Source organism: Anaerobacillus sp. ABR4_321 (genome assembly GCF_056158505.1).
This window is the reverse complement of the sequence record NZ_JBSWTK010000001.1, coordinates 2,763,372-2,821,042: the sequence shown is the minus strand read 5'-3', so window position 1 is coordinate 2,821,042 and position 57,671 is coordinate 2,763,372. Positions and strand designations below refer to the sequence as shown.

62 protein-coding genes, 1 tRNA gene and 1 pseudogene (2 of these 64 cut by a window edge) are annotated in these 57,671 nt (G+C 42.0%); 53 read left to right on the top strand and 11 right to left on the bottom strand.

What is annotated here, in order from left to right; translation table 11 throughout:
- Both ACXADT_RS14690 and ACXADT_RS14685 read right to left on the bottom strand, forming a co-directional pair.
- On the bottom strand, positions 1-81 hold the 5' portion of the coding sequence (locus ACXADT_RS14690; protein WP_474831748.1) for a hypothetical protein. The gene continues 42 nt to the left of window position 1, outside the view; 81 of the gene's 123 nt are visible here — the first part of the coding sequence; it begins with the start codon at positions 79-81; its stop codon lies off the left edge, out of view.
- Between the two features lie 234 nt (positions 82-315).
- Positions 316-438, bottom strand: a complete 123-nt coding sequence (locus tag ACXADT_RS14685) for a hypothetical protein (RefSeq protein ID WP_474831746.1) — start codon at positions 436-438, stop codon at positions 316-318.
- 271 nt (positions 439-709) lie between these two features.
- On the opposite strand from ACXADT_RS14685, the gene yfmF reads away from it, so the two are divergent.
- The 25 genes from yfmF (at position 710) to hfq (ending at position 29,390) form a co-directional block, all read left to right on the top strand.
- Positions 710-1,987, top strand: coding sequence for an EF-P 5-aminopentanol modification-associated protein YfmF (yfmF, locus tag ACXADT_RS14680; RefSeq protein ID WP_270181895.1), 1,278 nt, complete (start codon positions 710-712; stop codon positions 1,985-1,987).
- A gap of 2 nt (positions 1,988-1,989) precedes the next feature.
- Complete coding sequence (gene yfmH / locus ACXADT_RS14675; RefSeq protein WP_474831745.1) at positions 1,990-3,273, top strand: EF-P 5-aminopentanol modification-associated protein YfmH; 1,284 nt, start codon at positions 1,990-1,992, stop codon at positions 3,271-3,273.
- Positions 3,274-3,322: 49 nt separating this feature from the next.
- A complete protein-coding gene (gene ymfI / locus ACXADT_RS14670; protein WP_270181897.1) occupies positions 3,323-4,033 on the top strand; it encodes an elongation factor P 5-aminopentanone reductase in 711 nt (236 codons plus the stop codon).
- A 71-nt stretch (positions 4,034-4,104) separates the two neighbouring features.
- Complete coding sequence (locus ACXADT_RS14665; protein WP_224882202.1) at positions 4,105-4,359, top strand: DUF3243 domain-containing protein; 255 nt, start codon at positions 4,105-4,107, stop codon at positions 4,357-4,359.
- A gap of 158 nt (positions 4,360-4,517) precedes the next feature.
- On the top strand, positions 4,518-5,303 hold the full coding sequence (locus ACXADT_RS14660; protein WP_474831743.1) for a DUF3388 domain-containing protein: 786 nt from the start codon (positions 4,518-4,520) through the stop codon (positions 5,301-5,303).
- A gap of 17 nt (positions 5,304-5,320) precedes the next feature.
- Entirely contained in the window at positions 5,321-6,238 is a 918-nt protein-coding gene (locus ACXADT_RS14655) for a helix-turn-helix domain-containing protein (protein WP_474812067.1), read from the top strand.
- A gap of 136 nt (positions 6,239-6,374) precedes the next feature.
- Positions 6,375-6,953 carry a CDP-diacylglycerol--glycerol-3-phosphate 3-phosphatidyltransferase gene (gene pgsA, locus ACXADT_RS14650; protein ID WP_270181900.1) on the top strand — a complete coding sequence of 193 codons (579 nt, stop codon included), beginning with the start codon at positions 6,375-6,377 and terminating at the stop codon, positions 6,951-6,953.
- 91 nt (positions 6,954-7,044) lie between these two features.
- Positions 7,045-8,274: a competence/damage-inducible protein A gene (locus tag ACXADT_RS14645; RefSeq protein ID WP_270181901.1), complete on the top strand. Its 1,230-nt coding sequence runs from the start codon at positions 7,045-7,047 to the stop codon at positions 8,272-8,274.
- Between the two features lie 11 nt (positions 8,275-8,285).
- Positions 8,286-9,854 (top strand): DEAD/DEAH box helicase, encoded by a 1,569-nt coding sequence (locus ACXADT_RS14640; RefSeq protein ID WP_270181902.1) that lies wholly within the window; start codon positions 8,286-8,288, stop codon positions 9,852-9,854.
- Between the two features lie 179 nt (positions 9,855-10,033).
- Positions 10,034-11,077 carry a recombinase RecA gene (recA, locus tag ACXADT_RS14635; protein ID WP_270181903.1) on the top strand — a complete coding sequence of 348 codons (1,044 nt, stop codon included), beginning with the start codon at positions 10,034-10,036 and terminating at the stop codon, positions 11,075-11,077.
- A gap of 376 nt (positions 11,078-11,453) precedes the next feature.
- Entirely contained in the window at positions 11,454-13,016 is a 1,563-nt protein-coding gene (rny, locus tag ACXADT_RS14630; RefSeq protein ID WP_270181904.1) for a ribonuclease Y, read from the top strand.
- Between the two features lie 102 nt (positions 13,017-13,118).
- A complete protein-coding gene (locus tag ACXADT_RS14625) occupies positions 13,119-13,913 on the top strand; it encodes a TIGR00282 family metallophosphoesterase (protein ID WP_270181905.1) in 795 nt (264 codons plus the stop codon).
- Positions 13,914-14,019: 106 nt separating this feature from the next.
- The gene (spoVS, locus tag ACXADT_RS14620) at positions 14,020-14,280 is read left to right on the top strand and encodes a stage V sporulation protein SpoVS (protein WP_066231967.1); all 261 of its coding nucleotides are present in this window, start codon (positions 14,020-14,022) and stop codon (positions 14,278-14,280) included.
- Positions 14,281-14,366: 86 nt separating this feature from the next.
- On the top strand, positions 14,367-15,290 hold the full coding sequence (locus ACXADT_RS14615; RefSeq protein WP_474831742.1) for a dipeptidase: 924 nt from the start codon (positions 14,367-14,369) through the stop codon (positions 15,288-15,290).
- 108 nt (positions 15,291-15,398) lie between these two features.
- Positions 15,399-17,150: a 2-oxoacid:acceptor oxidoreductase subunit alpha gene (locus tag ACXADT_RS14610; RefSeq protein ID WP_270181907.1), complete on the top strand. Its 1,752-nt coding sequence runs from the start codon at positions 15,399-15,401 to the stop codon at positions 17,148-17,150.
- Positions 17,137-18,003, top strand: a complete 867-nt coding sequence (locus ACXADT_RS14605) for a 2-oxoacid:ferredoxin oxidoreductase subunit beta (RefSeq protein WP_270181908.1) — start codon at positions 17,137-17,139, stop codon at positions 18,001-18,003. Before ACXADT_RS14610 ends, ACXADT_RS14605 begins: the two co-directional genes overlap by 14 nt.
- 188 nt (positions 18,004-18,191) lie before the next feature.
- Positions 18,192-19,232 carry an L-threonine 3-dehydrogenase gene (gene tdh, locus ACXADT_RS14600; protein WP_270181909.1) on the top strand — a complete coding sequence of 347 codons (1,041 nt, stop codon included), beginning with the start codon at positions 18,192-18,194 and terminating at the stop codon, positions 19,230-19,232.
- 43 nt (positions 19,233-19,275) lie between these two features.
- Positions 19,276-20,454, top strand: a complete 1,179-nt coding sequence (locus ACXADT_RS14595) for a glycine C-acetyltransferase (protein ID WP_474831740.1) — start codon at positions 19,276-19,278, stop codon at positions 20,452-20,454.
- A gap of 306 nt (positions 20,455-20,760) precedes the next feature.
- Positions 20,761-22,299 (top strand): tRNA (N6-isopentenyl adenosine(37)-C2)-methylthiotransferase MiaB, encoded by a 1,539-nt coding sequence (gene miaB / locus ACXADT_RS14590; protein ID WP_474831738.1) that lies wholly within the window; start codon positions 20,761-20,763, stop codon positions 22,297-22,299.
- Positions 22,299-22,715: a YlbF/YmcA family competence regulator gene (locus tag ACXADT_RS14585; RefSeq protein WP_270181912.1), complete on the top strand. Its 417-nt coding sequence runs from the start codon at positions 22,299-22,301 to the stop codon at positions 22,713-22,715. The genes miaB and ACXADT_RS14585 overlap by 1 nt, the downstream gene beginning before the upstream one ends.
- 232 nt (positions 22,716-22,947) lie before the next feature.
- Positions 22,948-23,499 carry an outer spore coat protein CotE gene (gene cotE, locus ACXADT_RS14580; RefSeq protein ID WP_224882245.1) on the top strand — a complete coding sequence of 184 codons (552 nt, stop codon included), beginning with the start codon at positions 22,948-22,950 and terminating at the stop codon, positions 23,497-23,499.
- Between the two features lie 138 nt (positions 23,500-23,637).
- A complete protein-coding gene (gene mutS / locus ACXADT_RS14575; protein WP_474831737.1) occupies positions 23,638-26,241 on the top strand; it encodes a DNA mismatch repair protein MutS in 2,604 nt (867 codons plus the stop codon).
- A 22-nt stretch (positions 26,242-26,263) separates the two neighbouring features.
- A complete protein-coding gene (gene mutL, locus ACXADT_RS14570) occupies positions 26,264-28,126 on the top strand; it encodes a DNA mismatch repair endonuclease MutL (protein ID WP_474831735.1) in 1,863 nt (620 codons plus the stop codon).
- A 45-nt stretch (positions 28,127-28,171) separates the two neighbouring features.
- Positions 28,172-29,110, top strand: coding sequence for a tRNA (adenosine(37)-N6)-dimethylallyltransferase MiaA (gene miaA, locus ACXADT_RS14565; RefSeq protein WP_270181915.1), 939 nt, complete (start codon positions 28,172-28,174; stop codon positions 29,108-29,110).
- 46 nt (positions 29,111-29,156) lie between these two features.
- Positions 29,157-29,390, top strand: coding sequence for an RNA chaperone Hfq (hfq, locus tag ACXADT_RS14560; protein ID WP_224882269.1), 234 nt, complete (start codon positions 29,157-29,159; stop codon positions 29,388-29,390).
- Between the two features lie 46 nt (positions 29,391-29,436).
- On the opposite strand, the gene ACXADT_RS14555 is transcribed toward hfq, so the two are convergent.
- Positions 29,437-30,414, bottom strand: a complete 978-nt coding sequence (locus ACXADT_RS14555; RefSeq protein WP_270181916.1) for a tyrosine-type recombinase/integrase — start codon at positions 30,412-30,414, stop codon at positions 29,437-29,439.
- Between the two features lie 109 nt (positions 30,415-30,523).
- On the opposite strand from ACXADT_RS14555, the gene ACXADT_RS14550 reads away from it, so the two are divergent.
- From ACXADT_RS14550 to ACXADT_RS14505, 10 genes are all read left to right on the top strand, one after another.
- Entirely contained in the window at positions 30,524-30,709 is a 186-nt protein-coding gene (locus tag ACXADT_RS14550) for a cold-shock protein (protein WP_270181917.1), read from the top strand.
- Between the two features lie 14 nt (positions 30,710-30,723).
- Complete coding sequence (locus ACXADT_RS14545; RefSeq protein WP_474812048.1) at positions 30,724-31,083, top strand: hypothetical protein; 360 nt, start codon at positions 30,724-30,726, stop codon at positions 31,081-31,083.
- A gap of 78 nt (positions 31,084-31,161) precedes the next feature.
- Entirely contained in the window at positions 31,162-32,088 is a 927-nt protein-coding gene (spoVK, locus tag ACXADT_RS14540; protein ID WP_474834551.1) for a stage V sporulation protein K, read from the top strand.
- Positions 32,089-32,143: 55 nt separating this feature from the next.
- On the top strand, positions 32,144-33,406 hold the full coding sequence (gene hflX, locus ACXADT_RS14535) for a GTPase HflX (protein ID WP_474831733.1): 1,263 nt from the start codon (positions 32,144-32,146) through the stop codon (positions 33,404-33,406).
- 11 nt (positions 33,407-33,417) lie between these two features.
- Positions 33,418-34,686: a methionine gamma-lyase family protein gene (locus tag ACXADT_RS14530; RefSeq protein WP_474831731.1), complete on the top strand. Its 1,269-nt coding sequence runs from the start codon at positions 33,418-33,420 to the stop codon at positions 34,684-34,686.
- A gap of 231 nt (positions 34,687-34,917) precedes the next feature.
- A complete protein-coding gene (gene glnA, locus ACXADT_RS14525; protein WP_270181921.1) occupies positions 34,918-36,255 on the top strand; it encodes a type I glutamate--ammonia ligase in 1,338 nt (445 codons plus the stop codon).
- Between the two features lie 126 nt (positions 36,256-36,381).
- Positions 36,382-36,903, top strand: a complete 522-nt coding sequence (locus ACXADT_RS14520) for a dihydrofolate reductase family protein (protein WP_474831730.1) — start codon at positions 36,382-36,384, stop codon at positions 36,901-36,903.
- Positions 36,904-37,018: 115 nt separating this feature from the next.
- Positions 37,019-38,686: an acyl-CoA dehydrogenase family protein gene (locus ACXADT_RS14515; RefSeq protein WP_270181923.1), complete on the top strand. Its 1,668-nt coding sequence runs from the start codon at positions 37,019-37,021 to the stop codon at positions 38,684-38,686.
- Positions 38,687-38,720: 34 nt separating this feature from the next.
- Positions 38,721-39,266, top strand: coding sequence for a 2'-5' RNA ligase family protein (locus ACXADT_RS14510; protein WP_270181924.1), 546 nt, complete (start codon positions 38,721-38,723; stop codon positions 39,264-39,266).
- A 258-nt stretch (positions 39,267-39,524) separates the two neighbouring features.
- A complete protein-coding gene (locus ACXADT_RS14505) occupies positions 39,525-39,755 on the top strand; it encodes a hypothetical protein (RefSeq protein WP_270181925.1) in 231 nt (76 codons plus the stop codon).
- Positions 39,756-39,824: 69 nt separating this feature from the next.
- Here ACXADT_RS14505 and ACXADT_RS14500 read toward each other — a convergent pair whose 3' ends face one another.
- Both ACXADT_RS14500 and lexA read right to left on the bottom strand, forming a co-directional pair.
- Complete coding sequence (locus tag ACXADT_RS14500; RefSeq protein WP_270181926.1) at positions 39,825-40,583, bottom strand: sporulation protein; 759 nt, start codon at positions 40,581-40,583, stop codon at positions 39,825-39,827.
- A gap of 103 nt (positions 40,584-40,686) precedes the next feature.
- Entirely contained in the window at positions 40,687-41,307 is a 621-nt protein-coding gene (lexA, locus tag ACXADT_RS14495; protein ID WP_270181927.1) for a transcriptional repressor LexA, read from the bottom strand.
- Positions 41,308-41,460: 153 nt separating this feature from the next.
- On the opposite strand from lexA, the gene yneA reads away from it, so the two are divergent.
- From yneA to ACXADT_RS14445, 10 genes are all read left to right on the top strand, one after another.
- Positions 41,461-41,784, top strand: a complete 324-nt coding sequence (yneA, locus tag ACXADT_RS14490) for a cell division suppressor protein YneA (RefSeq protein WP_270181928.1) — start codon at positions 41,461-41,463, stop codon at positions 41,782-41,784.
- Positions 41,784-42,434 (top strand): YneB family resolvase-like protein, encoded by a 651-nt coding sequence (locus tag ACXADT_RS14485; protein ID WP_270181929.1) that lies wholly within the window; start codon positions 41,784-41,786, stop codon positions 42,432-42,434. Before yneA ends, ACXADT_RS14485 begins: the two co-directional genes overlap by 1 nt.
- Positions 42,435-42,501: 67 nt before the next feature.
- Positions 42,502-42,738: a DUF896 domain-containing protein gene (locus ACXADT_RS14480; RefSeq protein WP_270181930.1), complete on the top strand. Its 237-nt coding sequence runs from the start codon at positions 42,502-42,504 to the stop codon at positions 42,736-42,738.
- Between the two features lie 118 nt (positions 42,739-42,856).
- Positions 42,857-43,141: a HesB/YadR/YfhF family protein gene (locus ACXADT_RS14475; protein WP_270181931.1), complete on the top strand. Its 285-nt coding sequence runs from the start codon at positions 42,857-42,859 to the stop codon at positions 43,139-43,141.
- Between the two features lie 150 nt (positions 43,142-43,291).
- Positions 43,292-43,735: a sporulation inhibitor of replication protein SirA gene (gene sirA / locus ACXADT_RS14470; protein ID WP_474831728.1), complete on the top strand. Its 444-nt coding sequence runs from the start codon at positions 43,292-43,294 to the stop codon at positions 43,733-43,735.
- Positions 43,736-43,826: 91 nt separating this feature from the next.
- Positions 43,827-44,051: a YneF family protein gene (locus ACXADT_RS14465; RefSeq protein WP_224882311.1), complete on the top strand. Its 225-nt coding sequence runs from the start codon at positions 43,827-43,829 to the stop codon at positions 44,049-44,051.
- A 113-nt stretch (positions 44,052-44,164) separates the two neighbouring features.
- A complete protein-coding gene (locus ACXADT_RS14460; RefSeq protein ID WP_270181933.1) occupies positions 44,165-45,031 on the top strand; it encodes a M15 family metallopeptidase in 867 nt (288 codons plus the stop codon).
- A gap of 106 nt (positions 45,032-45,137) precedes the next feature.
- Positions 45,138-45,848 (top strand): cytochrome c biogenesis protein CcdA, encoded by a 711-nt coding sequence (locus ACXADT_RS14455; RefSeq protein ID WP_270181934.1) that lies wholly within the window; start codon positions 45,138-45,140, stop codon positions 45,846-45,848.
- Positions 45,849-45,867: 19 nt separating this feature from the next.
- On the top strand, positions 45,868-46,326 hold the full coding sequence (locus ACXADT_RS14450) for a Na(+)/H(+) antiporter subunit B (protein ID WP_270181935.1): 459 nt from the start codon (positions 45,868-45,870) through the stop codon (positions 46,324-46,326).
- Positions 46,327-46,433: 107 nt separating this feature from the next.
- Positions 46,434-46,916, top strand: coding sequence for a CcdC family protein (locus tag ACXADT_RS14445; protein WP_474812027.1), 483 nt, complete (start codon positions 46,434-46,436; stop codon positions 46,914-46,916).
- A gap of 33 nt (positions 46,917-46,949) precedes the next feature.
- On the opposite strand, the gene ACXADT_RS14440 is transcribed toward ACXADT_RS14445, so the two are convergent.
- From ACXADT_RS14440 to ACXADT_RS14430, 3 genes are all read right to left on the bottom strand, one after another.
- Positions 46,950-47,375, bottom strand: coding sequence for a DUF2621 domain-containing protein (locus ACXADT_RS14440; protein WP_474812024.1), 426 nt, complete (start codon positions 47,373-47,375; stop codon positions 46,950-46,952).
- Positions 47,376-47,532: 157 nt separating this feature from the next.
- Positions 47,533-48,102 carry a hypothetical protein gene (locus ACXADT_RS14435; RefSeq protein WP_474831726.1) on the bottom strand — a complete coding sequence of 190 codons (570 nt, stop codon included), beginning with the start codon at positions 48,100-48,102 and terminating at the stop codon, positions 47,533-47,535.
- Positions 48,103-48,243: 141 nt separating this feature from the next.
- A tRNA-Sec gene (locus tag ACXADT_RS14430) sits at positions 48,244-48,340 on the bottom strand.
- Between the two features lie 436 nt (positions 48,341-48,776).
- On the opposite strand from ACXADT_RS14430, the gene selB reads away from it, so the two are divergent.
- The 4 genes from selB to phnC are packed head-to-tail and all read left to right on the top strand — an operon-like array spanning position 48,777 to position 53,052.
- Positions 48,777-50,669, top strand: a complete 1,893-nt coding sequence (gene selB / locus ACXADT_RS14425; RefSeq protein ID WP_474831725.1) for a selenocysteine-specific translation elongation factor — start codon at positions 48,777-48,779, stop codon at positions 50,667-50,669.
- Between the two features lie 7 nt (positions 50,670-50,676).
- Positions 50,677-51,552, top strand: coding sequence for a phosphate/phosphite/phosphonate ABC transporter substrate-binding protein (gene phnD / locus ACXADT_RS14420; RefSeq protein WP_474831723.1), 876 nt, complete (start codon positions 50,677-50,679; stop codon positions 51,550-51,552).
- 2 nt (positions 51,553-51,554) lie between these two features.
- Positions 51,555-52,307 carry a phosphonate ABC transporter, permease protein PhnE gene (gene phnE / locus ACXADT_RS14415; RefSeq protein WP_474831722.1) on the top strand — a complete coding sequence of 251 codons (753 nt, stop codon included), beginning with the start codon at positions 51,555-51,557 and terminating at the stop codon, positions 52,305-52,307.
- Positions 52,297-53,052 (top strand): phosphonate ABC transporter ATP-binding protein, encoded by a 756-nt coding sequence (phnC, locus tag ACXADT_RS14410; protein WP_474831720.1) that lies wholly within the window; start codon positions 52,297-52,299, stop codon positions 53,050-53,052. Before phnE ends, phnC begins: the two co-directional genes overlap by 11 nt.
- Before the next feature lie 33 nt (positions 53,053-53,085).
- Here the strand turns inward: phnC and selD are convergent, their stop codons facing one another.
- Positions 53,086-54,135: a selenide, water dikinase SelD gene (gene selD / locus ACXADT_RS14405; RefSeq protein WP_474831718.1), complete on the bottom strand. Its 1,050-nt coding sequence runs from the start codon at positions 54,133-54,135 to the stop codon at positions 53,086-53,088.
- Positions 54,136-54,277: 142 nt separating this feature from the next.
- On the opposite strand from selD, the pseudogene ACXADT_RS14400 reads away from it, so the two are divergent.
- Together ACXADT_RS14400 and selA are read left to right on the top strand one after the other, a co-directional pair.
- Positions 54,278-54,469, top strand: a pseudogene (locus tag ACXADT_RS14400) (Rdx family protein); the annotation flags it as partial.
- Positions 54,470-54,520: 51 nt separating this feature from the next.
- On the top strand, positions 54,521-55,930 hold the full coding sequence (gene selA, locus ACXADT_RS14395; protein ID WP_474831716.1) for an L-seryl-tRNA(Sec) selenium transferase: 1,410 nt from the start codon (positions 54,521-54,523) through the stop codon (positions 55,928-55,930).
- A 27-nt stretch (positions 55,931-55,957) separates the two neighbouring features.
- On the opposite strand, the gene ACXADT_RS14390 is transcribed toward selA, so the two are convergent.
- A complete protein-coding gene (locus ACXADT_RS14390) occupies positions 55,958-56,095 on the bottom strand; it encodes a small acid-soluble spore protein P (protein ID WP_224882334.1) in 138 nt (45 codons plus the stop codon).
- Between the two features lie 116 nt (positions 56,096-56,211).
- Between ACXADT_RS14390 and ACXADT_RS14385 the strand changes: the two genes are divergently transcribed.
- The gene (locus ACXADT_RS14385; RefSeq protein WP_270181945.1) at positions 56,212-56,472 is read left to right on the top strand and encodes a hypothetical protein; all 261 of its coding nucleotides are present in this window, start codon (positions 56,212-56,214) and stop codon (positions 56,470-56,472) included.
- A 43-nt stretch (positions 56,473-56,515) separates the two neighbouring features.
- Here the strand turns inward: ACXADT_RS14385 and sspO are convergent, their stop codons facing one another.
- Positions 56,516-56,665: a small acid-soluble spore protein O gene (sspO, locus tag ACXADT_RS14380; protein ID WP_224882338.1), complete on the bottom strand. Its 150-nt coding sequence runs from the start codon at positions 56,663-56,665 to the stop codon at positions 56,516-56,518.
- A 191-nt stretch (positions 56,666-56,856) separates the two neighbouring features.
- Here sspO and acnA point away from each other — a divergent pair, with 191 nt between their 5' ends.
- Positions 56,857-57,671: the 5' portion of an aconitate hydratase AcnA gene (gene acnA / locus ACXADT_RS14375; RefSeq protein WP_270181946.1), read on the top strand. Its footprint extends 1,900 nt past the window's final position; only the first 815 of its 2,715 coding nucleotides appear in the window; it begins with the start codon at positions 56,857-56,859; its stop codon lies off the right edge, out of view.

Below are 57,671 nucleotides of genomic sequence, written 5' to 3'. Positions count from 1 at the left end.
TCCGCTTTTCGTGTGTCCAGCTGCAGTGACCAGGTCCTCGATCGCTTCACATTTCAATCCGAACACAAAAACCGTGTTCATATTGAAATGCTCCAGCGCTTGTCGGACCTAAACGGTCACTTCCGCTTTTAATGTCCAGCTGCGGTGGGCAGAAACTGCGATATTTCGCTCTTTCACTTGGACACAAAAAGCGTGTTCCAGTTCAAGAGCTCCAATATCTCCGTTTCTAAACGGTCACTTCCGCTTTTAATGTCCAGCTGCGACTCGCAGAAACTACGATATTTCACTCTTTCAACAGAACACAAAAAGCGTGTTCTATTTCAAGAGCTCCAATATCTTCGTTTCTAAACGCTCGTCTTCGCTTTTCGTGTGTCCAGCTGCATTGACCAGGTCCTCGATCGCTTCACATTTCAATCCGAACACAAAAACCGTGTTCATATTGAAATGCTCCAGCGCTTGTCGGACCTAAACGGCTACTTCCGCTTTTAGTGTCCAGTTGCGGTGGGCAGAAACTGCGATATTTCGCTCTTTCACTAGAACACAAAAAGCGTGTTCCAGTTCAAGAGCTCCAATATCTCCGTTTCTAAACGCCCACCTTCGCTTTTCAAGTGTTAATTACTTACACATTGACACATACTATGGTATAAAGGGAATAAGAATTGGTTTCCTGTGTTGGAAAACGATGGAGAGATGAAAAGGAGTGAGTTGTATGGCAATTATCCCTCATGAGAAGAGCTCATGCGGCGGTTTAACGCTACATAAGATTCAGACTGAGAAGTATAAGACGACCACTGTGGTCATGCAGTTTAAGTCTCGGTTAACCGAAGATACTGTGACGAAGCGTGCGCTTCTGCCATATGTGCTTCAAAGTGGAACAGAAAATTATCCATCATCGAAGGCTCTTCGTACGGAGCTTGAAAAGCTTTATGGTGCGACGTTAGGTGTGGATTTAGCGAAGAAAGGCGACTTTCATATCATGACGTTTAGAATGGATTTTGCCAATGAGAAGTTCCTATCAGAGGATAAACCACTTCTAGAGAAAGCGCTTGGTTTGTTTGCAGAAGTGGTGATGAACCCTAAGAAAGTCGATGGGGCTTTTGATTCTTCAATCGTTGATAAAGAAAAACGCACACTTAAGCAGCGTATTCAATCGATTTACGATGATAAGATGAGATATTCCAATATGAGACTAACGGAGGAAATGTTCCCGAATGAGGCTTTTGGCCTGCATGTGTATGGAGTAAAAGACCAAATCGATGGCATCGATGCGAACAACTTATTCGAGTATTACGAAAAAGTTTGTAACGAAGACGAAGTCGACCTCTATATCGTAGGAGATTTAGACGAAATTTCGATCAAGGATTTAGTAACGGATCTATTTCCTTTTAAAGAAAGAACGCAAGCTTCTACGGACATTACTGAAAAAGCGTCGTTAGAAGTGGAAGAAAAAGAAGTGAAAGAAGAGCAGGAGATTAAACAAGGTAAGCTTCATATGGGCTTTCGTTCTGGAATTAGCTACGCGGATGATGCTTATTATGCGCTTCAGGTGTTTAACGGAATGTTCGGAGGCTTTTCACACTCAAAACTCTTTAGAAACGTTCGGGAAAAAGAGAGTCTTGCTTACTATGCGGCATCAAGATATGAAAGTCATAAAGGTTTGATCATCGTCATGTCTGGTATCGAGTTTAAGAACTATAATAAAACAGTCGACATCATCAAAGAACAGTTAACTGCGATGCAGAATGGCGATTTTAACGATGGTGAGATGAAGCAAACGAAAACAATGATTCGAAATCAGCTCCTGGAAACGGTAGACGACGCAAAAGGAATGGTAGAACTCCTTTATCATGGTGTTGTTTCTCAGAAGCTTCGATCGCTAGAAGATTGGCTGGACGGAATCGATGCGGTCACTGAAGAAGATATTAAAAAGGTAGCAGCTCAAGTGAAGCTCGACACCGTTTATTTCTTAAAAGGGGAGGAGGCATAAGGATGAGAACTATTCCATTTAATCAGCTTCAGGAAACGCTTTACCATCAAACGATGGATAACGGCCTTGATGTGTATGTACTCCCTAAGAAAGGGTTTAACAAAACATATGCCACATTTACGACGAAATACGGTTCCGTCGATAACCATTTCGTTCCATTAAATGGTTCTGAAGATGTAAAAGTTCCAGATGGGATCGCTCATTTTCTTGAGCATAAACTATTTGAAAAAGAAGATCGTGATGTTTTTCAAGATTTCAGTAAACAAGGTGCATCCTCAAATGCGTTTACGTCGTTTACGAGAACAGCTTACCTTTTCTCAACAACACAAAATGTTATGCAAAATCTTGAAACGCTTGTCGATTTCGTTCAGGCTCCTTATTTCAGCGACAAAAGTGTAGAGAAGGAAAAAGGCATCATCGGGCAAGAGATCGAAATGTACAACGATAACTCCGATTGGCGTGCGTACTTTGGTGTGATTGAAAACATGTTCCATAAGCATCCTGTAAAAATCGATATTGCAGGTACGATTGACTCGATCGCTAAGATTACAAAAGAGTCCCTTTATACGTGTTACGAGACGTTCTACCATCCTTCCAACATGCTGCTCTTTGTCGTTGGAAATGTTGATCCTGAAGAGATCATGACGTTTGTGGAAAGCAATCAAGCTTCAAAATCATACAAAGATCAACCACCGATCGAGCGTTTCTTTGATAATGAGCCAGAGAGCGTGGCAGAGAAGAAGAAGGTACTGCCGATGTCCGTTCAAGTGGCGAAGTGCCTCGTAGGATTTAAGGAACCTAATCCTGGTCGTCAAGGGAGAGAACTTCTAAAGCATGAGCTTTCGATCAATCTCGCCCTCGATTTGATGTTTGGTCAAAGCTCTGAGAATTATGAAGCATTGTATAATGAAGGACTGATCGACCAAAGCTTTTCTTATGATTTTACAGAAGAAGAAAAGTTTGGTTTCTCAGTGATGGGAAGCAACACGAGTTCTCCAGATGAACTTGCGGATCGATTGTATAAGATGGTTCAAGACTTTTCCAAAAATCCGATCGATGAGAGCCAGCTTGAGCGTATACGAAAGAAAAAGATCGGAAGCTTTTTAAGAGCTCTGAACTCACCAGAATTTATCGCAAATCAGTTCACACGTTACCGCTTCAACGACATGGATCTTTTTGAAGTTGTTCCGGTACTTGAAGAATTGACTGCAAAAGATGTAGAAGCTGCCGTTAAAAATCATTTCAGAGAAGATTCATTTACGGAATGTCAAGTAGTTCCAAAGTAAAAAAAGCACCCGCGCGGTGCTTTTTTTAGCGTAGAAAGGGAGAGTAGTGATGAAGAACGTTTTGATTACTGGAGCAAGCGGGGGGATCGGGCGAGCGACGATGAAGGAGTATATACAGAGGGGCTACCGCGTTTATGCTCATTATCATTCGAACGAAAGAAGGATTAAGGAGATGATAGCTGAATATCCGAATGCAGATATCATTCCTGTGCGTGCAGATTTATCTAACAATGCTGAACTAGATCACGTCTATCGAATTGCTGAGAAAGTCGATACGCTGATCTTAAATGCCGGATCAAGCTTTATTGGACTCTTAACAGATATGAATGATAAAGACATCGATCACATGATCACGCTGCAGTTAACGTCTTCTGTCAAGCTTGCGAAACATTACTCATCGTCGATGGTTCAACAAAAAAGTGGAAGTATCATCGTTGTATCATCTGTATGGGGGGCAACAGGTGCATCTTGTGAAGTGGTCTATTCCACTGTAAAAGGTGGATTGAATGCCTTTGTGAAAAGTTTTGCGAAAGAGCTTGGACCAAGCGGAATTCGGGTGAATGCAGTCGCTCCCGGGTACATTTCTACAAATATGAACGATTCCTTATCGAGTGAGGATGAACAGAATTTGATCGATGAGATTCCTTTAGGTCGAGCGGGTACACCTGAAGAAGTCGCAGGCGTTATAACGTTTCTAGATTCCACGAACTCTTCATATATAAGTGGACAAATTATTTCTGTTGATGGAGCTTGGATTTAAAAAGATCGGTGCATAATTGGAATCTCTTCTAGACAACATATAGGTGATGACCTAATAAAGGAGGGACAAAGATGTCTGTACTCGATAACTTTGATAGCTGGAAGGGCTTTCTGCATGACCGCCTATCTCAAGGGGAGCAGCAGGGACTTTCTCAAGAAGTAATCTCTGACGTTGCATATCAAATCGGCGGTTATTTAGCTGATGGCGTTAAAGCGAAGAATGAAGAAGAACAGTTACTAGCTGATCTATGGCATGTTGCTGATGAAGAAGAACAGCATGCGATTGCCAACATGATGGTGAAACTTGTTCAAGGTCAAAATAAATAACAAGTGCGAGAGGGGTGCTATCACCCTTCTTTTTTTATTTATTTACCAATGCAGACAAGAAAAGTAAACAAAATACTGAATCATCTCTTTTAACCTTACCTAAAATCATTTATGATTAAATAAACATGGGAAAATGTGTAGGTGTAAGGAGTTGCTATATGGAGAAGAAGGAATGGTACTTGGAATACGAAATACACAAAAATAGACCGGGTCTTCTCGGTGACATCGCATCATTATTAGGTATGCTCGGGATTAATATCATCACGATCAATGGTGTTGATAATCAGCGAAGAGGGATGCTATTACTCGTTGAACAAATTGAACAGATCGAGCGTTTAGAATCGATTTTGAACACGATGGACAACATTACAGTAACCAAGCTAAGGGAGCCAAAGCTTCGTGATCGACTCGCTGTCCGTCATGGCCGATACATACAGCGTGATGCAGATGATAAAAAGACGTTTCGATTTATTCGAGATGAGTTAGGATTACTCGTTGATTTTCTTGCGGAAATCTTTAAGCAGGATGGCCATAAGCTCGTTGGAATCAGAGGTATGCCGCGAGTTGGAAAAACAGAATCGATCGTAGCATCAAGCGTTTGTGCGAATAGAAGATGGGTTTTCCTTTCGTCTACGATGTTAAAGCAAACGGTTCGCCAGCAAATCGCTGATGATGAAATGAATAGTGATCATATTTTTATTATCGACGGAATTGTTTCTGCGAAAAGATCTTCTGAAAAGCATTGGCAATTGCTACGTGATATGATGAGGTTACCTGCAACAAAAGTTGTAGAGCATCCAGATATTTTTGTTAGAGAAACAGAGTATACGATGAATGATTTTGATTATATAATTGAATTACGTGATGATCCGGAGCAAGAGATTACATATCAAGTTATCGAAAATCAAGCTTCTGGATTTTCAGGTGGTTTTGACTTTAATTAATTGGTAGGTGTTTTCCATTGACAGAGCTAGGTCAACGATTGAAGAGTGCTCGAAACGATAAAGATTTATCACTCGATGAAATTCAATCCATAACAAAAATCCAAAAACGTTATCTTCTTGCGATAGAAGAAGGGAACTACGAACTGCTTCCAGGTAATTTTTATACGCGTGCTTTCATTAAAAACTATGCGGAAGCAGTTGGCCTTCACGGTGAAGAACTGCTGGAGGAGTATGCCTCAGAAATACCAAAATCAAACTCAGATGTACCAGAAAATCTTCCCCCTAGGCGTACGAGACCGACCGTTCCAAGTAAGCCAAACAGGTGGTCATCCGTATTTCCTTCCGTTCTAGTTATCTTATTGATCATTGGGGTAGCCTGTATCATATGGTTTGTTGTTCAAGGAAACGATGCGACAACAAGTCAAAACGGTGCGTCGAACCAAACAGAAGAACAGGTGTCGAGCGACGAAAATAGTGGAAATGCTCCTGCATCTGATGAAGTGAAAGACGAGCCAAAGGATGACTCGAAAGAAGAGCCAGCAGCTGACGAAGAGCCTTCAGCCGAAGATGAAAAAGATTCTGAAGTAAATGAAGAGCCAGAAGAGGAGCCAGCTCCTGCAATGGAAATCAATAAAACAGAAGGCAATGCATCTAGTTCAACATATGAAATTACAAATGCCGAAAAGTTTGAGATTACCGTTGAAGCAAAAGGAAGTAGCTGGGTTGCCTTAATCGGTGGAGATAATAAGAAATATATCTACGAAAGCCTCAAGAAGGATAAAAAGGTCACTCATGATTTAACGAATGTAGCTTCTGCTTCCTTACGAATCGGCAGTTCGCCAAACATTACCGTTCTTGTAAACGGTGAGAAGATCGATATCCCTAACGAACCAGTAGTCCAGAATGTTACCTTTAATTACAAAAAAGCAGAGTAGCAGCTTGGGGGTCATCTTATTTGAGATGGCCCCTGCTTCTTTTAAAACCGATCTGGATATGTTTTCCTTTCTGGTCTGAGGGAACAATGATAAAATAGAAAACGATTTTGCTAAATGATCTCTAGGAGGAACACACGTGAACTTGCCTAACAAAATTACAGTATCTCGAATATTTCTAATCCCTGTTTTTCTTTTATTTTTATTAGCGCCACTTCCATTAGGGGAAACTGAAATTGCAGGTACACTTATTTCAAATTCTCAGCTTATTGCTGCCATTATTTTTATTGTGGCTTCTGTAACGGACTGGGTGGATGGTTACATTGCGAGGAAGCATAATCTCGTGACGAATCTTGGGAAGTTTCTTGACCCGCTAGCTGACAAGTTACTTGTTACATCTGCTTTCGTTTCATTAGTAGAGCTCGGATCAGCTCCTGCTTGGATCGTAGTATTCATCTTGAGCCGTGAATTTGCAGTAACAGGACTTCGACTCGTTGCGGCATCTGAAGGTGAGGTTCTGGCTGCGAGTAATCTCGGTAAGCTCAAAACCTGGATTCAAATCGTAGCGATCTCAGCCCTACTTATCAATAACATCCCTTTTGAAGCGATAGGATTTCCTTTTGCAACAATATCCTTATGGGCTGCGTTAATCATCACAGTTTATTCAGGATGGGATTATTTTAATAAGAACAAAGAGATTCTACTAAAGTCTCGTTGATGTCAAAAAAGGAACAGACTCTTCTGTTCCTTTTTGTCTCCCGCAACATATAAAGGAACTATGCTTAAGTTTTGAGGAGGAGCGTTAGCTTATGAATGCAGAGATTATTGGAATTGGCTCAGAATTATTATTAGGACAAATCGCTAACACGAATGCTCAGTTTATTTCGAGGCGTCTTGCGGACCTTGGGATAAATGTGTTTTACCACACTGCTGTCGGCGATAACAGCACTCGTCTCAAACAGGCGATCGAAGTTGCTGAGGGCCGCTCAGATTTATTGATATTCACTGGAGGGCTAGGTCCTACGAAAGACGACCTCACGAAAGAAACCATCGCGAAAGCTCTTTCAAAACAGCTCGTTTACAACCAGGAAGCAATGGATAACATCGAAGCATACTATAAGAAGACTGGTCTCACCATGTCAGAGAATAACCGTAAGCAGGCTCTAGTCATCGAAGGGTCTACTGTTCTTCCAAATGATAATGGGATGGCACCTGGAATGGCATTCTCGAATAATGAGTGTACATATATGCTGTTCCCAGGACCGCCAAAAGAACTTTATCCGATGTTTACAAGTTACGCTGAACCATTTTTGTTGAAGGAAATGAAGCAGGAGGAGAGAATTATTTCTCGCGTCCTACGTTTCTTTGGTATCGGCGAATCCAGCCTAGAGACTGAGCTCGAAGATTTAATCGATCAACAGACGAATCCGACGATCGCCCCGTTAGCTGGTGATTGGGAAGTAACGTTAAGACTTACAGCAAGAGCTGCCTCTGAAGAAGAAGCGAGTAAGCTGATCGAAAAGACAGAGAAAGAAATCCAAAAGAGAGTTGGCAAGTATTTTTATGGGTACGACCAAACCTCTCTTTCGTTGGAAGCATTCTCTCTATTACAAAAGCAAAACTGGACGATCGCTGTTGCAGAAAGCCTCACTGGAGGTATGTTCAGTCAGGAGCTTACGAGTATTTCCGGAGCTTCATCGCTTTTTTATGGGGGAATTGTGTGTTACTCTAACGAAGTAAAACAGAAGGTGGGCGTCTCAGCTGAAACGCTTTCTTCTCAAGGCGCTGTAAGTGAAGAATGTGCGATCGAACTTGCGAGAAGTATCAAGAATACGTATAACACAGACATCGGCATTAGTTTCACCGGCGTGGCCGGACCTGACTCAATTGAAGGAAAGGAAGCCGGCACTGTTTTTATTGGAATGGCATCTCCTCGAGGTGAGGAAGTCATTTGCTTAAAGCTTGCTGGTAATCGAGATGCTATCCGAAAACGAACAGTAAAATATGGATTTAATACATTATTGAAGCTAGAAAGGTGAATTACGGACGTATGAAGAATTTTGAAGACTTTGATTTATCACCAGAAGTAAGAAAAGCGGTTCTAGAAATGGGATTCAAGGAGGCTACTCCTATACAGGAAAAGGCTCTTGAACCTATTTTAGAAGGTAGAGACATGATTGGCCAGGCTCAAACAGGAACTGGTAAGACCGCTGCGTTCGGTATCCCTCTCGTTGAGAAAGTATCGAAGCGAGGCGGACCGGAAGCGATCATTTTAACTCCAACAAGAGAGCTCGCAATTCAAGTTGCGCTTGAACTTCAGAAGATTTCTCGTTACAAAGGGTTAAATGTTCTGGCTGTATACGGTGGAGAACCGATCTACCATCAAATCCGAGCTCTAAAAAAAGGTGTCAATATCGTTGTAGGTACACCGGGGCGTATGCTTGACCACTTGAAACGAAAGACGCTACGAACGGACCACGTTCACACAGCAATCCTCGATGAAGCCGATGAAATGTTGGATATGGGCTTTATCGACGACATCGAATTGATTCTTAAGCAACTACCAGACAAACGTCAGTCTTTACTGTTTTCAGCTACGATCCCAGCACCGATCCGTAAGCTTTCAGGAAAGTACTTGAAGGATCCGCTTACGATTTCCGTTTCAAAAGGTGATGTGACTGCAGATACGGTTGAGCAAGTCTATTATCGAACGTTCGATAGTGAGAAATTCGATACGCTCTGTCGTGTTATTGAAAATGAACAGGTTCGTCTCGGTATCATTTTCACAAAAACAAAAAAGGGCGCTTCTCAGCTGACTGAGTCTCTTAAAAAACGCGGTTATCGTGCAGAGGAGCTGCACGGAGACCTAACACAGCAACAGCGTACACGTGTTATGAAGCAGTTTAGACGTTCGCAGCTTAACTTTTTAGTTGCGACAGATATCGCAGCTCGTGGTATCGACGTAGCGCACGTTAGCCACGTGATCAACTACGATATTCCAGAAGATCCTGAGCGCTATGTTCACAGAATAGGGCGTACGGGTCGAGCTGGAAACAAAGGTGTTGCATTAACGTTAGTCACACCTAAAGATATGCGTTTTCTACAGTCGATCGAATCAAAGATCAAGTTGAACCTATCAGCAGAACCACTCCAAGATGAAACGGTCGACCTTGAGAATATCGTAAAATCTGTTGAAAAGCAGATGAAGTCACTCAAACAAGATTCGACTGCAAGTGAGATTGCAGATCTGCTTCTTTCTAAATACGATGCACATAGCGTCGTTCAGTCACTTCTTGAGAATGCCATCGAAGAGAAACAAAACACCACGCCTTCTGAGTACAACTTCGGTGAAACAGGCGGACAAAACGGCATGGTTCGTTTCTTCTTAAACGTCGGAAGAAATATTGACCTGCATCCGAAAAAGCTTCTTGAAGAGCTTTCAACACTTGCTGGCGTAAACACCTCAACTGTTGGGAGAATCGATATCTTCGAGAAATTCTCCTTCTTTGAAGTACCTGAAGACGTAGCACCGTTCGTATATGAAGCACTTCGCGCAGGCGGAGTAAGTGGTAAATCAATCCACCTTGAACCTGCAAAACCTCAAAAAAGCAGAGTATAATGCCAGGCGATCAGCTCAAGAGCTGATCGTTCTTCTTTTTAAAGTACCTATGGTAAGCTAGGATGGCGAAGTAGAAGAAGTCGATATAAAAAAAGACGAATAAATGTTCGGTTTTCTATTGGCAAATCGTCCAAAAAGAGATATGATAGTGATAGTTTAATAACGAGGAGGAATTTTTCGTGAGTGATCGCAAAGCTGCCTTAGATATGGCATTGAGACAAATAGAAAAACAATTCGGTAAAGGATCGATCATGAAGCTTGGCGAACAAGCTGAGCAGCGTGTTTCCACAGTATCCAGTGGTTCACTTGCTCTAGATATTGCTCTTGGTGTAGGTGGATATCCAAGAGGTCGTATTATCGAAGTTTACGGACCTGAATCTTCAGGTAAAACGACTGTTGCACTTCATGCGATCGCAGAAGTTCAGCGCGGTGGCGGTCAGGCTGCTTTCATTGATGCAGAGCACGCTCTTGACCCGGTATATGCAGAAAAGCTAGGCGTTAATATAGATGAACTATTGCTTTCACAGCCGGATACAGGTGAGCAAGCGCTTGAAATCGCTGAAGCACTTGTGCGAAGTGGAGCAGTAGATATGGTGGTCGTCGACTCTGTAGCAGCACTAGTTCCTAAAGCTGAAATCGAAGGGGAAATGGGAGATGCACACGTTGGTCTTCAAGCACGTTTGATGTCTCAAGCGCTTCGTAAGCTGTCTGGAGCAATCAGCAAGTCGAAAACAACCGCTATCTTTATCAACCAGATTCGTGAAAAAGTAGGCGTTATGTTCGGTAATCCTGAAACAACACCTGGCGGAAGAGCACTTAAATTCTACTCTTCTGTACGTCTTGAAGTTCGTCGTGCAGAAACGCTCAAGCAAGGAAATGATATGGTCGGAAACAAAACCCGTATCAAAGTTGTAAAGAACAAAGTAGCACCTCCATTTAAGCAAGCTGAAGTGGACATCATGTATGGTGAAGGAATCTCTATGCAAGGTGAAATCCTTGATATTGGTTCTAACCTTGAGATCGTTCAGAAGAGCGGAGCATGGTTCTCGTTCGAAGGCGAACGTCTAGGACAGGGTCGTGAGAATGCGAAGCAATTCTTGAAGGAAAACCCTGCAATTCAAGACGAAATCAATGCACGCGTACGCGCGCATCATAACTTAGATGCTGATAAGCAGGTGGACGAAACAGCTGCTGGACAAGATTCACTTCTTGAAGATGAGTAAAATAAACTGAGCCGATCGAATTCGATCGGCTCTTTCTTATTAGATAAAGGTGCATATCATAGATGATGTTTCTATGAAAACTAGTAAAAATCGTCTAGCATAAGGAAATGTTGGCAATACTAGGAATCACCTTATCTTGTTAAATGGCAAGAAAAAATGAGTAACAAAGAGGGATTTAAAGCAATTTCGCCTTCTGACACTCTCTTGACAACCTGAATGGTGAAAGCTACAATATTAAGTGTATAATTATAATTTTCTAGCAAAATTATAACTTTACTTTAACACATGAAATGTGCTGGATTGAAATCTTGCAAGTGGTACAAAGAACTAACATGACAGCAAACCAACAAGTTAATAGCAGGAGGAGGTGAGTTCGATGGATATATTTATCATCATCTCCACTGTGCTTGTCTCTGTAATCGTCGGAGCAGTTGTTGGATTTCTTGTTCGCAAAACGATTGCTGAAGCGAAGATCTCCAGTGCAGAATTAGAAGCGCAACGGATTATCAGAGAAGGTAAAAACGATGCGGAAGCTATGAAGAAGGAAGCTTTGCTCGAAGCGAAGGATGAGAATCATAATCTTCGTGTTGAAGCAGAGCGTGAAATTCGTGAACGCAGAAATGAGTTACAAAAACAAGAGAATCGTTTGGTTCAAAAAGAAGAGGTCCTTGATCGAAAAAGTGAGACTCTAGACAAAAAAGAGGATTCCCTGGAAAGAAGAGAGGACGCTCTCGCCAAAAAACAACGACATATTGAAGAGATGGAAAGCAAAGTGGAGGAGATGCTTCAAGAGCAACAGCGTGAACTGCAGCGGATTTCCGGTTTAACTAGGGAAGAAGCGAAGCAGATCATCATGCGTGAAAGTGAGCAGGAACTCGAACATGAACTTGCGCAAATGGTAAAAGAGCGTGAGTACAATGCGAAAGAAGAAGCTGATAAGAAAGCAAGAGAGGTCCTTTCCCTTGCAATTCAGCGCTGTGCAGCAGATCACGTAGCAGAAACAACGGTATCCGTTGTTAACCTGCCAAATGATGAGATGAAAGGTCGAATCATTGGTCGTGAAGGCCGAAACATTCGAACTCTTGAGACGCTGACTGGGATCGATCTTATCATCGATGACACGCCGGAAGCAGTTATTCTTTCCGGTTTTGATCCGATTCGAAGAGAGATCGCACGAAATGCTCTGGACAAACTCGTACAGGATGGTAGAATTCACCCAGCGAGAATTGAAGAAATGGTCGAGAAATCTCGCAGGGAAGTGGATGAATACATTCGAGAAGTAGGAGAGCAGTCCACGTTCGAAATTGGGGTACATGGGCTACATCCAGATCTGATCAAAATTCTTGGTCGTTTGAAATTCCGTACAAGTTACGGACAGAACGTATTGAAGCATTCTATGGAAGTTGCGTATTTAACTGGACTGATGGCAGCTGAACTTGGAGAAGATGTACAGTTAGCTAGACGTGCAGGTCTCTTACATGATTTAGGTAAAGCGATCGATCATGAAGTTGAAGGAAGTCACGTTGAGATTGGCGTTGAGCTTGCAACGAAGTATAAAGAGCATCCGGTCGTCATCAATGCGATTGCATCACACCACGGTGATACGGAAGCAACTTCGGTTATCGCGACACTTGTTGCAGCAGCGGATGCACTTTCCGCAGCTCGTCCAGGTGCACGTCGAGAGACACTCGAAACGTATATCCGACGCCTTGAAAAACTCGAAGAAATCTCTGAGTCGTTCGACGGTGTTGAAAAGTCATTTGCGATTCAGGCTGGTCGTGAGATTCGAATTATGGTTAAGCCAGATATCGTAGACGATGTAACATCCTACAGACTCGCAAGAGAAATCACCAAAAAAATCGAAAATGAACTCGACTACCCAGGACACATTAAAGTCACGGTCATTCGTGAAACTAGGGCAGTAGAGTATGCGAAATAATAAAGCGATGCCTCGTGCATCGCTTTATTTATTTCTATAATGCTTAAAAAGCGGCGAAGCATTTGATAAACTAAGTAAGACTAGACAGATTGGAGTTGTATTATGAAGATATTATTTATTGGAGATGTTGTTGGATCGCCGGGGCGAGATATGGTATCTCACTATTTACCTCGTTTAAAACGAAAGTACAAGCCGACTTTTACGATTGTAAACGGTGAGAACGCTGCAGGAGGAAGAGGAATTACAGAGAAGATTTACCGTAATTTCTTAGAGTCAGGAGCTCAAGTGATCACGATGGGAAACCATACGTGGGATAATCGAGAAATCTTCGAGTTCATCGACCGTGCGCCAAAGCTCGTGCGTCCAGCGAACTTTCCTGAAGGTACACCAGGAAATGGATCTACGATCGTTAATATAAATGGAACGGAAGTTGGTGTCATCAACCTACAGGGGAGAACGTTTCTTCCTGCAATCGATGATCCATTTACTAAAGCGGATGAACTTGTAGAGGAAATGAGAAAGCGTACGTCCGTTATCTTTGTGGATTTCCACGCTGAAACAACAAGCGAGAAGCTAGCGATGGGCTGGTATTTAGATGGAAGAGTTTCTGCGGTTATCGGTACGCACACTCACGTTCAAACTGCAGACGAACGGATCTTGCCACAAGGGACAGCTTATTTGACTGACGCGGGGATGACGGGACCATATGATGGTATCCTTGGAATGGAGCGAGAAGCGGTTATTAAAAAATTCCTAACAACGATGCCCGTAAGGTTTGAAGTAACCAAAGGTCGGGAACAACTTAGTGGGGTCTTTTTAACAGTTGACCCAAAAACTGGTACAGCTAAAGCTATCGAACGAATCGCAATCAATGAGGATCATCCATTCTACGAATAGGTTTGAAAGCTTGAAAAATTAACGGAATCAGCAGGAATACAAGCTTATGGCAAGGAATATAGTCTAGAGTGGTAATGGATGCTCAAATTAAGGAGGGGCTTTCAAAATGGAAATCTTAAAAGTTTCAGCAAAATCCAATCCAAATTCTGTAGCTGGTGCACTTGCTGGCGTCCTGCGAGAGAGAGGTAATGCTGAGATTCAAGCAATTGGAGCAGGAGCGCTTAACCAAGCTGTCAAAGCTGTAGCAATTGCAAGAGGATTCGTAGCACCGAGCGGAGTTGATCTCATTTGTATCCCTGCTTTTACCGACATTCAAATTGATGGCGAGGAACGAACCGCTATCAAGTTAATTGTTGAACCGCGATAAGTGATTCCGTTAAGATAACCTGTTTGTTTTTACAAACAGGTTTTTTTATACGGATTAGAGAAATACATAGGCATTGGAGGATATCTATGAAAATATACGATGCACATTGTGACGTACTAAGTAAGATGTGGAATGATCCTTCACTCTCATTTCTCGATGGAGCAGACCTTCATACGAACTTACAGCAAATGAGAAGTGCGGGAGCCGGTTTGCAGCTGTTTGCGATTTATATACCAGAAAGCGTACCAGATGCTGCAAAGTTTGATTGTGCGCTCGAGATGGTCGATATTTTTTATGATCGTATCATAAGACCATACGATGACGTTGTAGCTGTTTATTCGAGGGAAGAAGCGAGACGACTACCTCCTGGTAAGATTGGCGCGATGCTTACTTTAGAAGGCTGTGACGCGATTGGTAGAGAGATTACGAGGTTAAAGATACTCATTAGACTTGGCGTACGTTCAGTTGGACTGACGTGGAATTATGGAAACGCCGCTTGTGATGGGATTCTTGAAACACGGGGTGGAGGGCTTACTGATTTTGGTAAGCGTATCGTACGATTACATAATGAAAATGGTATTTGGACAGATGTGTCCCATTTATCGATACAGGCATTTTGGGATGTGTTAGAGGAAACAGATCTTATTATCGCTTCTCATTCAAACGTAAAGAAAATATGTACGCATCCGAGAAACCTTGATGATCAGCAGCTGAAGGCTCTCATTAAGAAAGATGCAGTTATAGGCGTAACGTTTGTACCGAAGTTCCTTCGAAACGATCGGAATGCGAGCATCGCAGATATTTTAGATCATATCGACTATATTGTTTCACTCGGTGGAATCGCTAATATTGCGCTTGGTTCAGATTTTGATGGCATCGACCAAGTACCTAGAGACTTAAGAAGTTATGGAGATTACCCAAAGTTGATAGAGGAATTACGCATGCGATATTCGAATAAGGAAGTGGAAGGCTTTTTATGGAGGAACTTGCAAGAACGAATCCCTTCTTAAGGTAGAAATTAACAATATAAATATGATAGAGCAGGGAAAACCGTTCCTATTTCGAACTAGTACTATATGCAAGTGATTCTCTCACTAGACTAGAAAGGGTGGGGCAATATGATCGAACAACTTTCATGGAAAGTTGGCGGACAGCAGGGGGAAGGTATCGACAGCACTGGTGAAATTTTTGCGATAGCACTTAATCGTATGGGTTATTACTTGTACGGGTATAGGCATTTTTCTTCCCGTATTAAAGGTGGACATACGAATAATAAGATACGCGTAAGCACGAAGGAAGTTCGCGCTGTTTCAGATGACTTGGACATGCTCATCGCATTTGATCAGGAAACGATCGATGTTAACGGCCACGAATTACATGGGGATGGAATCATCATCGCAGATGCAAAATTCAAGCCTGTTAAACCAGATGATTGCAAAGCAACGCTCGTGATTGTTCCGTTTACGGAAATTGCAACAGAGCTCGGTACCTCACTCATGAAGAATATGGTAGCGATCGGCGCAACTAGCGCAGCTCTTGGGATCGATACGGAGACATATAAGGCAGTTGTCGATGAAATCTTTGGAAGAAAAGGTGAAAAAGTCGTCAATAGTAATATGGAAGCGATTCAGCGCGGGGCTGAAGCATTTAAACAGACAGCTGACTCAAACCTTAAGACGCTTTCTCTTAAGAAAGCTGATGGGAAGAATCGCATGTTCATGATTGGGAACGATGCGATCGCGCTCGGTGCGATCGCTGGTGGCGCTAGGCTTATGGCTGCTTATCCGATCACTCCAGCATCTGAGATCATGGAATACTTAATCAAGAAGCTTCCTGAATTCGGCGGAACGGTTATTCAGACAGAAGATGAGATCGCAGCCGCTACAATGGCGATCGGTTCAAACTATGCAGGGGTAAGGACACTAACTGCTTCAGCTGGACCTGGACTCTCCCTGATGATGGAGTCGATCGGACTGTCTGGTATCACAGAAACACCTCTCGTCATCGTCGATACACAGCGTGGCGGTCCTAGTACCGGTCTTCCTACAAAGCAGGAACAGTCAGATCTCCTTGCGATGATCTATGGTACGCATGGGGAAATCCCTAAGATTGTAATCGCACCAAGTACTGTAGAGGAAGCTTTCTATGATTCAATAGAAGCGTTCAATCTCGCTGAAGAGTACCAGTGTCCTGTTATATTACTTTCTGACCTTCAACTATCTCTTGGGAAACAAACGGTGGAACCTTTAGATTATCATAGAATTCAAATCCGAAGAGGGAAACTGGCGGACTATGATTTACCTGAGAGAGAGGATAAGTCCTATTTCAAGCGATTTGAAGTGACGGAAGACGGTGTGTCACCCCGCGTTATCCCAGGTACGAAGAACGGAATCTTTCATGTGACAGGTGTTGAGCATGACGAGACAGGAAAACCTTCTGAAGTGCCTCAGAACAGGAAAGATCAGATGGAAAAACGTCTTCGTAAGGTCAGAGGACTAACGTTCGACACGCCTGTCTATAAAGATGAGAAGCATAAAGAACCTGATGTGCTATTGGTAGGCTTTAACTCCACGAGAGGGTCGATCGAAGAGGTGATCCCTCGACTAGAAGAAGATGGGTACAAAGTAAATCATGCACACATTCGACTCGTACATCCATTTCCAGCGGATGAGCTGAGACCGATGCTTGAAGCTGCTAAGAAGGTTGTGATCATCGAACATAACGCAACGGGTCAGCTGGCGAGCTTGGTGAAGATGAACGTAGGATATGCTGATAAGATTGAAAGTCTCCTAAAATATGATGGCAATCCATTCTTACCAGGTGATATTCATCAACAATGCAAGGAGCTGTTAACTGATGGCAACATTTAAAGACTTTCGAAATCAGGTGAAGCCAAACTGGTGTCCTGGCTGTGGAGACTTTTCTGTTCAGGCGGCTATACAGCGTGCGTCTGCGAACGTTGGTCTTGAACCAGATGATTTAGCAGTTGTGTCAGGAATTGGATGTTCAGGTAGAATCAGTGGATACATCAACGCTTACGGATTTCACGGAATTCACGGTCGCTCCCTTCCTATTGCGCAAGGTGTTAAGATGGCAAACAGAGACCTTACCGTTATTGCTTCCGGTGGGGACGGTGATGGGTTTGCGATCGGAATGGGGCACACGATCCATGCGATGCGACGCAATATTGACATCACCTACATTGTAATGGATAACCAGATCTATGGTCTGACAAAGGGTCAAACGTCTCCTACGAGTGCTGAAGGGTTTAAAACCAAGAGTACACCGTCAGGTTCGATCGAATCCTCACTCTCCATCATGGAATTAGCTCTATCGAGCGGTTGTGGCTTCGTAGCACAAAGCTTTTCAACCGATCTAAAAGATTTAGTTGCCCTTATCGAACAAGGTATTCAGCATAAGGGATTCTCATTGATCAACGTGTTCAGCCCTTGTGTAACATTCAATAAGATCAACACGTATGATTGGTTCAAAGAAAACTTGATCAGTTTAAAAGATATTGAAGGCTACGATCCGACGAATCGGATGTTGGCGATGCAAACCCTTATGGAGCATGATGGTCTTGTAAAAGGGTTGATCTATCATAACCCAACGAAACCATCCTATCAGGAATCAGTGACAGGTTATAGTGAATCACCTCTGTCCAAACAAAACCTGACGCTATCTGAAGACAAGTTTACTGAATTGATGGCAGAATTTATGTAATGATAAGTCGTCCCTCGTTGAAAAACGAGGGATTTTATTGGTTTATAAAAGAGATAATAAAGTCCAGAAATAAAACTATAGGTGTCCGCGCAGAGTGGACATTTTTCCTTTACGATAAATAGGAAAAGTGGTACTATGATTGTGGTAACAGTAATGTGAGAAGGTTGGAAAAAAGAGAGGTGTTTGTCGTGGAAGGAAAGATGAAAGCGATTGTAAAGCACGAGCGAGCTAAAGGAGCGCAGTTGCAAACAGTCGATATTCCACAAATAGATGAAAATGAAGTTCTTATACAGGTGAAAGCGACGTCCATTTGTGGAACTGACGTACATATTTATGCTTGGGACGAGTGGTCTCAAAGTCGCGTGAATCCTCCGTATGTATTCGGTCATGAATTTGCAGGGGTAGTCGTTGAAAAGGGAGAGCGAGTAACAAATGTAGAGGTTGGCGATCACGTATCTGCTGAAACGCACATCGTATGTAACCAGTGTCCGCAATGCTTAACTGGCAAGTTTCATATTTGTGAGAATACGAAGATCATCGGTGTAGATACAAATGGTTGCTTTGCAGAATATGTGGCGCTACCGTCTCAAAATATTTGGAAGAACCCTAAGTCTCTTTCATTTGATGTTGCTTCTGTGCAGGAGCCGATGGGAAATGCGGTACACACTGTTCTTGCAGGTGATGTTGCTGGTAAAACAGTTGCGATCATCGGCTGTGGTCCGATCGGTATTATGGCAGTTGGCGTAGCGAAGGCTGCCGGTGCTTCAGAGGTTATTGCCTTCGACCTTAATAACTACAGACTAGATCTTGCGGCGAAGATGGGCGCAACGACTGTTGTGAACTCTCGTCATGAAGATCCTCTTGAAAAAGTAAAAGAGCTGACTGACGGTCATGGAGTCGACGTAGTATGTGAAATGTCAGGACACCCGATCGCGATGAACCAGGGCTTTAAGATGGTTACGAACGGCGGGCGTGTTTCCATATTGAGTTTACCTGTACGCCCTGTTGAAATCGACGTGACAAACGATATCGTATTTAAAGGAATCACCGTTCAAGGGATTACAGGGAGAAAGATGTTTGAAACATGGCGTCAGGTGTCAGGTTTGTTACAATCTGAACAAGTAGATGTCGAACCGATGATCACTCATCACTTTCCATTAGAAGAGTTCGAGAAAGGCTTTGAATTAATGCTCGAAGGGAAATGTGGTAAGGTAGTATTACATCCATAAAGCTCATGTTGAGCTTTTACATAATTAGAAGGAGGCAGGTCATATGAAAGGTTTTGAATATCTCCAAGAAGAGCTTGACCAAATGCAAGATGAGGGAGTTTTCCGTAATCTGATCCCTCTAGAATCAGCACAAGGATCTCGTGTTGCGATCAAAGGGAAAGAAGTTATTCAGCTTTCCTCTAATAACTATCTTGGATTAACAGATCATCCTAAAATGAAGCAAGCTGCAATCGAAGCTGTCGAAAAATACGGAGCGGGAACAGGTTCTGTTCGTACCATCGCAGGAACACTATCGATGCATGAAGAATTTGAACAAAAGCTTGCTGAATTCAAACACACTGAGGCAGCTCTCGTGCTACAATCTGGGTTCGCAACAAACCAGGCTGTGCTATCTGCAATTTTGACGAAAGAAGATGTGGTTATTTCTGATGAGCTTAATCACGCTTCGATCATCGATGGTATCCGTTTAACGAAAGCTGGTCGTCGTATTTACAAGCATACGGATATGGAGGATTTAGAGAATGCTCTTAAAGAAACGCAAGAGTACCGCACTCGTCTCGTTGTAACAGACGGTGTATTCTCAATGGATGGTAACATTGCGCCTCTTCCTGAAATCGTAGCGCTTTGTGAAAAATACGATGCGCTCGTAATGGTTGATGACGCTCACGCAAGCGGCGTACTTGGTCGTAATGGCCGTGGAACGGTCGATCATTTTGATCTTAACGGTCGCGTTCATATTCAAGTAGGAACATTAAGTAAGGCGATCGGGGTGTTAGGCGGCTATATCGCTAGCTCAAAGACCCTTCGTGACTACTTGATCCATAAAGGCCGTCCATTCTTATTCAGCACATCACATCCACCTGCTGTAACCGCAGCATGCTCTGCAGCGATCGATGTTCTCGTAGAAGAGCCTGAGCTGATCGAAAAGCTATGGGACAATACGAAATTCTTCAAAGACGGTTTAGAGAAGTTAGGCTTTGATACGGGGATCAGTGAAACGCCGGTAACTCCAGTTATCATTGGGGACGAAGCCCTGACACATAAGTTTTCAGACAAGCTGTTTGAGAATGGAGTATTTGCACAAGGTATCGCATTCCCAACAGTGCAGAAAGGGAAAGCGCGTGTAAGAACGATCGTAACAGCGCAGCATTCGAAAGAAGAGCTACAAGAAGCGTTAGACGCTTTCGAAAAATCAGCAAAAGAATTAGGCATTTTAAAATAAGCAGTATACTCAGACTGTCGAGCTCGGCAGTCTGATTTTTTATCTGTTAAGCGTTTACGATGTAAAGAATGGTACTCGTTCGACAATTTAGTAGTTCTAAAGCGATACTGCCTTTTCATCATCCGGTCTTATTGCTTAAATACGTACAACCCCTTATAATAAGGTAATGTCCACCGTTAAACATTAAAGGATCAAACATAAAGAACATAGGCTAGCACGATGTGCACTGCCTGTTTTTTCTAAGTTTAGGAGCAACATGCTCCTTTTCATAGCAGAGTTATCCTTTGACTGGAAAGGAGACGTAATATGAACGAACAACAGCGGCTTGCGTCGTCGCAAATTCAGACACCAAAGAAAACGGAGAAAACGACTGAGGACTTTGCGAAGTATTTTCAGACTACCTATCAGCCACCTTCGTTAAAAGATGCGAAAAAGCGCGGAAAAGAAAACGTTAACGTACATTATGACTTCGAGATTCCCGAGAATATACGAAACCTAGGTCAAGATAAAAAGTACTTGATCCGAACGTATGGTTGTCAGATGAACGAACATGATACTGAGATCATGGCTGGAATTTATGAGGGTATGGGCTTTGAAGCAACGACCGTTGTGGAAGAAGCTGATGTTATCTTGCTGAACACATGCGCGATACGAGAGAACGCGGAAAACAAAGTGTTTGGAGAGCTCGGTCACTTAAAACCTCTTAAGATGGAGAATCCGAATTTGATCATCGGGGTATGTGGCTGTATGTCTCAAGAAGAGTCGGTCGTCAATCGAATCATGCAAAAGCATCAGTTCGTAGATTTGATCTTCGGAACGCACAATATTCATAGACTGCCTCAATTGATGGAGCAAGCCGTCTTCGGTAAAGAAATGGTTATGGAAGTGTGGTCCAAAGAAGGCGATATCATTGAGAATCTTCCAAGAACCCGTAAAGGTGAGATCAAAGCGTGGGTTAACATCATGTATGGCTGCGATAAATTCTGTACATATTGCATCGTGCCTTATACCCGAGGCAAGGAGCGAAGCCGCCGACCTGAAGATATCATTCAGGAAGTAAGGCACCTCGCAGCAAAAGGGTATAAAGAAGTGACGCTTTTAGGACAGAATGTGAATGCGTACGGAAAAGACCTTGAGGATATGGAATACGGCCTAGGTGATCTAATGAATGAAATTCATAAGATCGACATCCCAAGAGTGCGTTTTACTACAAGTCACCCACGAGATTTTGATGATCGTCTTGTAGAAGTTCTTGGACAAGGTGGCAACCTGCTCGATCACATTCATCTTCCGGTTCAGAGCGGAAGCAATGATGTTCTTAAGCTCATGAACCGTCGTTATACGAGAGAAACGTATTTAGAACTTGTTGGGAAAATTAAAGCAGTTATGCCTAATGCAACGTTCACGACGGATATTATCGTCGGCTTTCCAAACGAAACAGATGAACAGTTTGAAGAGACGATGTCACTTGTAAGAGAAGTAGAGTTTGATAGCGCTTATACATTCATCTATTCACAGCGAGATGGTACGCCAGCAGCAAAAATGAAGGATAATGTGCCGATGGAAGTGAAAAAAGATCGTTTACAGCGTTTGAATGCCCTTGTAAATGATATGGCAGCGAAGAAAAATGCAGCCTACGAAGGGGAAATCGTTGAAGTGCTCGTTGAGGGTGAAAGTAAAAAGAATCCTGACGTCCTATCGGGCTATACGAGCAGAAACAAAGTAGTTAACTTCAGAGCACCGAAGTCTCTTATCGGTGAGCTCGTTCAAGTGAAGATTACGAAAGCAAAAACCTGGTCGTTAGACGGAGAATATATAGAAAATACTGCAGAGGTGAAAGCATAATGATTTCAAGACAAGAAGTGATCGTAAAAGCAAAAGAGCTAGCTAAGCTCGTATCTGAGACGGAAGAAGTTGATTTCTTCAAGCGTGCAGAAGAAAAGATAAATGAAAACAAGAAAGTGCAAAGTTTAATCGCTCGCATTAAGCTTGAACAAAAAGAAGCGGTTAACCTTCAGCATTATGGTAAGCATGAGGCGTTGAAAGAAAAAGACGAGCGTATCGACAAACTGATGGAGCAGCTTGATGAAATTCCTGTTGTTCAGGAATTCAAACGTTCTCAGTCAGATGTGAATGATCTTCTTCAGCTTATTGCGAATACAATCTCAAACACCGTCACAGATGAGATCATCGAAGCGACTGGTGGTAACGTACTAGAAGGTACGACTGGCTCTGCACAAGGATCTGGTTGTAGTAAGTAAAAGTCGGGAGTTTTCCCGGCTTTTTTTTATGCTTTGTTATGCTGATATTCGTACTCCTATTCCGTTTTTAATTTCATTCACCGTATTTTTTTTAGAAATTTTACAAAAGGTTGTAAAGCATTGTACATAAGGGTCATAGACTGATAGTGGAACAGCCTTAATAAAAAAAAGGCACACTAGTCATTTGTCATGCATAGGATGAGAATGAAGATTGGAAGAGGAGGTATGATCGATGTCAGAGGATTATAATTACAGAGAGATATTCGCCAAAGCTGTTTGCGGAAAAGGGCGTAAATTTACTCAGGATACAAACACAGTTACTCCAGAGCACAAACCTTCAAGTATTCTTGGTTGCTGGATCATCAACAACAAATTCAAGGCGAAAAAGCACCATGATTGCGTCATTGTTGAAGGCTCTTATGACATTAATATCTGGTACTCATACAGTCATAACACAAAAACAGAAGTCGTAACGGAAAACGTTAAATATCGTGAAGAAATCCCTCTTCGCTACAAGGATAAAGATTGCAAAACGGACGAAGTGGTTGCAAAAGCGATTCAAGAGCCGAACTGTCTTGAAGCTACCATTGCACCGAACGGAAATAAAATTATCGTTCAAGTCGAAAGGGAGTTTCTCGTAGAAGTGATTGGAGAAACAAAAATTTGCGTTTACGTGAATCCTGATGGCTGTGAAGATGATGATGACGATTGGGAATATGAAGTAGAAGATGAAGAGTTTGAAGATTTAGATCCGAACTTTTTAATTGGTGATCTTGAAGAATAGTCGTACCAGGGAGAAGGGGTTCTTCTTCCTGGTTTTATTTTTTTTTGCCGAGTCACGACCTTCTTTATCATAGAAGCGTGGAAGAATGATGTGATATACTGTTAGCTGAATAGAAATGTAGATTGGTGGAGAAGAAGTATGGCTCGATATACCCCTATGATCGAACAATATTTACGGATTAAGGCAGAGTATCAAGATGCCTTTTTATTTTTTAGATTAGGTGACTTCTATGAAATGTTCTTTGAAGATGCGACGCGTGCATCTAAAGAGCTTGAAATAACGTTAACGAGTAGAGATGGTGGGGGAGAAGACCGTATCCCGATGTGCGGTGTTCCTTATCATTCTGCAGAAAACTATATTTCTCAACTAGTAGAAAAAGGATTTAAAATTGCGATATGTGAACAGACTGAAAACCCGAAGCATGCAAAAGGCGTGGTGAAACGAGAAGTCGTTCAACTCATCACTCCAGGAACAGTCATGTCAGATCGTTTGATAAAAGAAAAGGAAAACAACTACATAGTGGCGATATCTGAATTTGAAGATAGCACATATTCCCTAGCTGCGAACGATTTAACGACAGGTGAAACCATGGCCACGATCTTAACTGGCAATCATCATGAAGTACTTGGTGAGCTTTCGAATCTATCTCCAAAAGAGGTAATTCTTGGAACTGAAGATGGTCCGTTAGCGACTGCGATCCGTGAAAGAATGTCTCTTACCGTTTCGACCGAGGATAACGTTACGATTCCAGAGCAGTTTCAGGAACTTTCTGAGCACATCGATCAGAGCAAGCTACTGAGTGCATTTGGCCGGTTGTTGCATTACTTGATTCGAACTCAAAAACGCTCGATGGATCATCTTCAGCCATTACGTCATTATCACGTTTCACAGTATATGAAGCTCGATGTGAATTCAAAACGAAACCTAGAGCTCGTTGAAACGATCAGAGACAAGAAACGGACAGGCTCTCTTGTATGGTTTTTAGATAGTACTGTCACGGCTATGGGAGGGCGTCTCCTCAAACAATGGGTAGAACGACCGCTATTGCAGCATCGTGAAATCGTGAAGCGACAGGAGCTTGTTGAAACGATGATGAAGCAGTTTTTCGAACGTGAAACGATTCGTGAACAGCTGCAGGGGGTTTATGACCTCGAGAGATTAGCTGGTAAAGTTGCATTTGGAAACCTGAATGCGAGAGACCTCGTCCAGCTTCGTAAATCATTAGAGAAAATCCCTGGGATCAAACAAGCCGTAACAGAACTTGATAATACGTATGCTAGTGAGCTTGGAGATGAGATCTTAACATGCGATGAGCTGACTGAGCTTTTGAGTGATGCGATCGAAGACAACCCACCTCTCTCAGTAAAAGAAGGGCAGATGATTCGAGACGGTTATAATAGCGATCTCGATCGCTATCGTGATGCGAGCAGAAATGGGAAGGATTGGATCGCTTCCTTGCAGATGCAAGAAAGAGAACGAACGGGCATTCGTTCGCTTAAGATAGGTTACAATAAAGTCTTTGGATATTATATTGAAGTGACGAGATCTAACCTTCAGAATCTTCCTGAAGGAAGGTATGAAAGGAAACAGACGCTTTCTAACGCAGAGCGTTTTATTACTCCTGAACTGAAAGAAAAAGAATCTCTTATACTTGAAGCTGAAGAAAAAATTGTTGACTTGGAGTATGACTTATTCACGAATCTAAGAGAACAAGTGAAACAGTATATTCCAGAACTGCAAAAACTAGCAAAGAAGATTAGTGAACTCGATGTATTGCAAGCATTCGCAGTTGTTAGTGAAGAAAATCGTTTTACAAAACCGTCCTTTTCTAAAGATCGACAAGTAGCGATCGAAGCGGGCCGCCATCCGGTTGTAGAAAAGATGCTAAAAGGGCGAGAGTATGTTGCTAACGATGTAATGATGAATGAAGATCGCGAAATCCTATTGATTACAGGACCAAACATGAGCGGTAAGAGTACGTATATGAGGCAGTTAGCGCTCATCTCCCTACTTGGTCAAATCGGCTGTTTTGTCCCAGCGGAATCTGCAGTACTTCCAATCTTTGATCAAATCTTCACTAGAATTGGAGCAGCAGACGACCTTGCTGCAGGTCAAAGTACATTTATGGTGGAAATGCTTGAGGCGAACTATGCGATCACGAAAGCGACAGAAAATAGCTTGATTCTACTAGATGAAATCGGTCGTGGAACTTCTACGTATGATGGAATGGCTCTCGCGCAGTCCATCATCGAGTACATTCATGATCATGTTCGAGCTAAAACATTGTTTTCAACACATTATCATGAATTAACATCGCTTGAAGAGGAGCTACAGCGCGTGAAGAACGTGCATGTTAAGGCTGTTGAAGAACAAGGCCGAGTTGTATTCCTTCACCGTGTACACGATGGTTCAGCTGATAAGAGTTATGGAATTCACGTAGCTCAACTTGCGAATCTACCAGACCAACTCATTAAACGGGCTCAAACGATCTTGTCTGAGTTCGAGTCGAGTACAGAAACGACTGAAACAACTGAAACGAGTGCGAGTCCAAAACAAGAGTACGTGAAAGCGAACGAAGACGCACAGCTAGCTTTCTTTGATGAATCAAATGTAAAGAAGGGGCGTTCAAAGTCATCTGGTGAGGAAGCGATTCTAAAGAAGCTCAAATCCGTCGATATTATGGAAATGACCCCGATGGATGCGATCAATACACTCTATGAATTAAAGAAACAGCTAAAGTAGGAATGAAAGAAAGGTGAGGAAAATGGGGAAGATCGTTCAACTTGATGATCAGCTTTCAAATAAAATAGCAGCAGGTGAGGTTGTCGAAAGACCAGCCTCAGTTGTGAAAGAGCTTGTAGAGAACGCGATCGATGCGGAAAGCAGTGAAATCAGGATCGAAATCGAAGAAGGCGGTCTCTCCAAGATCCGAATCGTGGATAACGGAACGGGCATGGACGAAGAGGATTGTAAACTTGCATTTTTTAGACATGCTACGAGCAAGATTCGAAATGAGCGAGATTTGTTTCAGATTGAAACGTTAGGGTTTCGAGGAGAAGCACTTCCAAGTATCGCGGCAGTTTCTCATCTCGAGTTAAAGACCTCGACAGGTGAGCGTGCTGGCACATATGTGAAGATCGAAGCAGGAGAAGTAACCGAATTTAAGGCGACAGATAGTCGGAAAGGGACTGAACTGACGATTTCAGGTCTTTTTTACAATACACCCGCTCGATTGAAGCATATGAAGACTGTGCACACAGAGCTTGCGAACGTTGCAGATGTTGTAAACAGACAGGCCATGGCTCATCCAGAGATCGCCTTCAGGTTCTTTCATAATGGTAAAAAACTCTTGTCTACAAATGGCAGTGGAGAGTTGTTACAAGTCATCGCAGCGATCTACGGCTACAATACTGCTAGAAAAATGCTTCCGTTACAAACAGAAACGATTGATTTTAACGTCACGGGGTATGTTGCAAAGCCAGAACTAACGCGCGCTTCACGGCAGTACATCTCTCTCGTCATCAACGGCCGTTATATTAAGAACTATCCGATTACGAAAGGTATTCAGCAGGGCTACCATACGCTGCTTCCAATCGGGAGGTATCCGATCGTCGTGCTTCATATCAAGATGAATCCAACGTTGATCGATGTGAACGTGCACCCATCGAAATTAGAAGCGCGTATTAGTAAAGAACAAGAGCTCGCGAAAGCGATTGAAGACGCAATCACTGCAATATTCAAGAAAACGGAGCTTATACCAGAACAAAAACCATTGAAGCAGAAAGAAAAGGAGAGCGAGCAGCCGGCTTTTCACTTTCAGCATGAAAAACAGGACGTTCCTGAAAAGCGTCCGATTGAAGAAGCGACTCCTTCACCTCAAAAAGTTACGACTGAAGAGGCTAACGATTCGTTTGTAGAACCTTTTAGTGTAAAAGAAGAGCTGTCACTATCAAACTATGAGTCGCCCGTAAAAACTATGGAAACAAGCAAAGTCGATGAGTTAGAACGTGCAATCGACTACGTTAAGGAGAAGAGTGAGGAAACACGAATCCCTCCGCTTTATCCAATCGGACAAATGCATGGGACATACATTCTCGCTCAAAATGAGAACGGTCTTTACATCATCGACCAGCACGCTGCTCAAGAGCGAATCAAATATGAGTTTTACCGTGAGAAGGTCGGCGAGATCGATCCGGAAGTACAAGAACTCCTCGTACCGATCACGCTTGAATATACGACTTCAGAATGTGCGATCATCGATAGTCGAATTGAAGATCTTCAGACTGTTGGGGTGTTTTTAGAATCATTTGGTCGCAACAGCTATCTCGTCAGCTCTCATCCTGTATGGTTTCCAAGCGGAGCAGAGCAGGAGACGATCGAAGAACTCGTTCAAGAAGTGATCGACAATCGCGCGATCGATGTGAAAAAGCTAAGAGAAGAAGCAGCGATCATGATGTCTTGTAAGAAGTCGATCAAAGCGAATCGTCACTTACGAGATGATGAAGTGTTCACACTTCTTGAGACGCTTCGAAAGGCGATCGATCCGTATACGTGTCCTCACGGAAGACCGATCATCATTCATTACTCCACCTATGAGATGGAAAAAATGTTTAAGCGAGTGATGTAACGTCGAAAATGAGAACAAACTCAGTGGAAAGAACGTGAATAGGTTATGACTAACGATCAAAAATTAGTAACGGTTTTAGGTCCTACTGCAGTGGGCAAAACAAAAACAAGCATCGAGTTAGCGAAAGCGTTGAACGGAGAAGTGATCAGCGGTGACTCGATGCAAATATACAGAGGGATGGATATAGGGACGGCCAAAGTAACGGAGTCAGAAATGGAAGGCATCCCTCATCATCTGATTGATATAAAAGAGCCAACAGAAAACTTCTCAGTGGCAGAATTTCAAGAACTCGCGACAAATCTTGTTCGTGAAATTAATGAAAGAGGGAAAGTTCCGATCATCGCTGGCGGAACGGGTCTCTATGTGAAAGCTGTTACGCATCAATACTCGTTTTCTGAAGTGAAAGAAGATGAAGCGTATAGGAGAAAGCTAGAGCGGATTGCAAACGAGGAAGGTCCAGTTGCATTCCACTCGAGGTTGAAAGATATCGATCCGAAGAGTTATGATTCGATTCATCCGAACAACATTCGGCGAGTAATTCGGGCGCTAGAAGTCCATCATGTGACGGGAAAGCCAGTTTCCGCCTCGAAAGATTCTCAACCTGAGCACTCGCCTTATCATCTTGTTAATGTTGGGTTGACGATGGATAGAGACACACTTTATCACAGAATCAACAAGAGGGTAGATCTAATGATGGAAGAGGGGCTATTGGAAGAAGCGCGCACCCTTTACGATCAAGGCGTGAGGAACTGTCAATCGATCCAAGCGATCGGTTATAAGGAAATCTATCGATACATTGAAGGAAAGGTATCCTACGAGGATGCGGTCGATGAACTAAAGCAAAACTCAAGAAGGTACGCCAAGCGTCAGCTAACATGGTTTCGACATCAGATGGACATCGACTGGTTTGATATGACGGAGAATAGAGAAGAAAAAATACGAAAAATATTACACTCTGTTGCAGGAAAGTTAGCAGATAACTAGAACTGTACATATTGAATGCCTTTAGAGAAAAAGAGGAGGACTGAATATGAAGCAACAGATTAACATCCAGGATCAATTTCTGAACCAGCTGCGCAAAGATAATGTTTTTGTAACAGTGTACCTACTGAACGGATTCCAACTAAAGGGGACGATCAAAGGATTCGATAACTTTACGATCATTCTTGAGTCCGATGGGAAGCAGCAGCTGATTTATAAACACGCGATTTCTACTTTCGCTCCTCAGCGTACAGTTGAAATAAATTTTGATTCTGAAAAGTAATACCGGTCCCTCGTTCTAGGTAGGACGAGGGACTTCTTCATGAGAGCTAAGATGGTTGATGAGTTTCAAGATAATCGAAGTATCTCTTGAGAGTTAACTCTGATTTCAGTCCAAACTTACTCCGTAGATGTTCGATCGAAGCATCCTGTTCAATCGCTTTGATCACACACGTCCTTCGCATATGCTGAGCCGAAACCCCTTTTCGAATACCTGCTCGCTGAACTTCTAAGCGGATCATCTTTTGCACGGCGATTTCTGTCAGTCGTTTTGGACGATCCACTTCATAACTCCATCGGTACGTTTGACGTTGAAAATCAAATGCGACGAATAAAGGGTCATCACTTTTTAATCGAGGACGAACAGGAGCAGGTATCGTTTGGTAGTAACTGAATAAGATTTTCTTATGTTCTGGATCGAGCTTGATCGTCCTGTTACCTGAAGCTGAATTGACTTCTAATTCGTTCTGTTCGAAAGATACGTGCTTCATGGATAACTTGCAGAGCTCTTGTAAGCTTAGACCGTAATTAAGAAACAAACGTGCGATGATAAGGTTCCGATCGATTAGGAACTCACGTGCTTTTAATTGGTTTTCTGTTAAATCAGCAAGAGAAACGATTGTTTCTAACAACCGCTCGCTTTCGCTTTCCCCCACAAAATCTTCTTCCTTAAATCCACTTTCTTCATTCGTGGGGAGGACAACTTCTTTCATAGGATTGTTCTTTGTCCGATTTAATGACATATAATAACGGTATACTTGATTCAATACTGTCATGATTCGTTTGAGAGTTCGCTCAGAATAATGACGTTCTAAATGTAAGTAACGAATGTATGATTGTAGCTGTTCTGTCGATAGCTCACTAAAGTTTTGAAATTCAACTTTTCGATGAAATGTTTTGAGCCAGGTTGTAAAGTCGACAAGGTCATACCGATAACGCCGGATGGTTGACGCCCGGCGTCCCTTTCTTTCAAGGGAGGTAAGGTACTCCTCTAGAAAATCAGGTAGCGGTTGCTCAAATAGTTCCATTGCGTTACCCCTTTCTTTTTTCCATTATAACAAACAACGTGAAATGAATTACATGATTTTGGTTTTTTTGGGAATGCTAACAATACTAAACAATAAAGGAGCGGTTGCAATGGCCTTTTTTTCAAAACAGCAACAAGAACCAATTCCTGAAGTTGACACTGATGTGTGGTCATGTTCCAGTGGGGACTGTTCTGGTTGGATGAGAGCAGATTATTCCTTCTCAGACACACCTTCTTGTCCGTTATGTGGCGGTGAGATGGCGAGTGAAGTACGTAACCTCCCTGAGATTAAGTAAACGGAGGCTGTGATATGAATAAACTGATCGAAAAATTAGTTGATAAAGCGCTCAGCATTACGAAAGCTGAAGGGAAGGGGAAACACGTCATCCCTCAGCAGCGGTTCTCTACCGTCTTCAAAGACCTCTCTGGCGTAAAGTCTGAAGAATTTTCATACCTTGGAATAGGGTTCAAGAGGTATACGTATAAGGACGATGACGTTTTTGTGAGGCAGCTCGAACATGATAACGGGAATGTGCTCGAGTTAGACATCACAGAAAACGATCGCTATCTCCATCATTACAGATCGTTCGAAAAGGACTCGGCTGACCAAAAAGTAACCATACCAGAGAAGTTTGTGGATCGTATGATACAAGGGAAAACACTCGAATAGAGTGTTTTTCTTTTGGGCATTTGTCACGCTTTTTGGGCGGGTGCGTATACTATCGTGTCAGAATAAAACGAGGTGAGCATCTTGCAGCAATCCATCACTCAGCGAAAAAGTCAGATTAATATTGTTTTGCACCATGCTGAAGAGAAATTGGAAGCAGCTGACTCTGCGCTTGCTGAAGCAGCGAGAAAGCATATTCCTCTTGAACGGATTCAAAAAGAAATGGAACAGTTGATCGGGTTAAAAGAAGTGAAGCACCTGTTAAAAGAAGTATATGCATGGTTATTCGTTAACCAGTGCCGTCAAGAAAATGGTTTGAAACAAAATCCTCAGGTCCTTCACATGATGTTCAAAGGGAATCCCGGAACAGGAAAGACTACAGTCGCAAGGTTACTAGGTACCCTTTTCTTAGAAATGAACGTCCTATCGAAAGGTCATTTGATCGAAGTGGAAAGAGCGGATCTTGTTGGTGAATATATCGGACACACCGCGCAGAAAACAAGAGAGCTCGTTAAGAAGGCTAAGGGAGGCATTCTTTTTATAGATGAGGCGTATTCCCTTGCACGTGGTGGCGAGAAAGACTTTGGGAAAGAAGCGATCGATACATTGGTGAAAGCGATGGAAGATAACCATGAGGACTTTATTTTAATTCTTGCCGGTTATTCTGAAGAAATGGATAACTTCCTATCTCTCAATCCAGGGCTGCCATCGCGTTTTCCACTTGTGATCGACTTTCCGGACTATTCGAATGATGAATTGTTAGAAATCGCAAGAAAGATGGTAACGGAGCGTCAGTATCGTTTTTCTAAGGAAGCAGAATGGAAGTTGAAAAAGTCATTCATCATGAAGAGAATCGATGAGACAGGGGCTTTTAGTAACGGTAGATTCGTTCGTAATATTATCGAGAAAGCCATTCGAAAGCAGGCTGTTCGGCTCCTCGGAGCGGAAGTGATCGACCGGACGTCACTCGAGCTAATCCTGCCAGAAGACATCCCTATAGAAGATTAAAGTGCCATCTGGTATGATGAGAGCAGACTGATAAGTAAAGGCAGGGAACGTACTGTTGAAAAAAGACCGCATTGAAGTAGCTGAACCAGCAATCTTGATCGGCTGTCAGCTTCCAGATCAAACAGATGAGCAGTTTGCCTATTCGATGGATGAACTTGCTGCATTAACAGAAACGGCTGGCGGAGTAGTGTTAGATACGCTTTCTCAGAAAAGAGAGCGCATCCATCCAGCAACCTATATCGGGAAAGGAAAAGTAGAAGAATTGTCTCACCTGATCGATGAGAACGAAGCTGGCGTCATAATATTTAATAGTGAACTTTCACCAAGTCAGCTTCGCAATCTTTCAGAACAGCTCGAAGCGAAAGTGATCGATCGAACGCAGCTTATACTGGATATATTTGCTCAAAGAGCAAGGTCGAGAGAAGGGATGCTACAAGTGGAGCTCGCACAGCTGCAATACATGCTGCCTCGACTTGCTGGTCAGGGATCTTCTTTATCTCGACTCGGTGGTGGAATTGGGACAAGAGGACCAGGTGAAACGAAGTTAGAAACCGATCGCCGATACATTCGAAACCGGATCTCTGACCTTAAGAAGCAGCTAGACAATACTGTGAAGCATCGAGAGCAATACAGGCTTCGCAGAAAGCGTAATGAGACCCTTCAAGTTGCACTTGTCGGATACACGAACGCTGGAAAGTCAACGATCTTTAACGGACTGACCAAGGCTGACTCTTATGAAGAAGATAAGTTATTTGCTACTCTCGATCCTATGACAAGACAGCTAAAACTGCCGAATGGATACAACGTACTGCTTACAGACACGGTAGGATTTATTCAAGACCTCCCTACGACGCTCGTTGCTTCCTTTAAATCGACGCTGGAAGAAGCAAAGGAAGCAGATTTGATCCTACATGTGATCGATGCATCTCATCCAGATCGGGAGCGTCATGAAGAAATCGTTCTGAATCTACTGAAGGAGCTCGACGCTTCTCATATCCCTGTTCTCACCGTGTTCAACAAGATCGATCGCGCAGAGCCTGGTGTAAGAAGCAGCATGAACGAGCAGATTCATATCTCAGCTAAGAAAAAAGAAGATCTAAGGAAACTGAACGAAACACTTCAAAGTCAAGTGTTAAAGCAAATGGAGTACTATTCGATCTCGCTAAAGGCAGATCAAGGAGATAAGCTCGCATTCCTTCAGAGAAATACGATTCTCATCGAGCGAAAGTGGGATGAAGATCATAAGCATTACCGGTGCAAAGGCTACACCCCAGCGCACCTCTATCAACGTATCGCTACAGAATGGAACAACGATTAGGAGAAGAAACGATGTTTAATCACTTTACACACCAAGAGAAATTGAAACAGCTATCAACTGAAGCAGAAGAAAGAATTTACCCAATACTGAAAGAAATCGATCAACGTGTTGAAAGCAATCAATACCGCGTACTTGAAGCCTTCCATAACAATAAGATCAGCGACTATCACTTCACTCCATCAACTGGCTATGGTTACGATGATGATGGGAGAGACACACTCGAGAAACTTTACGGTGATGTCTTTGGAGCAGAAGCAGGACTTGTTAGACCTCAGATCGTTTCTGGTACGCATGCAATATCGACTGCCTTGTTTGGGGTATTACGTCCTCAAGACGAGCTTCTTTATATTACAGGAGCACCTTATGACACGCTTGAAGAAATTGTCGGTACAAGAGGGGAAGGTCACGGATCTTTAAAAGACTTTCATATCGGCTATCAAGCTATCCCATTAAAGAATGATGCGATCGACTACGAAGCTGTTAAAGCTGCGATTACAGAACAAACGAAAATGATCGGTATCCAACGTTCAAAAGGATATGCAAACCGCCCTTCATTCACGATCGATGAAATCAGTGAGATGATTTCATTTGTTAAATCGATTAAAGAAGATGTGATCGTATTTGTTGATAACTGCTACGGAGAATTCGTTGAAGAACGTGAACCTTGTCATGTCGGAGCAGATTTAATGGCGGGTTCATTGATTAAAAATCCAGGTGCAGGAATCGTGAAAACCGGTGGATACATAGTCGGAAGGGAAGACTTGATCGAACTTTGTGGTTACCGGTTAACTTCGCCTGGTATCGGTAGAGAGGTCGGAGCGTCACTGTATTCCCTCCAGGAAATGTACCAGGGGCTATTCCTTGCTCCTCATACTGTAGGACAAGCAGTAAAAGGAGCAGTTTATAGCTCTGCGCTGCTAGAATCCGCAGGCTTTAATACGAGCCCTTCTTGGGATAGTAAACGAACGGATCTGATTCAATCTGTTCAGTTTAACGACCGAGAGCGGATGGTGTCGTTCTGCCAGGCGATTCAAGCAGCATCACCAGTAAATGCGCACGTCCGTCCAGAGCCTGCTTATATGCCAGGATATGAAGATGACGTCATCATGGCTGCAGGAACATTTATTCAAGGAGCTAGCCTCGAACTGTCTGCCGACGGACCACTAAGAGCACCTTATGTGGCGTATGTTCAAGGTGGATTAACATATGAACATGTGAAAATTAGTGTATTGAGAGCAGTTGATGACCTTCTAACAAAAGGTCTCGTATCGATCAGCTAAAGCAGGGGGAATCCCCTGCTTTTTATTCGTCCTAAAAGTATGTTAGATAATCTAACATACTCTGTCACGACGACAAACGGTCTAGTGTATAGTATAGTATAAGTGAGAAAGGGATCGGCAATTGGGAATGTTCTATGAATTCAGAAAGATTTTGTTTCCGTTGTCTGTAAAACACAGGTTTGGTTATCCCAATTTCTAAACTTTTTATATTCTAAGGAGGATTTATTTTACATGGCTAGCAAATACACAGCAGATGATATCAAGCGCCTCGCAAGTGAGGAAAATGTTAAATTTATTCGCTTACAATTTACAGATCTACTAGGAATTATCAAAAACGTTGAGATCCCAGTCGATCAGCTTGAAAAAGCTCTTGATAATAAAATGATGTTCGATGGTTCTTCTATCGAAGGGTTCGTACGTATCGAGGAATCGGACATGTACCTTTATCCTGATCTAGATACTTGGGTCGTTTTCCCTTGGTCATCTGAAAAAGGTAGAGTTGCACGTTTGATCTGTGACATCTATAGCCCTGACGGCACTCCTTTCGATGGTGATCCACGTTCCGTTCTGAAACGAGTACTTAAAGAGATGGAAGAGCTTGGATTCTCTGATTTCAATATCGGACCTGAACCAGAATTCTTCCTTTTCAAAATGGATGAAAACGGTGAGCCTACGCTCGAACTTAACGATAAAGGTGGCTATTTTGACCTAGCACCAACAGACCTTGGTGAAAACTGCCGTCGTGATATCGTGCTCGAGCTTGAAGACATGGGCTTTGAGATCGAAGCGTCTCACCACGAAGTTGCACCTGGTCAGCACGAAATTGATTTCAAATACGCAGATGCAATCACAACGTGTGACAACATACAAACGTTTAAACTGGCTGTAAAGACGATCGCTCGTCAGCACGGACTACATGCAACGTTCATGCCTAAGCCACTATTCGGCGTTAACGGTTCCGGGATGCATGCGAACATGTCATTATTCAAAGATGGAAAGAACGCATTCTACGATCCGAACGACGAAATTGGCCTAAGTGAAACAGCGCGTCAATTCATCGCTGGTACGATGAAGCACGCAGAAGCATTCACAGCGATCACAAACCCAACGGTCAACTCTTACAAGCGTCTTGTTCCAGGATACGAAGCACCTTGTTACGTTGCATGGTCTCTTCGTAACCGTAGCCCACTTATCCGAGTTCCTGCATCTCGCGGAATCAGCACGCGTATCGAAGTTCGAAGCGTTGATCCATCAGCGAACCCGTACTTAGCGATGGCAGCACTACTTGCAGCTGGTCTTGACGGTATCAAGAACAACATGACGCCTCCAGCTCCAACAGAGCGTAACATCTACGTGATGGACAAAGATGAGCGTGTAGCAGAAGGCATCACTGATCTTCCTGCAACGCTACACGATGCACTTGAATTGCTTAAGAAGGATGAAGTCATGATGAACGCTCTTGGTGAGCACGCTTCTGAACACTTCATCGAAGCGAAAGAAATCGAGTGGGATATGTTCCGTACGCAAGTTCACCCTTGGGAACGCGAACAGTATATGACGACTTATTAATAAATTTTTTAAGCTCCTAACCACCACAGGTGGTTAGGAGCTTCTTCTATGGGGTGTTGATTAGCGTTCAATCAAAAGATTAGGTAAACTAGTAAATGGACATTGAATTTAAAGGAGGGAAAGAGAGTGAGAAAAGTAGTCGTGTACATAGCAACGAGTCTAGATGGATACATTGCAACGAACGATGATTCGTTAGACTGGCTGTTTCGAGGAGAGATTGAAGGAGATGCTGGCTATTCTGAGTTCCTTGAGAGTGTGGATACCGTATTGATCGGTAGAAGAACGTATGACTGGGTGATGGATCAGGAAAAAGGGAACTATCCTTACAAGGGCATTGAAAGTTATGTATTTACAAAGAGAGCGCAGGAAAATACGGAGCATGTATCGTTTATTAACGAAGATATTTCAACATTCACACTTGAGCTGAAAAAACAAGAAGGCAAGACGATTTGGCTAGTCGGTGGTGGAGAGATTATCCATACTTTGATGCGAGAAAAACTAGTGGATGGGTTTATTATTTCCATCGCTCCTTCTCTTATTGGAAAAGGGATACCACTGTTCAAGGAATCTGACATCGAGCAAGATTTGTTATTAACATCCGTTAAGCAATATGGTCAGTTTGCACAGCTACATTATGAAGTGAAATAAAAAGCTACAGGACCTCCTGTAGCTTTTTATTATACTTAACATTTTATGGAACTTAACTAGAGGTTAGTGTAGAATTAAACTATCTGAAAATTTAAAATTAAAAAGGGGGCTAGCTATGAATTTTTATCTAGAAGATCCAAACTTATCATCTGTATTGGAGCAGTACTTAGAACCCAACTTTTATAAATGGGCTGAGAAAGAGTTATACGAGTTTGGAGAACGTTGTGGGACAGAGATTGATGAACGTGCAGTACATACAGATCGAGAAGGCCAGCCAAGGCTCATTAAGTACGATAAGATGGGCAACGATATATCTGAAGTATGGGTGAACGAAGGGTACAAGAAAACGGTTAGTGAGACGTATAATCGTGGCATCGTAGCCTACGTACATAAAGAGATTCCAGACCTCGGTACGAAAGGGAACTATCTTTATTCGTTCGCGCAAGGCTACCTTTTGTCACAGTCAGAACCAGGGTTTTATTGTCCGGTCACATTAACGATGGCGACTGCGTATCTTCTCGATCACTACGGAGATGAAGCGCTCAAGAAGAAATACCTTCCACATGTCCTATCTACTGGCGAGGTCGAGCTTTATGAAGGAGCGACATTTTTAACTGAACGACAGGGAGGATCTGATGTAGGAGCGAACGAAACGAAAGCCATTAATGAAGGAGGTGATTATAGGCTCTACGGAGAAAAATACTTTGCTAGTAATGCAGGTACGTGTGGTGTAGCGATGGTACTTGCTAGACTCGAAGGTGCCCCAGAGGGAACGAAGGGATTAAGCCTCTTTCTTGTTCCGTGGAGAAAAGAAGATGGTAAAGTGAATGACTTATGTATAAGGCGGCTGAAAGATAAGCTAGGCGTGAGAGCAGTCCCTTCAGCTGAAGTAGTATTTGAAGGGTCGAAAGGCTTTCTAGTTGGAGATGCGAGCAGGGGATTCTATTATATGATGGAAGCGTTGAACCTCTCAAGGCTTTGCAATGCGATCGCCTCAGTAGGAATCATGCAGCGGTCTTTTCTTGAAGCAAAGGAGTATTCGTACAGGCGTGAAGCGTTTAGAAAGCAGTTAAAAGATTTTCCGATGATAAAAGAAAGTTTAGTAAAGTTAAAGGTGAAACAAGAGGTTGAACTCAGCAGCGTTTTTTCTGCAATCTCGCTATTTGACGGTGTGATGGATAAACAATCACATGTGACGACAGAGGACGAAGCCTTAAATCGGTTGCTCATCGCTCTTGTGAAAAAAGAATCCGCAGAGCAAGCAGTTCGATTCGCGCATGAAGCGATTGAAATGCACGGTGGGAATGGGTACATAGAAGACTTCGTCACACCAAGACTATTACGAGACGCTCAAGTATTAACGGTTTGGGAAGGAACAGCGAATATTCTTGGTTTAGAGGTGCTTAGGCTGATCAAAAAGCACAAAGTCCATCTGATCTTTATTGATAAAATGAAGCATGAGTTAGAGAAAATTCCACAGGAAGCAGGTAGGAAAGAACTTGTTTACGGTGGTATTTCAGTACTAGAGAAGAAATTGGCGCAATTGGAGAAGATGGATGAAGCACGACAGACTCTCCACTGTAAACGGATTACTAACTTAATGACGTCTATCTATGAAAGTGTGATTTCGTTAAGAGATGCCGCGGCAGGCGGGATGAGAAAGCGTGCGATAGCGGAACTTTTTTTACGAGACACGTGGGGTAAAGATGAGTTTGAGCTTAGTGATCAAACCTTAACGTATTATGAGTTGATTATTGAACATAAAGAAAGCGTGAAGACTTAGTGAACGATAAACGTTGTTAAAGGTGGCTAATTTCATGTTTTGGGTTGTAGCGTTATTTGATAAGAATACAGAACAAGAAATCAAAGCGATATGGGAAGAGCTAAAGCAAAACTCGATTTCTTTCTACTCAGAAGAAGTGAAAGATGCGAGGCCTCATCTCACATTGGGACATTATTACGAGTTAGATAAAGAGGCATTCATTGAAGGTATGAAAACATTTTATGAAGCAAAAGGTTGCTTCGAAATTACATTTAATACGATTGGATCCTTTTTAAATTATCAAACCCTATTTCTATCACCTACACATACAAAAAAACTATTAGAGCTGCATTCAAATCACCATGATTTTTTTAGTGAGTTAAGTACGAATGCCAATCCATACTATGAACCTGATCAATGGATACCGCATTGTACGTTGGCAAATAACTTATCATCCGATAAACTCTCTGAAGCATTCAACTATTGTATGAAACGAATTCAAACGATTGAAGGAAGAGTTGAAGAAATTGCACTTATTGAATTGGTAGATGAAGAAGGCTTTGATGCTCCTATAATCTATAAAAAGCCATTAAAAGAGTAGTGATTCTTGATAGAAAATGTTTATTTGGAAGGAAAACAGCTACAAGAAGCTGTTTTTCTGTTAAGTAAAAGATTTGAAGATGTACTTAATTCCATCCCATAAAGCTAAGCTCGCTATTACGACTAAAATCAGTTTAGCAGTATTTTTCACTAGGCACCTCCAAAGCTTTGTAACTGTAGTACGTACTAAATATGAGAAAAGTTTCGGTTCTTTAAAAGGTGTAGTGTAAGCATCGAAATGTGAAGGCGGTAGAAGAGAATGATATGGGTTATGACTCAAAATCTTGAAAGCTTCGTGAATGTGAAAGAAATAACTGTAAAAGATAACATGATCGAAGGGGTCATAGAGAGAAGATTCTTCATCGAATGGAAAAAGACGTTAGGAACGTTTGAATCGAACGAAAGAGCATTGGAAGTGCTTAAGGAATTGTATAATGGTATCGATGAAAGAGTCGGGAATATTACAAAGGTAGTAATACCATTAAAATAACGTGAACTCTCCGTAATCAAAAAACTGTCTCGATAAACAATCGAGACAGTTTTTTGTGAATCTATAAGATTACTTTTTATATTGATCAATTTTTAGCTGTAATTTTCTTGCGATAACGTCAGATGAATCGTTCAGCTCTTGGTTTGTTAACGTCACTTTTGCAATGCTTTCGTCCATTTCCAAAGCTTCTGCAAACAATCCTCCGAGTCCGCGAGCGCGGCGATCGACTTCAAGCATGACATCTAAATGGTTATCGTGTAAAAAGAAGATCACTTCGAGTTCATCTAAGTAAGCGCGATATTTCCCGCTAGGCGTGAATTCAAACTCTTGAACATAGCCGTAGCGAGACTGCTCCATTTCCACCTTTTTCACATGGAAGCCCAGGTAGCTTTCTAATGCTTCGATTACTTTTTTTACATGTGGATGTGGAGAAACTTGAATAAGGTCTCTATCTTTTGGATCAAGCGCCATCGGGATGTCTAGGCCTGTCTCAAACCATACTGGAAGCCTTCCGAGTGAAGCTGGCGTGTCGTATGGCAGTTGAATGGAAAACGGAATTTCTTTCGTTTCACCTTCTGAGATCTTCTCCTGATCAGCAACCTTATATTTCTTTAGCGCCACTTTTTCTCTTACTTTTTTATCATCTACTTCACGGATAGCTTCTGTCATAAGGAAGATATGAATCGCATCGATCGATTGCTCGATTTCACCACCCTTTATGACTACTTTACCATTAACGGTTTCCCCCGGAACGAAATAATCCTTCTCTAACTGCGTATCAACCTTTGCAGCACCTACTCCGACACTTGCTAGAAACTTCTTAAACATGATTTTCCACCTTTCATAATTAGCTGTTTCCTGATTATACGATAAGAGATAAAGAAAGGATTCGTGTTTTTAGAATAAAAAATAAGAAGCGCAATTTGCGCTTCTAGTGGATTGAACGAAATACACCGATGACTTTACCTAGAATGGAAACTGAATCAAGGATGATCGGCTCCATCGATGAATTCTCTGGTTGTAGGCGGAAGTAGTTGCTTTCTTTAAAGAATCGCTTAACCGTAGCTTCGCTATCTTCCGTCATCGCAACAACAATATCTCCGTTGTTCGCAGTAGGCTGTTGTTTCACAATTACCATGTCACCGTTATAAATGCCAGCTTCGATCATACTGTCACCTTCGATGATTAGCATGAACGTGTGCTCGTCATCTTGTACAAAGTGTTCTGGTAGAGGAAAATACTCTTCAACATTTTCGATCGCCGTTATCGGTTGGCCGGCAGTTACTTTACCAATGACCGGAATGTTCACCGTTTCTGGACGAGGAATATCGATCGTTTCATCTAGTCCGAGTACTTCGATTGCTCTTGGTTTCGTTGGGTCGCGTCGGATGTAACCTTTCTTCTCAAGTCTTGCAAGGTGTCCGTGGACAGTTGAGCTTGAAGCGAGTCCTACAGCTTCACCAATTTCTCTAACGGAGGGTGGATAACCCTTTTGTTTCACTTCGACTTTAATAAAGTCCAGAATATCCTGCTGACGGTTTGATAGTTTCATATCTCTGGCACCTCGTTCCAATCTATCTATTTGTTAGTAGTATACCAGAATTTTTGTTCGCATACAAACATAAGTTCGAAAATTCAGTTGACACGAACAGAGGTTCTGTTTATACTGAAACCAGAACAAATATTCGTATTCGGGGTGATTGGGATGAGAAAACAAGCTAGAGGCTTGTCTGGAATTGATTTTCTTGTCATTATATCTTTTGTGGCCGTATTAATATTCGTGTTTGTATCATTGAGAGCAGCAGCTGCTGAAGGGTATGATCGTTATACTGAAATTGAATTAGAGCGGGGAGATACTGTTCTTGAAATCGCAGAAGAATATCGTGATGCACATGAGCTGTCTGACCGTAATTTTATCAGCTGGGTGGAAGAAGCGAACAAAATAGATGCAGATCGAATAGTAGCAGGAGATACACTTATCATTCCTGTTGAGGCAAATGCAACAGCGCTGGGGGTAAAGGAAAAGTAATGAATGCAATCATATACTGTCGGGTAAGTACAAAGAAAGAAACACAGGAATCATCACTTGCCAGGCAAAAAGAAGAGCTGCAAAGATTTGCAGCTCAATCTGGTTTTACAGTACATAAAGTGATCGAGGAAAAGCACAGTGGATATGACATTGATCGAAATGGCATCTTAGAAGTTTTAGATTTGTTGAAAGAAGGCTCAGCAGACGTTCTTCTTATTCAAGATGAAACAAGATTAGGAAGAGGAAATGCTAAGATCGCCCTGCTTCATGCAGTCCATAAGTATGGCGGAACGATTTATACAGTAAACCAGAACGGTGAGCTACAGCTATCTGAAGCTGATTCGATGGTCCTTGAAATCGTAAGTATCGTTGAGGAGTTTCAAAGAAAACTACATAACCTTAAAATAAAGCGAGGAATGGAGAAAGCGGTACGAGAGGGGTATAAGCCTCAGCGGAATTTAAGTGACCAACGGCACGGTGGAAGGGAACGAAAGATTGTTCCGATCGAAGAAATAGTGAATTTACGTGATAGAGGGTTAACGTTCCACGAGATTGCCGCTACGTTAAAAGGGTTTGGTTATGAAGCATCAAAAGCAACGGTTCATAGGCGCTACAAGGAGCATGTTGACGAATTGGAGAAGAAGCTATAAACTTGCCTGTGGTAACGACTTACGTTAGGATAAAAGTAATTAGATGTTATAAAGGAGTTATTTCTGTATGTTATCACAGGATAAAATAAAGCGAATTAATGAGCTCTCAAGAAAATCAAAAGAGTCTCAACTAACAGATCAAGAGAAAAAAGAACAAAAAGATCTTCGTCAAGAATATCTTCAAAGTCTTCGTTCTTCCTTTGAAAACCAACTTCATTCCATTAAGGTAGTGGATGAGACGGGCGATGACGTTACACCTGACAAGCTAAAAGAGAGTAAAAAAAATAGAGGTCCGATTCAGTAAAAATAGCCTAATTTTGCATTTCGCAAAATTAGGCTATTTTTTTGGTTGCAATTTTTAGAAAATTCGTTATACTGTACTATAACAAGGTGTTATATTACAAAGAGAGAGGATGGATAGGATGTTTGTTGTAACGGATTCAGCGGCTGAGTTTTACAAGAATGAAATGGAGCTTAATAATGGGGATTGTTTAAGACTTTTTGTAAGGTACGCTGGGAGTGGAGATAGCGGTGGATTTTCACTAGGAGTAATGTCTGATAAGCCTGCTACAGACGATTTCAAAAAAGAAGTTGGGGGAATCACTTACTTCGTGAAGCCGGGAGATGAATGGTTCGTTGATCGAATGAAACTAGATTATGATGCGAAGTGCGGTGGCGTTCTTTGCGACCTACCGAGCATGGCATAACATAAACCTGTACTATAACATAGATGTTATAGTACAGGTTTTTTAGTTTCGACAAAACTAGTGGAAACTGAACTACAGGTATAGACAATCATCTTAATGAATTTCCTTTATACTTATGTTTATTATACAAGGTAGACAGGAGGAATCGTTATGAGGCATTATGAGATGCACTTGATCAAGCAAGAAATAGCCGTTCAATATGGTGGAAAAGAACTCCTGTTATATCAACTATTTAATGAAAGAAAACGTACGCTTCAGAAAGAAGCAAAAGAATTGCTAGATAAACAAATTGAATTTATTTCAGAGTCTATCCCTGTAATAGATGTGAATCGATATCTTGTTTCAGAATTAGGTGGATTCCGGAATTATGAATATCGAAATGGAGGGCATTGTTTAACGATTTTACAATCGAAAAGTGACGGCTCTCTGTTTGTAAACCAAAAGAAAATCAACGTATATTCGAACGGTACATATGAAGCAGAGACGATCTTCTTTGAGGTGCTAAGAAAGCTCACTCCTACTTTCTTTGCCATCGATCATCAATCGAATCGATATGGATGGCTCAACCCGCTCAAAAAACAAAAGCTAGTTTAAACAAACCCTACTATTTTAGTAGACGTTATTGTATAATCAGGAAGGGTTGTAGTACACTAATGGAAGAGAAAGAATAAGGAGGAAATACAGCATGTGGTGGATGTATACGCTTGTGGGCGTTCTAGCATTAATTGCTGGGGCTGCGCTTGGCTTTTTTATTGCCCGCAAATATATGATGGATTATCTAAAGAAAAATCCCCCTATCAATGAAAATATGCTTCGCGTAATGATGATGCAAATGGGGCAAAAACCTTCTCAGAAGAAGATTAATCAGATGATGAAGGCTATGAATAGTCAAATGGATAATAACAAATAATGTACTGGCACTCTGGGAACAGAGTGCTTTTTATATGGAGAGGTTTTGGTTGACGGGCATATTCTAGATGATGATATGATAAGATAGACTATATTTTATTAGGAAGTGTTGAGATGACGGTAAGAAAGCTAGTATTTGTATCAGGGCTATCGCTCGCTCTTGTGGCAGGTTGTTCATCGAATGAGCAGAGTGATCAGACGATGAATGATGAAAAGTCGGAGCAGACTGAGCCTGATAAAGAAGAAAAAAACGAAGATAACAAGACCAATAGTGAAGCGAACGAAGAAAATAGCTCTTCAAATGAAGATACGAATCAAAATGGTGCGAATAACGAACCTGATGAGTCACAACAAAATGCTTATCCAGCTATGGGTGAAACGGTGACGGAAGAAAACGGCAAAAAAATCGTAACAAATCCTGATAGTATCTATGTTGTGGCTAACAAAAACAGAAATTTGCCGGCTGATTTTGTTCCGAAAAACCTTGTAGAACCTAACGTCCCTTTTTATGCAAATGAAGGTGATCCGAAGAGACTGATGGTAGACGAAGCAGCAAAGGCGCTTGAAGAAATGTTTGCGGCTGCAGAAGAAGCTGATATGCAAATCAAAGCTGTCTCTGGTTACCGTTCTTATGAAAGGCAGGAAGCGATTTTTGCTTACAACGCAGAAAGATATGGTGCTGAAAAAGCAAATCAGGTGAGTGCACATGCAGGGCAGAGTGAACATCAGACTGGATTAACAATGGATATTAGTACACCTTCACTGAATGGTGCGTTAACTGAGAAGTTCGGCAGTACCCCTGAAGGTGAATGGGTAGCTGAAAATGCATACAAATACGGGTTTGTTGTGAGGTACCTTAAAGGAAAAGAAGACATTACTGGCTATCAATATGAGCCTTGGCATGTTCGGTATGTAGGAAAAGAAGCTGCCAAAGAAATTCATGAAGCTGGAATAACTCTTGAAGAATTCTTTGCAAAGTAAATCGTTACGTAATGTTCACACAATTTAATGTGAAAACCGGTACAATGGGGTTGAAACGATTTCAGAATGCGCATGCTAAGTGCGTGCATAGAACGGGAGTTAGGTTATGGCTGATTTAAATATTTTTTTAGCTTTTGGAGCGGGATTCCTGTCCTTTATCTCTCCTTGTGTATTGCCGCTTTATCCGGCGTTTATTTCATACATTACAGGGGTATCAGTAAATGACTTAAAAGAAGAACGGGGAATGATGCAGCGGAGAGCAATTCTACATACAGTATTCTTCTTATTAGGCTTTTCGATTATTTTTCTCGTTCTAGGGATGTCTGCTTCACTTATTGGAAACTTGTTTGTTCAATATAAAGACTTATTGAGACAAGTAGGGGCGATCTTAATTGTAGTTTTCGGACTCGTTGTCGTAGGGTTTTGGAAACCTTCTTTCCTTTTGAAAGATCGACGGTTAACGATTCGGAATCGTCCATCAGGCTTCATTGGATCTGTGTTGATCGGAATGGGCTTTGCTGCTGGTTGGACTCCATGTACTGGTCCGATTTTAGCAGCAGTTATCGCACTTGGTGTTTCAAACCCGGGAGCTGGTCTCTTCTATATGGTTGCATATACGCTAGGGTTTTCCATTCCGTTCTTCCTGTTATCATTCTTTATCGGAAAGTTACAGTGGATTAAGAAGAACAGCACAGTCATTATGAAAGCAGGCGGATATTTAATGATCGTTATGGGAGTATTGCTATACTTTAATTTCATGACGATGTTCACTTCATTCCTTGTTAACAATCTCTTTAACGGTTTTCAAGGATTCTAACTAGAAAGGATGCGACTCGATGCAACGTAGCAACGATCTTATTTTAAAAACAACAACGACGATCATCGTCTTTATCATCATGGGGTTCTCGATCTATCTCTTTTTCGCTGGTCATAATGCGCCAGGTGGTGGATTTATCGGTGGATTAATGACTTCGGGAGCGCTTGTGCTGCTTTATATCTCCTATGGATTTAAAACGATGGAACGGGTCATTCGGTTTGACTTCAAAAACTTTATTCCGATCGGATTGTTGATAGCGGTTTTAACTGGAATCGGCTCGTTTTTCTTCGGCCAGCCCTTTTTAAGCCATACGGATGCTTACTTTGAGCTTCCAATCCTAGGGCACACTCACTTGGCTACGGCGATTTTGTTTGATTTAGGGGTGTATTTTACAGTAGTTGGTGTTACGATGACGATTATTTTGAACATTGCTGCAGATGAAGGTGAAGAGGAGCTTTCTAAACAAAATACGCAATGATAAGAACAGGACGCTTGTCCTGTTCTTTTATGTGCGCTTGTTTTTTTCTGTTCTTACACATACAATGGAAATGATAAGCAGTAACCTGATAGGTGAGGGATGAAAATATGCTGATTTTCAGTACAGTAGTAGGAGCATTGATGGCTCTAGGTGTTATTATGATCAGGTTAAAGGCTTCGAAAAAACCTGCAACGATAAAGAAAATTATCCTACCGCCTTTTTTTATGGCGACAGGCTTTTTTATGTTTGTATTACCAGAAGCTAGAGTACCATTATATGAAGCGATGGAGGCACTGCTTGTTGGTGGGGCATTTTCGTTACTACTGATTCGTACTTCTAAATTTGAAATTAAAAACAATAAGATTTATTTAACACGTTCGAAAGCGTTTGTATTTATCTTGCTCGGATTACTCGTTGTAAGGATCGCTTTTAAAACCATAATCGGTCAGTCGATACCTGTCCTCCAAACGAGCTCACTGTTTTTTATACTTGCTTTTGGAATGATTGTGCCATGGCGCGTCGCTATGTATTATCAGTTTCGTAAAACAGAGAGAAGCCATAACCCTGAATTACATCAAAGTACTTTATAAAAAACTCGTTTAGCATCATGCTAAACGAGTTTTTTAATGGAATAAATGCTGATAAGGTGTAACATCGATCCGTTTATCGTGTAATTTTTTGATAAGCCATTTATGATCTCTTTTTGGAGTTGCGATGATATATCCTCTAATAATGAGATCTTGCGTCATTTCCTTGCTGTTCTCTTTCAACGCAAGTTCACCGATCTTCCCAGCGATTTTATTTCTAGCAATATCACGGAATAGTTCTGGAACAGGAGATACCAATTCTTCTAAAAGCTTTTTTTGATCATTGTTCCACATGTGTTTCGTTTGTTGGATGTAATAGTCTTCCCAATCCAGTATGGATTTTCCATCTTCTTTAGGGAGACGCTTTAAGAATTTTCGGAACATGAAGAAACCGCCGATCGCCATTAGCGAGATCAACACGACTGTCCAACCGACGATAAAATACTGAAACCAACCTGCCATCGCATTCACCTCTCATGCTTTTGAACTCGGTCACATTATACGCTCAAAACACGCATAAATCAAGTGGAGTAGGGGAGTGGGGGCTACAATTTAGGACCTCTGAAAGGAATTGTAGGGAAACATTCTTACTTCTTTCATTTTCCTAGAGTAATAAAGCTTAATAGGTGATTCCTGTATCCTCTGACATGTTGTCACTTATTATTCCAACGCCTTTCACTTCATCGATTTCTACATCTTGTTGTATGGATGGATTTAGAGGGTACGTTCCTTCGGCAAAAGTTAGCTTCTTATAACTGGGCTCTATACCACCACCTGATACATACATAATGAGATCCTTCCAGCCGTTAGTGGATGTTTCACTAATGATAATTGGAGTTCTAACTAGACTGAATCGCGAAAGCATTTTGTATTCTTCATTGATCTTTTGGAAGATGAGTGCGCTGCAGCCTCCAGTTCCACAAACTAAAGGTCCTGACAAATAGACGAACGTTTCAGGGGTGCCATCCTCATTTAAATCGATACGGTTGTAATAGTACTTAACATCACCGGGCTGTAATTGAAAGATTTTACTGAAAGCTTCTTCTAATTTCTCGTCTTTATTTGTTTCTGATTTCATAAAACTTAGTGTAGCTGAATGTGGCTGTTGGATGGCATGAGTTTTATTGTAGGGTAGGCCTAGAAAACTAAATAGGACTACGAGGAAGAGTAGTGTATGAGAAGATTTCATAATAACTTTATTCACCTCTAGCACGTATTTAATAAATAGGCTAAACAATCCGTACAATTTCATTCGGTAGTTGAAAAAACGAGATAAATTGCATAAAAAAACTCTAATGAAACGTCATTAGAGGACTCAGGTGATAAAAATTGGCGGGACCGTCTGGGAATCGAACCCAGCTGACCTGGCACGCAGGTCACAAGCGGTTTTGAAGACCGTGGCACTCACCAGACGTACAACCAGCCCCATTGCTATTAGAATGATAAAGCATACGTTTCATAGAATCAACTAATTTGAACGATTTGATTGCGTTTAGTTGTATATTTTGTGAGGTTATGTCGAATTAGCAAGAAACAGAACGATTAATTATTGATTCATTTCAGAAACCAGAAATTACGACAAACCTCGATGAAATCCATCATCTGACATTGTTCGACATTCGGAGTGACTGGTACAGTTCTTCATTGAGAACTATAACAGGATGAGGGGTGGTACAGCGTGAAATAAACAGTATAACAGATGCTGGTGTGGATAAATGTGAATAACTTTTTTCGTATACACGGTTGAATAAACATACATCGATGCATATACAAGGTTTTAAAGTCGAAGGGCTTTCAGTTGCGTAGGGAACATTATTTCATTAATGTTAATGAAGGATGACTTCATTTAGGCAGGTGAGAAGAATGAATTATTACACGATAGGTCTTGCCGGACATATCGATCATGGAAAAACGACGTTAACTGGAGCGCTGACAGGAGTTGATACAGACCGTCTCAAGGAAGAAAAAGAGCGGAATGTTTCGATTGAGCCAGGATTTGCACCTTTCGAATTATCAGATGATATGAAAGTATCGATTATCGATGTACCTGGTCATGAACGATTTGTCAGGCAAATGATCGCTGGTGTAGCAGGTATCGATATAGTAATACCAGTTATTGCAGCGGATGAGGGTGTGATGCCTCAAACGAAAGAACATTTAGAAATCTTATCGCTTCTTGGCATTGAACGATCAATCATCGTTATTACGAAAGCAGATGCTGTTGACGAAGAGATGATTGAACTTGTAAAAGAAGATATTATCGAATACATATCTGGGTCTGCCTTTGAGGACGCTACTTTTCATGTAGTAGACAGTAAGTCTAGAAGAGGCATCGAGGCGTTAAAACATAGCATCCATGCTTATCTATTGGACGTGCCTTCAAGAAATAAAGTTGGACCGTTTCGTATGCCGATCGATCAAGTTTTTACTCTTCAAGGACATGGAACTGTTGTGAGAGGGACGATTTTTGACGGAGAGTTACAAGATGGACAACCCGTATCGATCGTTCCAAAGGGGATCGAAGCGAGGGTCAGACAAATCCAGTCTCATAATGAAAAAGTAAGCAAGGCATATGCTGGGCAGAGGGTTGCGATCAATCTTGCTGGCGTTGACCGCGATAATATTGATAGAGGTCAAGTTGTTGTAGCGAGCGATTATTATCATACTACGTCTACAGTAGACATTAGTTTGAAGATGGCTAAAACGATGTCTTATGAATTAAAGCAACGATCAACCGTTACCGTTCATATTGGAACTGCTGAAGTGAGGGGAACAATCGTATTTTTTGATCGGAATGTTTTAGAGTACGAAGAGGACGAAAAGGTCTTATGTCAACTACGTCTTCAAACTCCCATCTTAGCGAAGAAGAGTGACAGAGTGATCATTCGAAGGCCATCACCTGTTGAAACGATCGGTGGTGGATCGATTGTAAACGTAATGGGACAGAAATATAAATTTGGCAAAGAGACTGTCGAAATGCTTGAAAGAATGAGTATGGGGACACCATCAGAACAGCTTCAGCAGCTGCTTGATAAAGAGCTGCTACTTACGAAAGAAGAGATTCAACAAACACTTGGTATGGACGATCAAACTCTTTTAGAGCTAGAGAAGACGCCTGAGTTTGTTTTTGTTGAGGATGATGTTACAACACGAGTTATTCTCAATAGCGTTAGCTCTGAAATCGATGAGCGGTTACAGGATTATCATGATAAATATCCGATGAGACCCGGCATTCCGAAGGCAGAATTGATTCAGGAACTAAAGGCAAAGTACCCTGGTAAGCTGATCGAACGAACGTTAGATGAAACGGAGAATGTCATACGAAAGGGACCATATTTTTCGATTGAGAGTTTTATCCCATCCTTTTCAAAAGCCTGGAAAACAAGAATGGAGAATGTCGTAGTTGCTCTGAGAGATCAGGGAATGAACGCTTCACCGATCGATGTGCTTATTGATAAAGAAGGCATTCCATCAGAGGAAAAGGTCGAGTTAAAGCAATATTTAGTAGAGGAATCGGTAGCGATGGAGCTAACGAAAGATTTGATGATCCATCGCTCAGCGTGGGAGAAATCAAAGGATTTGTTGAAGAATGAAACGTCAACCTCTTTCACACTGCAGTCTGCAAAGGAAGTTCTAGGTGTGAGCCGGAAGTTTCTCGTTCCTTTTCTCGAAAGCCTAGATGAAAAAGGCTATACCGTACGAGATGGACAAGAAAGAAGATGGCTCGATCGACGTAAACAAGAGAAATCGGAGTGATAGCAGTATGAAACGACTATTGAGTATATTATTGCTAGCTAGTGTTCTCGCTGGATGCAGCGATCAAGAGAATGAAAAAGAAGGTAGCGACTCATTCACGATTGGAGTTATTCCAGCTCAAACAGAAGGTGAAATCGATAAAGCGATGGATGAATTACAAGATGTACTTACAGATGAGCTAGATCAAGACGTGGAGATTACAACATTTCCAGACTATAATGGTGTCGTAGAAGCAATGAATTATGAACAGATCGATATGGCGTTCTTTGGCCCACTAACTTATGTGATCGCACATGAAAAGAGTGGGGCAGAAGCGATTGTCACCCAGCTGATCGATGGCGAACCGTTTTATCACTCTTACGTGATCACGCACAGTTCGAACAGCTGGACCTCACTAGAAAACTTTTTAGAAAGAAGTAATGAACAAAGCTTTGCGTTTGGTGATCCTAACTCGACGTCTGGTTCATTGATCCCTTCGATTGAACTGCAAGACAGAGAAGTATTCCAAGATCAAGATAATCATTCATTTCGTTCGGTTACGTACACAGGATCGCACGACGCCACAGCACTAGCCGTTCAGAATAAGCAAGTAGATGCGGGCGCAATTGACAGCGCAATCTACCATCAACTGATCGAGTCAGGTAAAATAGATGAAGAAAAACTAAAGGTGATCTGGGAGTCAGACAAGCTATTTCAGTACCCATGGGCTGTTCGGAAGGGTACAGATGATGAAACGAAAAAGAAATTGCAAGAGGTCTTTTTATCGATCGAGAATGAGACGATTTTAAATGCGTTCGGTGCTTCTGGATTTACTGAAGCTCGTAATCAAGACTATGAAAGTATACGAGATGCCGCTGTGAAGCAGGGTCTTATTAAGGAATAATCATGATTTGGTTCAATTGGAAGCACGTAGCCGGTGCACTACTGATCCTAGCCACCACGATTTGGAGTATTAGGATCACTAATTTCGATTTAAGTAAACTTCGCGCATTGACCAACATGGTGGATTTCCTTTCAAACTGGTTTCCTCTCAATTTAGAGGTAGTCCCTCGAATGTTAGAAGCGAGTTTAGTGACACTGGGGATGGCTTTCTTAGGAAGTTTTCTTGGGCTATTAATAGCTCTCCCGCTTAGTCTACTCGCTGCGAAAAACACTGCGGGGCGATTCTATAAAGGTACTCGGATACTATTAAGCTTCTTTCGGTCGATTCCTGAAATCGTATTAGGCTTAATGTTCCTTACAGTTGTTGGCCCCGGACCGTTTGCTGCAACACTTGCGATCATCTTTCATAACGCTAGTGTATTGAGTAAGTTGATTGGAGAATTGATCGAGGCGGCGGATAAGGGGCAACAAGAAGCTATGAAAGCTGTTGGTGCTCCCACAATTACGCGTGCTTTATTTGGGATCTTTCCGCAAATATGGCCGAACGTTCTTTCACATTACTTTTATCGATTTGAAGTTGCGGTTCGAACATCATTAATTCTTGGCCTTGTCGGCGGAGCAGGCATCGGGCAGCAGTTATTTGTTCATTTTAAAACCTTTCAGTACTCGACTGTAGCCGTTGATGTTCTTATCATCATGGTGATCGTGATTGCAGTTGATTTTTTAGGAAGTCGGGTGAGGCAAGATGTTATGTAAGGATGAACTGATAACAATCACGGACGGTACAGTGACGTATGGTCGAACAGAATCCGCCGCGATTGAGGGTGTGTCTTTAACTTTTTCTAGAGGAGAGTTTGTTTGTGTTTTAGGCAAAACAGGGGCAGGGAAGTCTACCTTAATCCGTACACTGAATGGGCTCGAGACTCTTTCAAAAGGTACGGTTTCTTATCAAAACCAGTCATACGATCGACTAGATGATGAAGGGTTACGTAGGATTCGAAGAAATATGGGCATGATCTTCCAACAACATCAATTGATCCCCCGGCTATCTGTCTTGCAAAACGTTTATACCGGTTTATTCGGTTATCACTCCACATTTCAAAACGTACTCGGTTTGTTTTCTAAAGAAGAAAAATTGAAAGCACAAGAGGTACTTGAACAGGTCGAACTGTTACCGTTTCAAAACCAGCGCGCTGATCAGCTGAGTGGTGGACAAAAACAACGAGTCGGTATTGCGAGAGCTCTTGTGCAGTCTCCATACGTGTTTTTAGGGGACGAACCTGTGGCTAGCTTAGATCCTGGTACTGCAGATCGGATTTTCCTTTTGATCAAGCAAATCCATGAAAAACAAAAGCTGCTAACGATCGTGAATGTCCATAGTGTAAAGCTTGCCCTTCGGTATGCGACTCGGATCGTAGCATTAAAGGATGGCAGGGTTGTCTTTGATGATGTGCCTGAGAAATTCACAGAGGAAATAGAGAACGACTTGTATGAACGATAAAAAGCCGTAGGATTGAATTCCTACGGCTTTTTTTTACCGATATGCATGGATGAATGATGATTGTTTTTCTGTAACATTCCCAATGACGTCTGCCTTTTTTCCTTTGTTTTTCATCCGCTCTACATATGCGTGTGCTTGGCTTTCAGGCATACTGATCAGAAGGCCGCCCGACGTAACTGCGTCACATAAGATAAGCTCTTCTAGTTCGCTTAGGTTCGTATACTGAACAGATTGAGAGATCCAGCGATGATTCGCTTTCGAGCCTCCAGGAATGAAGCCTTGTTCGGCTAACTCGTGTGTACCTTCAAGAACTGGTACTTTTTCAAAATCAACTTCGATACTGACGTTACTTCCTGTTGCCATTTCATAGCAATGTCCGAGTAAGCCAAATCCTGTAACATCTGTCACAGCATTCGGTTCGAAATAGCCGAGTTCTTCAGATGCAACTTTATTCAGCTCTGCCATCGTGTCTGAGACGATATCAAGCCTTTTGCTTGATAGTTTTTGTGGCTTGATTGCTGTCGTATGGATGCCAACTCCAATCGGTTTTGTTAAAACAATCGCATCACCTGGTTTCGCACCAACATTCGCATAGAACTTGTCTGGATGAACAATACCAGTCACCGACAACCCAAACTTAGGTTCTTGATCATCGATCGAATGGCCTCCTGCAATCACTGCCCCTGCTTCTTCTACTTTATCGCTAGCTCCTTTTAAGATAGAAGATAGTATCTCAGGAGCGAGTTTTTTAATTGGAAAGCCAACAATGTTTAAAACTGTTTTCGGAACACCGCCCATCGCATACACGTCACTTAATGAGTTCGCAGCTGCGATCTGACCAAACATATATGGATCATCAACGATCGGTGTGAAAAAGTCGACAGTTTGGATCATGGCGATTTCATCGGTCAATCGATACACGCCTGCATCATCGGAGGTTTCGACTCCAACTAGTAAATTTGGATCTGTCTTTTTATTAGGTAAGTGACGCAAAACTTGCGCCAGGTCCTCAGGACCAAGCTTACATCCTCAACCACCTTTTGTTGAGAGAGACGTAAGACGAATTTTTTCTTCACTCGACATCGTACCACCTCCTCACATAAGTATAATTCTTTTGTTTCGATTTTTGAAATGATATAGTATGGGCAACATAATAAAAAAAGGAGGAACAAAGTTGAAGTATACTGTTTCGATCGAATTCTGCATGCAGTGAAACTATGCACCTAAAGCCGCGAGTTTCGCGGAGGAACTTTTCAATCATTTCCGCCATGACATTACTACTCTAGAAATGAAACCAGGATTTAAAGGCGCTTTTGAGGTTACCGTGAATGGTAACAAGCTTCATTCCAAGCATGAAACAGGAGAATATCCGAAATTAGATCGCTTTATTAAAGAGATGGAACAGATGAAGGAGTAGGTAGACACCCCAGGAAGGGTGTCTTTCCTTCATTATTAGGAGTTGATACCGTTGAAAACACTAGTTAGGGAGCTTCCTCCCATTCATCAAATACAGCATGCATTTAGACGAAGTGACCTTGCCGGAGTCTATCCAGAAGAAAGGCTAACCCACCTAATCCAGGAAGAGGTTAATGAACTTCGTAGTAGTTTACTTAATGAGAATTATTCTGGTAGTTCAAGGACAAGAGAGGAATTTCAAAAAGAGATAATCGAGAAATTGGAACAGAGCGCGATAGCAAAACTTACTCCAAATCTTCGTCCTGTGATCAATGCAACAGGAGTGGTATTACATACGAATCTAGGCCGTGCTCGACTTAGTGAACGAGCGCTAACAGGTCTAACAGACGTTGCACGTAGCTACTCGACTCTGGAGTATAACCTTTCTACAGGGAAGAGAGGTTCTAGGCACGATATTGCTGAAAGCTTGATTTGTGAAGCTACTGGAGCTGAAGCAGCCATGGTCGTTAATAACAATGCTGCGGCAGTATACTTAGTGCTACGTGCTTTAGCGAATGAACAAGAAGTGATCGTTTCAAGAGGCGAGCTCGTTGAAATCGGAGGATCGTTTCGTGTTTCTTCAATCATGAGGGAGAGTGGAGCATTATTAAAAGAAGTTGGTACAACAAATAAAACACATCTTTATGATTATGAAGAGGCCGTTTCTGAAAATACGTCCATGATTATGAAAGTACATCGTAGTAATTTCTCTATTGTTGGGTTTACTGAAGAAGTGGAGCGGAAAACATTATCAAGTTTTGCAAGAAGTAATCAGGTTATCTATTACGAAGATTTAGGAAGCGGTGCAATCTTTGATTATCATAAATATGGGATCGGTGAGGAACCTACCGTACCGACTGTGTTAAAAGAAGGTGCAGACATTGTCTCGTTTAGTGGCGATAAGCTGCTTGGTGGACCACAGGCAGGGATTATCGCTGGTAAAAAAGCGCTCATCGATCAGCTGAAAAAGCATCAGTTAGCAAGAGTATTACGAGTGGACAAATTTACTTTAACTGCTTTAGAAAGTACGTTACAGCAGCACTTGATGAATGAAGAAACGAACATTCCTGTCGTGAGGGATATCTTACTATCAAAAGAGGAAATAAACGTAAGATCGCGTGACTTTATCGAAACCTTACATGAAAAAACAATGGGGTACCATACTGAAATTCTAGAAGATGTTTCTCAAGTAGGCGGTGGTACCATGCCTGAAGTTAACCTCGATACGTTCGTAATCGCTATTACCTCTGACCAGCTTACAAGTAATGAGCTTGAGAAAGGCTTGAGGGAATTTGAAGTTCCGGTGATTGCAAGGCTAAAAGAAGATCGAATCCTACTGGACCTCAGAACGGTAAGTAAGGATGAAGAAATGCATATAATCGACGCGTTACGCTCGATCTCATCAAAAAAAGGCGACGAATAGGTCGCCTTTTTTTATAGAATAAAATAATTAAAACCCTTCACCATTTTTTTGTCTCGTCTGATTACGTTTCTTAACTTTATGTGAGCCTTTCATTGGCTCTTGTTGGCCAGTTTGACCTTTGGGGGCATTTTTACGCATGTCTTTAAACGTGTTGCTTTCTGTCATGGTTTATCCCTCCTTTACGGTTAGTATTTGCATGGAGGTTCATCTTATACGACTGGAATAGCAAGCCTTATTTTGGATAAAACTATGGTGAAACCATTGGATAAGGAGGCCGAGCGATGCCATATAACAAAGACAAACAGCAGGCATTTCAAGCAGCTCAACAAGGATATGATCAGGCGATAGACGCGAGTAAGGAAGTCGTCGATACGAGCAGTGATTACGGAAAAGACCTGAAACATCTCCAACAAGAAGTAGGGGAAGCGATGTCACAAATTGAAGGAGCACTAGTGAACGCCTCAGAACATCAGCGTGAACAACTGCTTCAGTTTCAGAAAGATTTACAATCCATACAAGCTGAAATGAACAAAGACGTTTAAACGGAAAACCCGTCATTTTCTGATGACGGGTTTGGTATTTCATCTATTGACGTTTCTTCGTTTTTTTGTTGAACGCACGCTGTTCTGCGGACAGATGCTCGTGAGCATATTCATTATCAGATCCCGCTCCGTTCCCCTGTGCATCAGCATCGTTCATTCCAGGACGTACGCCATTCGCTTTACGCTTACCCATCAGCTTTCACCTCCACGATGTTACTTTGTCCTCAGGCCGTCAAAATATGTAGTGATAAGGTAAACTTATGAAGTATAATAACAATCTTGTTATTTACTTATGTTTGAAAAACTACTAATATGGATAAAGGGAAGTTGAAAGCGTTTTTGCAACTACCGCTTTGTTATGCAATTTGAAGGAGGGAACTACATATGGCAAATCATGAACTTTATAATTCAAAATCAACGTTCGATGCTAATGGTAAAACATATTCATTCTACCGCTTACAAGCGCTAGAAGAAGCAGGCATCGCAAATGTTAGCAAGCTCCCTTACACGATTAAGATCTTACTTGAATCCGTGCTGCGTCAGTACGACGGTAAGGTAATTAAAGAGGAGCACATTGAAAACCTCGCTAAATGGGGAACTAGCGAGCAAAAGACTGATATCGACGTACCGTTTAAACCTTCTCGCGTTATCCTACAGGATTTTACTGGAGTACCAGCAGTTGTTGACCTTGCGTCACTTCGTAAAGCGATGGCTGATATGGGCGGAGATCCTGATAAGATCAACCCTGAAATTCCGGTTGACCTTGTTATTGACCACTCGGTTCAAGTTGATAAATATGCTTCTGAAGATGCATTAGAATTTAACATGAATAAAGAATTCGAACGTAACCTTGAGCGTTATAAATTCCTTAAATGGGCGCAAGATTCTTTCGATAACTACCGCGCTGTTCCACCAGCAACTGGAATCGTTCACCAAGTTAACTTGGAGTACGTAGCAAATGTTGTACAAGAAAACAGCTTTGACGGTGAAAATGTCGCTTATCCAGATACTTTGTTTGGAACAGATTCACATACAACGATGATCAACGGTCTAGGTGTTCTTGGTTGGGGTGTAGGTGGAATTGAAGCTGAAGCTGGAATGCTTGGTCAGCCTTCCTATTTCCCAGTACCAGAAGTTATCGGTGTGAAGCTAACGGGTGAACTTGCAAGTGGAACGACTGCAACTGACCTTGCGCTAAA

Bases quoted from the DNA above. Each gene is read 5' to 3' on its own strand.
- ACXADT_RS14685 (WP_474831746.1), bottom strand. From the start codon at position 438: ATGAACACGGTTTTTGTGTTCGGATTGAAATGTGAAGCGATCGAGGAC.
- yfmF (WP_270181895.1), top strand. From the start codon at position 710: ATGGCAATTATCCCTCATGAGAAGAGCTCATGCGGCGGTTTAACGCTA.
- yfmH (WP_474831745.1), top strand. From the start codon at position 1,990: ATGAGAACTATTCCATTTAATCAGCTTCAGGAAACGCTTTACCATCAA.
- ymfI (WP_270181897.1), top strand. From the start codon at position 3,323: ATGAAGAACGTTTTGATTACTGGAGCAAGCGGGGGGATCGGGCGAGCG.
- ACXADT_RS14665 (WP_224882202.1), top strand. From the start codon at position 4,105: ATGTCTGTACTCGATAACTTTGATAGCTGGAAGGGCTTTCTGCATGAC.
- ACXADT_RS14660 (WP_474831743.1), top strand. From the start codon at position 4,518: ATGGAGAAGAAGGAATGGTACTTGGAATACGAAATACACAAAAATAGA.
- ACXADT_RS14645 (WP_270181901.1), top strand. From the start codon at position 7,045: ATGAATGCAGAGATTATTGGAATTGGCTCAGAATTATTATTAGGACAA.
- ACXADT_RS14640 (WP_270181902.1), top strand. From the start codon at position 8,286: ATGAAGAATTTTGAAGACTTTGATTTATCACCAGAAGTAAGAAAAGCG.
- rny (WP_270181904.1), top strand. From the start codon at position 11,454: ATGGATATATTTATCATCATCTCCACTGTGCTTGTCTCTGTAATCGTC.
- ACXADT_RS14625 (WP_270181905.1), top strand. From the start codon at position 13,119: ATGAAGATATTATTTATTGGAGATGTTGTTGGATCGCCGGGGCGAGAT.
- spoVS (WP_066231967.1), top strand. From the start codon at position 14,020: ATGGAAATCTTAAAAGTTTCAGCAAAATCCAATCCAAATTCTGTAGCT.
- ACXADT_RS14615 (WP_474831742.1), top strand. From the start codon at position 14,367: ATGAAAATATACGATGCACATTGTGACGTACTAAGTAAGATGTGGAAT.
- ACXADT_RS14610 (WP_270181907.1), top strand. From the start codon at position 15,399: ATGATCGAACAACTTTCATGGAAAGTTGGCGGACAGCAGGGGGAAGGT.
- ACXADT_RS14605 (WP_270181908.1), top strand. From the start codon at position 17,137: ATGGCAACATTTAAAGACTTTCGAAATCAGGTGAAGCCAAACTGGTGT.
- ACXADT_RS14595 (WP_474831740.1), top strand. From the start codon at position 19,276: ATGAAAGGTTTTGAATATCTCCAAGAAGAGCTTGACCAAATGCAAGAT.
- miaB (WP_474831738.1), top strand. From the start codon at position 20,761: ATGAACGAACAACAGCGGCTTGCGTCGTCGCAAATTCAGACACCAAAG.
- ACXADT_RS14585 (WP_270181912.1), top strand. From the start codon at position 22,299: ATGATTTCAAGACAAGAAGTGATCGTAAAAGCAAAAGAGCTAGCTAAG.
- cotE (WP_224882245.1), top strand. From the start codon at position 22,948: ATGTCAGAGGATTATAATTACAGAGAGATATTCGCCAAAGCTGTTTGC.
- mutS (WP_474831737.1), top strand. From the start codon at position 23,638: ATGGCTCGATATACCCCTATGATCGAACAATATTTACGGATTAAGGCA.
- mutL (WP_474831735.1), top strand. From the start codon at position 26,264: ATGGGGAAGATCGTTCAACTTGATGATCAGCTTTCAAATAAAATAGCA.
- miaA (WP_270181915.1), top strand. From the start codon at position 28,172: ATGACTAACGATCAAAAATTAGTAACGGTTTTAGGTCCTACTGCAGTG.
- hfq (WP_224882269.1), top strand. From the start codon at position 29,157: ATGAAGCAACAGATTAACATCCAGGATCAATTTCTGAACCAGCTGCGC.
- ACXADT_RS14555 (WP_270181916.1), bottom strand. From the start codon at position 30,414: ATGGAACTATTTGAGCAACCGCTACCTGATTTTCTAGAGGAGTACCTT.
- ACXADT_RS14550 (WP_270181917.1), top strand. From the start codon at position 30,524: ATGGCCTTTTTTTCAAAACAGCAACAAGAACCAATTCCTGAAGTTGAC.
- ACXADT_RS14545 (WP_474812048.1), top strand. From the start codon at position 30,724: ATGAATAAACTGATCGAAAAATTAGTTGATAAAGCGCTCAGCATTACG.
- ACXADT_RS14530 (WP_474831731.1), top strand. From the start codon at position 33,418: ATGTTTAATCACTTTACACACCAAGAGAAATTGAAACAGCTATCAACT.
- glnA (WP_270181921.1), top strand. From the start codon at position 34,918: ATGGCTAGCAAATACACAGCAGATGATATCAAGCGCCTCGCAAGTGAG.
- ACXADT_RS14515 (WP_270181923.1), top strand. From the start codon at position 37,019: ATGAATTTTTATCTAGAAGATCCAAACTTATCATCTGTATTGGAGCAG.
- ACXADT_RS14510 (WP_270181924.1), top strand. From the start codon at position 38,721: ATGTTTTGGGTTGTAGCGTTATTTGATAAGAATACAGAACAAGAAATC.
- ACXADT_RS14505 (WP_270181925.1), top strand. From the start codon at position 39,525: ATGATATGGGTTATGACTCAAAATCTTGAAAGCTTCGTGAATGTGAAA.
- ACXADT_RS14500 (WP_270181926.1), bottom strand. From the start codon at position 40,583: ATGTTTAAGAAGTTTCTAGCAAGTGTCGGAGTAGGTGCTGCAAAGGTT.
- lexA (WP_270181927.1), bottom strand. From the start codon at position 41,307: ATGAAACTATCAAACCGTCAGCAGGATATTCTGGACTTTATTAAAGTC.
- yneA (WP_270181928.1), top strand. From the start codon at position 41,461: ATGAGAAAACAAGCTAGAGGCTTGTCTGGAATTGATTTTCTTGTCATT.
- ACXADT_RS14485 (WP_270181929.1), top strand. From the start codon at position 41,784: ATGAATGCAATCATATACTGTCGGGTAAGTACAAAGAAAGAAACACAG.
- ACXADT_RS14480 (WP_270181930.1), top strand. From the start codon at position 42,502: ATGTTATCACAGGATAAAATAAAGCGAATTAATGAGCTCTCAAGAAAA.
- ACXADT_RS14475 (WP_270181931.1), top strand. From the start codon at position 42,857: ATGTTTGTTGTAACGGATTCAGCGGCTGAGTTTTACAAGAATGAAATG.
- sirA (WP_474831728.1), top strand. From the start codon at position 43,292: ATGAGGCATTATGAGATGCACTTGATCAAGCAAGAAATAGCCGTTCAA.
- ACXADT_RS14465 (WP_224882311.1), top strand. From the start codon at position 43,827: ATGTGGTGGATGTATACGCTTGTGGGCGTTCTAGCATTAATTGCTGGG.
- ACXADT_RS14460 (WP_270181933.1), top strand. From the start codon at position 44,165: ATGACGGTAAGAAAGCTAGTATTTGTATCAGGGCTATCGCTCGCTCTT.
- ACXADT_RS14455 (WP_270181934.1), top strand. From the start codon at position 45,138: ATGGCTGATTTAAATATTTTTTTAGCTTTTGGAGCGGGATTCCTGTCC.
- ACXADT_RS14450 (WP_270181935.1), top strand. From the start codon at position 45,868: ATGCAACGTAGCAACGATCTTATTTTAAAAACAACAACGACGATCATC.
- ACXADT_RS14445 (WP_474812027.1), top strand. From the start codon at position 46,434: ATGCTGATTTTCAGTACAGTAGTAGGAGCATTGATGGCTCTAGGTGTT.
- ACXADT_RS14440 (WP_474812024.1), bottom strand. From the start codon at position 47,375: ATGGCAGGTTGGTTTCAGTATTTTATCGTCGGTTGGACAGTCGTGTTG.
- ACXADT_RS14435 (WP_474831726.1), bottom strand. From the start codon at position 48,102: ATGAAATCTTCTCATACACTACTCTTCCTCGTAGTCCTATTTAGTTTT.
- selB (WP_474831725.1), top strand. From the start codon at position 48,777: ATGAATTATTACACGATAGGTCTTGCCGGACATATCGATCATGGAAAA.
- phnD (WP_474831723.1), top strand. From the start codon at position 50,677: ATGAAACGACTATTGAGTATATTATTGCTAGCTAGTGTTCTCGCTGGA.
- phnE (WP_474831722.1), top strand. From the start codon at position 51,555: ATGATTTGGTTCAATTGGAAGCACGTAGCCGGTGCACTACTGATCCTA.
- phnC (WP_474831720.1), top strand. From the start codon at position 52,297: ATGTTATGTAAGGATGAACTGATAACAATCACGGACGGTACAGTGACG.
- ACXADT_RS14390 (WP_224882334.1), bottom strand. From the start codon at position 56,095: ATGACAGAAAGCAACACGTTTAAAGACATGCGTAAAAATGCCCCCAAA.
- ACXADT_RS14385 (WP_270181945.1), top strand. From the start codon at position 56,212: ATGCCATATAACAAAGACAAACAGCAGGCATTTCAAGCAGCTCAACAA.
- sspO (WP_224882338.1), bottom strand. From the start codon at position 56,665: ATGGGTAAGCGTAAAGCGAATGGCGTACGTCCTGGAATGAACGATGCT.